Source organism: Rubricoccus marinus, assembly GCF_002257665.1.
Lineage (GTDB): Bacteria > Bacteroidota > Rhodothermia > Rhodothermales > Rubricoccaceae > Rubricoccus > Rubricoccus marinus.
The window spans coordinates 54,675-112,345 of the sequence record NZ_MQWB01000010.1 but is presented as its reverse complement, the minus strand read 5'-3'; the positions used below and the strand labels follow the sequence as shown (position 1 = coordinate 112,345).

Sequence of the window (57,671 nt, the reverse complement as noted above, 5' to 3'; positions counted from 1 at the left end):
CGGTTCAAGTACACGACCGTCAACAAGACGCTCTCCGCGCTCCGCGGAGTGCTCCGCGAGGCGTGGGAGCTCGGGCTCATGGAGACCGAGCATTACCACCGCGCCGCGGCGGTCCGTGCCGTTAAGGGCTCGAGCGCGGCGGCGGCCACGGGACGGTCGCTCGCCAGAGGCGAACTGCGGGCGCTCATCGAGGCGTGTCTGACCCCGGTTTCGCCCCGGAAAGGTGACGCGCCGATCGTCACGGAGAAAGGACAACGCGACGCGGCGCTCGTGGCGCTGGGCTACGGGTGCGGGCTCAGGCGCGACGAACTGGCGACGCTCATGGTCGGCGACCTCGACCTCGTGCAGCGGCGGGTCGTCGTGCGCGGCAAGGGCAACAAGGAGCGCGTGGTGCCGATTCCACCGGGGGCGTTCCACGCCCTTCGGGACTACCTCGCGATCCGAGTAGAGAGACTCGTCGATGCCCGCGACGAGCCCTCCCTCCTCTCACCTATATATAGTGACACGCCGCTCTTCGTCCGGGCGCGCCGGGGCGGCCGGCTTGACCGCGCGGCCGCGTCGATCACGGGGCAGGCGGTCTACCACGTGCTCAGAACGCGCGCCGCCGAGGCCGGTGTGAAGGTGTTCAGCCCGCACGACCTCAGGCGGAGCTACGTCGGCGACCTGCTCGACGAGGGCGCCGACCTCTCCGTCGCGCAGCAGCTCGCCGGACACGCGAGCCCGACGACGACGGCGGGATATGACCGGCGGGGCGAGCGCGCTAAAGAGCAGGCCGCTTCCCGGCTCGACGTGCCATACGGGTAACGCTGGCCACGGGGTGCGACCTTAAAGGCCGCGTCTCAGTCACAATCTCCGCGCCCTCCCTTGGTTGACTTCAGCAAACGTCTTCAGAAAGCGGCTCACAACCGTCCTGTAGACCCCATTCAGCTCTACGACACCCTAGACCGCGCGAGCGACAAGGGTCCTTTGCGACCGGCTCAAACAGCGATTCTATCGGACTGGCACTCGAATCGCCGAGACGAAAAGGATCTGATTGTCAAGCTCCACACCGGGCAGGGCAAGACGCTGATTGGGTTGCTCATGCTCCAAGCCCGTCTCAACGAAGGGTCAGGGCCAGCGGTTTACCTGTGCCCGAACAACTTCTTAGCATCACAGACTTGCGAGCAGGCCCGTCAGTTCGGGATTCGGGTGTGTACAGCTACCCCTGAAGTTCCAGTCGAGTTCTCGAGCAGCGAGGCGATTCTCGTCACCTCCGTCCAGAAGCTCTTCAACGGACTCACTCGGTTTGGTCTAGACTCGGACTCTGAGGAGGCCGGGACGGTCCTCCTCGACGACGCCCATGCTTGCATTGACGCGGTCCGCAGCGCCGTGCAGATTACGCTTTCCCGCGAGCAGGGGGCCTACCAGGAGATCGTTCATCTCTTCGAGGAACCGTTGAAGCAGCAGGGGGCTGGCACCTTTGCAGACATCCAGAGCGGGGACGTCGGCGCATTTCTGCCTGTACCCTATTGGGCCTGGCGAGACCGTCGAGATGAGGTGGTCGATATTCTCGCACGTGCCAATCATGCTAAATCGAAAGATGTAAAGTTTGCCTGGCCACTCATCAAGGACGAGATCGAGGAGTGCGCCTGTGTGATTTCCGGGAGCCATCTGGAAATCATTCCGCACGTCCCCCCCCTTGACCGGTTTGGCACCTACGCGCGAGCGGAGCGCCGCGTGTTCATGTCGGCTACGCTCGCGAACGACGCCTTCCTCGTCCAAGGTTTGGGACTGTCACCGGAGGTAGTCCGGAGTCCGCTCACGTACGAAGGCGAGCGTTGGTCGGGCGAAAAGATGATCCTGATCCCGTCATTGATCGACCCCTCTCTCGACCGTGACTACGTCGTCAGGCGGTTCGCAAAACCGGACGCGCATCGGTCCTACGGAGTCGTAGCTGTTGCCCCAAGCTTCAGCAAGACGCTCGTGTGGGAGAAGTACGGCGCGACCGTTCCTCAGACGGCAACCATTGAAAGCGAGGTCAGGAAAGTCCGAGAGGGGAAGTACGAAACCACGCTCGCCCTCGCCAACAGATACGATGGGGTTGACCTTCCCGACGCCACGTGCCGCGTCCTGGTGTTGGACTCGGCCCCCCAGGCGGAGAGCCTCGCTGTACAGTACGAGGAGTCTTGCCGCCCTGGGAGCGAGTCGTCGCTCATCCGGACGGCTCAAAAGATTGAGCAGGGGATGGGGCGGGCCGTTCGAGGAGAAAAAGACTACTGTGTCATCGTTTTTACTGGGCCGGACTTGGTGAAGAGCGTCCGCCTGCCGAGGGCCCGGCAGTACCTGTCGTCGCAGACGCGGGATCAGATTGAGATCGGAATGAAGGTGGCCGAGTTTGCCCAGGACGAGATCAGGGACGGGACGGACCCCGCCGAGGCGTTTGCCAGCCTGGGCCAGCAGTGCCTGAGCCGGGACGAGGCGTGGAAGGCGTACTACGCTGAGCAGATGGACGAGGCTCAATCCGAGGATCGCGATGACAGGTCCCTCGACGTGTTCTCGATCGAAGCCGAGGCGGAACGTCTGTACCGCAGTGGGGACGTAGCCGGTGCCTGCCAAACGACCCAAGCGTTGATCGACGAGCACGTGGCCGACGAGTTCTCGCGGGGGTGGTACCTCCAGCAGATTGCCCGTTACCTGTACCCGCGTGAGCGCGTCGAGTCAAACAAAATGCAGATCATTGCGCACAAGAAGAACACATACCTGCTGAAGCCGAGCACTGGGATGGTCGTCGAATCGCTCACGGCGATCAACCAAAGCCGAGCGGTCGCCATTCTCGCGTGGGCTGACGGGCAGGGGACACGGGAGGGGTTGCGTGTGGCCGTTGAGAGCCTGTTGGCCGACATCGTCTTCGGTGTGCGTGCGGAGCCGTTCGAGGCGGCCCTGGACGACCTCGCCAACGCACTCGGTCTCTCTTCCCAACGGCCTGACAAGGAGTGGAAAGAAGGACCGGACAACCTGTGGGCTCTCCGAGCGGGGGCCTATGCCGTGATCGAGTGCAAGAGCGAGGTTCTCCTCGGAAGGACGGCTATCAACAAACGGGAAGCCGAACAGATGAACCGTTCCTGCGCTTGGTTCGAGAGGCACTACGAAGGGCGGAGCGCGGTCTATTTAATGGTCCACCCAACGCATCAGCTCGAAAGTGCGGGCGCCTTCACCCACGACGTGAGTGTCATCACGAAACGAGGACTGCGGCGTCTCGTGGAGAAAGTGCGGGCGTTCTTTGCCGAGTTCTCCACGAGTGAGCCGGGGTCCGTCACGGAACTCCGTGTGCAGGAGTGGCTCGATACTCACCAGTTGGATATAGACAACCTTTTCCGTGACTGCTTCCGGCCCCCGAAGCTCCAGCCCCGGTCGTGAGCGCCGGTGGGGTTGTATTTGACGTCAGCCTCTGGCGGACCGGCTCGGAATCATGCTCGGTCGGCGGACGACGACGACATCTACAATTCGGTCGTCGCGTTTGAGAAGCGCGTCTCGGAATGCGTCGTACAGCTCAGGGTAATGGGTATTGCAGTCGTCGTAGACGTAGGCGACGAGGGCCTCGTAGGGACTTTGTGGCCCGAAGTAGAGACCCAGGTCCCCCGCGATCTGCTCTTCGAACTTGTTGAAATCCTTCTTGGTGCGGGCAAATTTGACCTCAATGATGAGAGAGAGGTCTTCTATGGACAGGTCGTACCGGGGCTGGGTAAAGCCGAACCCCTTGATGTACTGCTCCTCGAGCACTTCGGCCCCAAACAGCGGGTACAAGACAGCGTAGAGGAAGTCCTGCACGTGGTACTCGTTGTCAATGAGCCACCGAGCTGGGGCAGTCCCGCTCCGCCGGGGCTTTTCCTCCCATACCCACCTCTTCATTGCCCCCTGTGTACGGTTGAGCAGCCTGACCACGTCGCGCGTCGTCGGCACCGCTCCGCTAGCGGCCTCTGAGACGAGCGAGTCAAGCGCGACGAGCCACGCGGAAGCGCGCTCGAGGTCACCGGGACCTGGGGCAGGCTCCGATACCACACGGGCAAGGAGACGTACGCGCTCGTCGTTCGCAAGAGGGGGCACGCTCTCGTAGGCGCGCGGCCATGGTCGGCGAAGCGCGAGGTCCGTCGTGGCTGCGTTCAAGGAGTCTGTACCAACACGGACCGACAGTCGCCCCCTTGGTTCGATCAAGTCAAGCGCGAGGGCTCGGAGACGGCCCATTCCAGACGCCGCAGACGCCGCGTTCGCGAGGCCCACAGCGAGGTCACTGGAGGCCTCGCCTTCGAGGGAAGAGAGGCCGTCGGCGACGCCAAGCAAGGCCGCATCGTCGGCGATCAGGGCTGAGAGGATCGTCCCGTCCCGCTCGATCATACTCCGGAGCCTCTCCGCGAACTGCGCCTTCGCCTGAGCATCCGCTGCACCCGCACCGATCGCAAACCCGAGGTAGGCAATCGGAGGGTAGCCCTCGTAGGAGAGTGCGCTCACGGCCCCATCCGTATCGAACGGTCTCCGGAGCAGGTCGTCTGGGGGCAGCGACATGTGGAGGAGCCGGAGCACCAAACCGTGGGACTGGCGGCTGGCCCCCTCGAAGCCCCCCTCCACGACGGCACGCAAGATCTGCCTCCGGTCTGCGATGGGGTCAACCAAGGCGTCGGGTGGGGGACCCGGCGGCGACTCGGATTGGGAGCTCATAAGAACCACTTGCTGCCTCGCAGTGCCCCGAGCGTGACGGCGCCGGGGTCCCAGCCCGTGACGGGCCGGAGGTCGGCGAGCCGCTGAGCGATCCACCGCGAGTAGAGGATGGTCACAGGCTCTCCCGATGGGAAGAAGCTCCGCCACGAGAGGAAGGAGAAGTGGAAGACCTGGCGGACGAGGTAGGTGAGGTCGTCGACATCCGAGTCCGGATGGATCTCGATGAGCATGGGCTCGGGGGCACCGTCGAGGTCGGTCTTCAACTCGCGGGGTCCGACGAGTTGGAGAAGCGCAGTCCGGGGATCGAGTTGGAAGCACAGCCCTCTATCGGGGACGCCGGGGCCTTTCATGACTTTCCCCCGACGGCCCGGGGGGTAGTACGGGACGCCCGCCTTGTCGGGGTCGAAGAGCCGAAATGCGTGGAAGGTGGTAAGGTTGAGGAACGCAAACTCCACTGCGTACCGGTCCTGCAGGAGGTCATCAACGACGCCCCGGACCGCCTCGATCTCGGTCCGTTTCAGCGGTTTGTAGACGTGGAACACAAGGCGGACGCGATCGCCCGGCTCCCACTCGTTCTCCGTCTCGACATAGCGGATGGTGTTGCGGAGGCTGTCGAGAAGGGCCTCGGCGTACCCCTCGAATTCGACTTCTCGCGTGACGTCCCACGCGAGGTAGCGCCCATTGCCCTGGAAGAAGGTGGTGATGCCCACGTACCGCTTGCGGGGGCCGAGGCGGCGCTCGAACGACTCGGTGTACCCGATGCCGATGACGACCTCACGGCTGCTGGGGTTGCGGGTGCTGATGACCCACGGCGTGCCGCCGAGCTTAGCGTAGGAAGCGAGCCCGACATTATTGAGGATGTACGGGATCTGCCGTGGTGCGGCCTCGACCTTCTCCGACGTGACGGCCTGGACCGGGACCCCCTTCGTCATGAACTCGGACTTCGCAACGAAATAGGGATTGGCGTCCCCCTTGAGTCCCCTGTATTCGGTCCTGGTTTGGACAATAGCGAGGTCAGGGCGCCTCGGGAGCCTCCCGAGGACTCGCCCGATAGCAGCACGGTACGTCTCCGGTCGCCCGTCCGGCATCTCCTCGTACTCGTACCTCACTCGCCGGAGGTGGTACTTGCCGAGGAGCCCTCCCGCATATGGGTTCTCGCGGCGGACCTGGGCGTTCTTGGTTGCCCCCTCCCATTCCGAGGTGGGGAACCCGTCTCGAAGTTCGTCGACGAACTGCTCGACGCGGACGCGCTCGCTCGCCTCGCAGACGACGACGACGAGGGGCTCGTTCGCCTCGTGCAGCATGTACTGGAACGGCCCGTACTTGCTGACACCATCATCAGGGTGTTGCCCGGTCTTTCGCCCTTGAGGTCCGAACAGGCACGTCGGGCGACTCGTCGAGATCATAAGGGGAAAGAGGCCGTCTCCACGTTCGAGGAAATCTCCGACGCGGGCGGTCGCCCCACCCACGTTCAGCGCAACGTGGTCTCGTAGGCCTGCGAGGGTGTCCTCCAGATGACCCAGTTGCCCCGTGGCGGTCGCATAAGAGCGCCTGAGCGTGTGCAACCGGTCCCCGATGGCACGTGCGTCTCGACCGTAGACGGTGTGAATCGCGGCGGCTAGGTTCTCGGACCGGGGCTCAACGAGAGCCGACCTCGCCTCGATCTGTTCGGCAAGGCCGCCGCTGTCACCATCTCCCTGCTTCTGGTCTGTGAGGAGGAGGCGTCCGTCTCGCACGTCTCGGACACGACCGAGCGTCTCGAATCGGGGGAGCAGGAAGTCGTCTCGTTCCTTCGAACGCTGCCCCACGTACATCCCACGCGGATCTAGCCCCCGGCTCATCAACTCGCTGACGGGGATGTCCATCACGTTGGACGTATTGAGGTCGATTAGGAGGCCGAGGTACGGTGTCGGTTTGTTGCCCTTTGGGTAGAGCAGGCGGGTGTCGAGCCGGAACCGGACGTACACGTCCAAACCGGAGAGCGGACTGATTTCCGCGTTTCGCTTTTGGGCGACATCTTGGACGGCCCTACTTAGGAGTTGGTGACGCTGAGCAGAGGCCCAGAAGATGACGGGGTTGCGGCGGCGGAGGACGGTGTAGCGCCCTTTGAGCCACGAGACGATCTGGCTCTGGATTACTCGACTCGCGAGGTAGAGATTTTCGTCGAGCCGCTGGGCTTTAGTATCTCCGAGAGGGGCCGCCCCGGCAACGCCGACGTTGGCGATCAGGCCCTCTCGACGGTCAAAGCGGAATACGTGGGTGTCTCTGTACTCCTCACGTAGGGCTGCGGAGGCCTCCTTACCCTCGTCCGGGAGGTAGCCGATGTCGATCGTGTCGCGGTCGAACGAGAGGGGGGCTGCGTTGAGGATAATGCTCATGACGTGGGATCGATTCGCGAGAGGAGAGTCGCTACGCGCTGGAACGCATCCTGCCGGACCTGATCGTACTCGTCTGTGCCCGGATTGAGGCTGAGGAAGCCGGCAACGTCGACGGGGCCGTGGTGGTCGACAGATGCGAAAGCGTCGCCGAGACGGCCGAGGGCTTCTTGCACGAGGCCGTGGCCTGCCTGCTCGGCGATGGCCGCCGCCAGTCCGTCGAGGCCTGCCGGGTGGTGGCGGAGAAGAAACCAGACGTCGTAGGCGTCCTTCGGCTTGTCGCGGAGGGCGAGGGCAGCGGCCTTGGTGACGAGGAACGGGACGGGACCAGCCACACGAATTTGAGAGCGGGCAAGGCGCCCGTCAGGTAGGGCACCGTCGAGGGCGACCTCGACCGTGAGATCTCGCTCGAAAGCCAAGTCAGCGCCCCTGGCTTTGCGCGGGCGCGTGCCCTGCACCGCCTGGGAGCGGCGGTTCCGGCCCGTCCCGCCGTACTCGGCCGCGAGGAGGTCGAGTTCGACGACAACGGGGTCCGGCGTGCCGCCGTCGCCGAGAGTCACGTCGCGGTAGAACACGAACTGGCGGGCTGGGTCGGGGTCGTTCCGGTAGCCCGCGTTCTCCAGGAGGTCGCGGAGGCGGGCGTAGCCCGTGTCCGAGAGCGCGACGTGGTCGAGCGCGAGGTCAACGTCGGTCGAGCCGACGTGGCCTGCGCCGGGAGCGAGAAGTTCGGGGACCCAGCCGCCGACTAAGACGATGTGGTCGCCATACTCACCGAGCACGCGCGCCAGTTCCAAGAGCACGCGGCGTGTGGCTTCGACGGCGCGGGAGGGGTAGTCGAATTCGGTCGTCTTCAACGGCGGAGGTCGGCCCAGGCGGGCGCGAGAGCGTGGCGGCGGAGGAAGTCGGCGGCCTCCTCTCCCCTTCCCTTCTCACGTGCTAGGTCAAGGACGAGCTGGACCGGGTGAACGACTGGTACACCATCGACATCATGGGCACCGTAGAAGGCGCCGTTGTCGTAGGGCTCGTGGAGCCGGACGTTCGCGCCTGTCTCCACGGGCCTGAGACCTGCACGCTCAGCGACGTCCTTCAGCGCGTCTGCCTCGATGAGGATGCTGGCGTGGGAGTAACGGACGTGGGGAGCGACACGCTCAGCGCCAGAGAATGACGTGAGCGCAGCGCGGGCGCCCGAGGCCCGAGCGGCGTCCGCGATGCGGCGCTCGGCCTCCGAGACAGAGTCGAGCGAGTAGTAGCCACGAGGCTTCGGTCGGCGACGGTCGGCGGCGAGCCAAGCGTTGAGGAGGCCGTTGGGGTCGGCGAGAGCGAGCCCGTCGGGCGAGTCTCGGGCGTACTCGCCGTCGAGGAGTGAGGCCTTGGCCTTGGCGACGAGGCCGAGGCTGACGTCGAGTTCGTCGGCGAGTTCTTGGAGTCGCCAGACGCGGGCGGGGTGGGCGAGGAGGGCGCGGGCGACACGCGAGGTTTTGGGCGCGAAGAGCGAGGTGTACGGGCGCTCGACGGCGTGGGGGTTGGCGAGACCGGACCGCTCGACGTAGACGGGGCCGAAGGCGAGGCGGGCGTTTCCGGCGAGGTCGAGGTGGCCGACGCCATGCTCTGCGAGGACGGCGGCGGACCGCTCCGAGACGTAGGGAGCGCCCAAGATGGCCGACGGGTGGGGCACGCCGTCCGAGCGGAGCGCGTTGATGTGGGCCGTGAGCCTGCGGGCGGCGTCGCGCACGTTGCGTGGCTGGGCGTTGCCCTTGGCCTCGACGACGAGTGTGTGGACCGCGCCCCCAACGAGCGTGACCGCGAGAGCGCCGTCGGCGCGTCCTGCCTCTCCGCCTAGTGCCTCGGGCTGAGAATCGACCGAGCGCACCGACGGCACCTGGCTCAGGAGGGCGCCAAGGCGGCTCAGGATCGTGGAGGCGAGTTCATGTTCTTTCACCCTGGCAAGCTACTTCACCGCTCGGTGAAAATGACTCTTGCAGTGAAAACGAGTGCTTAGGGTTGCGACGCGAGGTGCTCACTGCCGATGAGACCGGGGACGTGGACGTGGTGGTCGTGAATCCAACCGTCTCGGCCCATCCCGTCCGCTCGCTGGCGGAGTTCTTCGGCGGAGGAGACGCCGAGCACGGGCATCAAGCGCTCGAAGTGCTCCGCCGAGGCGGACCGGGCAAACACGTCGAACGGCCCAGGCCGCCGCTCTTTGTACACGAGCGTACTCGGCCACCAGTAGCCGAAGTCACTTTCTTCAGCGCGGAGGGCCAGGACGAGATCCGCCTGCATGACGGCATCGAAGGGAACGCCCGTGGAGTCGGCGCGGCCGTGGATCCATGTCCCCTGATAACTGATCCACCGCTCGTTTTGGTCCTGATAATGCCGCTGGAGAGCCTCCGACCCCTGCTGGAGGTATGTGAACGGCACAAGCCCGCTGCCTCGGCCGCTCTCGGGGAGCGTGAACGGCTCGGAGAGCATGTACGCCGCGTTCTCGTACCGGCGCCGCTGGAGGAGCGCGGCGAGGGCGTAGAGGAACAGCTCGGGAACGACGAGACGGAAGTGGTCGCGGGACCACGTGTTGACTCGGGAGTTGAGCACGAGCGGGTCCAGCAGAGGGAGGCACCGCTGGAAGAACAGGTGGACCGGCTCCCACCCCTCAGGCTCCGGCCGGTAGCGGACGAGCGCCTTGACGACATCGAGCACCTCGTCCCGGACGGGTCGAAGCTGGTCTGCACGCTCCACGACGGCGGCCTGGGTCGGGCGGTCATCCTCGGGGTCGAGGTCGAAGCGGGGCAGGTTCCCGGCGAGCGTCTCGAAGTAGTCGTCGACGGCCCCATCCGCCTCGCGGCGGCCTTCGCGGAGGGCCTTTATCGCGTGGCGCTGGCGAACGGACGTGCTGGTACTCGGGGCGTCACCGTCAGTAACGAAGGCGGGGGCCTTGCCGCGCGGGGGCCGCACATGGAGCGGCTTGTCGTAGATCCAGCGCGAGAGGCGGGTGAGGGCGTCACCATAGCCCTCGTCGTCGGCCATGTCGATGTGGATTCGGCCGCCGTAGAAGGCGGGCGCCGAGCGCTCCCAAGGAGGAGCAGGCTCGCGGACGACGGCAACGAATTTGCGCGTTTCGGCCTTCTCGTGACCGGGGGCTTCGGGATCAGCCTGGGCGGCCCGGTACAGTTCCGGGGTGAGGATCTGAGCTTCGGCGCCGACCCCGCCCTCGCGGGCGTCGGCCTTGCGGACGTACTCGCGGTCGCAGATCAGGACGACCTTTTTCAGGTCGGGATCGGTGACGATTCGCTCCATGAACGGGAACGGGTCGTCGCCATCTTGAAGGTCCCACTTGTCGAGGACGACGTCGACGTCGAGGTCTACGAGGTCGCCTGCGAGACGGAGCACCCAGTCCTCGTGCTCTGGGCTGCTCCAACTGTAAGAGAGGAACGTGCGCGGTCCCTGGGGGCGGTCGTCGGCGTCAGACATTGGGTGCGGGTGACTACTCGCGTTAGCCTAGGCGGACGAGGTCGCGGAAAAGCGCACCGTAGGCGTATTGGTCAGCGAGAGCGTCGGACAGACGTAGGCGGGCGGCGTGTCGGTCGTAGAGGATGCGCGCGGCTGCCCCGGTTGTCGCGACGGGGACGAAAGCGGCGTGGGGGTGGCGCCGGAGGAACAGCTCGGCCTCGTCCTCGACTCCCTCCATGCCCCCAATGAAGAGGGCCGTCGAGAATGGGTAGGCCCCGAGCATCTCGTCGCGCATCAGCCGCAGGCTCTCGTCGCGTGTCGCCAGCCGTTCGGTGACTTGGATACGAGCGAACGCATCGTTGTCTTGCGGAAAGACGTCGCGGAAGAAGTCGGACTGGTAGAGCACGACGTGCTCCTGCACGTCGAGGTCCACCGCCTCCGCGACGGCCCGGATGATCGGCGTGATGGCGGGGTGGCCGCCCCACACGAGTCGGGCGCGAGGGAGCACGAAGGCCGCGAGGGCGCGGACGGCCTCCCGGATGGCGACGAAGTCGGCGGTCTCGAAGTACCGGGGGTGGCGATCCGGATCGGGGACGCTTGCGGAGAGAAAAATGGGGGTCAGGTCGGGCATCGCAGGCGGGGTCAGAGCGAGCGGAGCCACGCCTCGGCACCAGACACCGTGACGGTCTGGACCGGAAGGTGGCCGTCGAGCCAGTCGAGGTGCTGCTTCCAGCGGGGCCGGACGGGGACCGGGTCGTAGAGAATGACGGCGCGGGAGGGGGCCGCCGCCCCGTCCGAGGCGAGGCGAGAGAGCAGCGCCTCGACGTCCTGGTAGGAGAGCGTCTCGGGGACGCCGACCGTCGGGATGACCGCGACGGGGTCCTTCCCAGGTGGCGCGAGTTCGAGGTACCGAGTTGGCTGGACGGTCGATGGGACCCCCTCTTGTTCGGCGATGGCGTCGAAGGACCCGACGAGGCTGGTGTAGCGCGCGGCGATGGACCGCGCGCGGAGCGTCTCGGTCTGGTGCCCGACCCGGTGGAGGGCGTCGTCGGTGAGGCGCTTCCCGTCAAGGTCGGCGGCGTCGAGCGGGACGACGGTGCAGAGCGCGGCGTAGGCGGGACGGCCGACGCCAGGCCACTGGACCTGGAGGATGCCGAGCGCCATCGCTTGCGCCTGGGCCAGTTCCTCCCGCGTCCACTCGCTCTCTAGGAACCCGTCGGTGTCGAGGATGATGAGAACGTCGGAATCGCTGAGGCGGTGGAGAAGCTCTTCCTGGAACGGGTCGCCGGGTCGGACCTTGCGGGTGTCGAGGAAGACGTCGAAACCTCGGTCGTCGAGGAGGTCGTAGAGCTGGTGGGCGGCGTCGGACGCCTCGGTGCGCCGGTAGCTGATGAACAGGCGTCGGGTGCGGCGGAGCAGCCCAAGCCCCTCCATAATGAGGCCGACGGCGGACTCGACAGACTCGGCCGTGTCGGAGAGAACCTTCCCGTGGATCGGCCGGAGGGATTTAGGCACCTGGCTCTTGTACCCGTCCAGCGATTCGACGAGCGGGAGTATCAGCACAGCGTCGTCCACGAGCCAGGCGACGGTGGCGGCGTCCATCGCGTCGTAGCTGTAGCCCCCAACAAAGGCGCAGACGGCCGGACCAGCCTGGGTCAGCGCGCGGGCGTCGGAGGCATCGAGGAAGACGACGTGTGCGTCCACGTCGAGGTCCATCTCGCGCATCCGCGCGACTAGCGTCTTGCGGAGCGCGTCGCGGACGGCCGGGCGCGTTTGGCCCAGGAGGACGACCTGATAAGGGGACGGGACGGGCATGGGGTTAGCGTCCGGCTTGACGGGCGGCAGTCTCGATCCAGCGGCCGAGGTTGTTGTACCCGTCCTCGGTCACATAGTCATAGGTCGAAAACAGGGTAGCGAAGGTGTGGTTGGTCTTGCTGCCGAGCGCGTACGGGACCTCTCGTCGGGCTAAGCTGGGGGCGTCGGTGTAGGGAACCCACGTGCCGTTCTTCATCTCCTTGAACGAGATGCGGTCGCCAGTGACAACGAACGCGAGCTGATCCAGCGGATTGGGACCGGCGGTATCTACGGCGCCCGCGCTGTTCTTACGTCGGTGGATCTTGGCGCAGAGAATCCCCTTCCCGGCCATGAAGCTGCGGACGAGCTCGTAGCGGACCCAGCGGCGGTGCGCGGTCTGGCTTCCCGCCAGGACGCACGTCACTCCGCAGTTCTTGAGCCCGGTGCGGAGGAACTCCTTGAGGGCGGCGTCGCTCGTCCGCTTCTTGGACTCGAAGACGGAACTGTCGAAGAAGCCCCTGGACTCCCGGTCCCCTTTCGTGACCCAGGAGTTGCGGACCTGCCACGCCCGCCAGTGGTCGCGGTCGTAATGAAAGCTGAAGAACGTGCGGCGCATTGGTTGGGGGGTAGTCTTGCGATTGGGGGCGGTCTGGCCGTGGTCTACCCGAAGATTGCCGCCTTGCCACGCAGGTAGTTGCTGGCCGCGGAGCCGGTCCCGGAGCCGCCGGGGCCGAAGATCTTCAGCGAACCGAGTTCTTCGCGGAGCTGACGGTACACCCGGACGTACTCGCTTCCCAAGTATGTGCCGTTGCGAGTGACGGGGACCACGACGATCCGGTCGTAGCCCTTCGCCTGGTCGGCGACGCCGAGCTCCCAGGGAACCCACTTCGACTCCAGGGCGCGGTCGGTGGCGAGGAGCATGAACACGTCGTTGGCGACGATCTGCTTCTTGATCGTCTCGACGGTGTCACGTGACGGCGATGCGGGAAGCGTCGCGTCCTTCCAGTCGACGTAAACCCGGACGCCCAGGCGAGCGAGCCGGTCCACGAGCCCTTCGACGAGATCCTTATCGAGGTGGCTGTGCGAGAGGAAGACGGAGCTGTAGGAGGTGCCCGGCGACGACTCCAGCTTGAGGTCGGGGTCGTAGCGCTTGATGCTCCGCGCCCGCAGGGACGTGTCGGATAGGTAGGATGCCATTGATTTCTTTCGAGTAGCCGACGAACATATCTCGTCTCGTGCGCCACGCTTTGTCACATGACAGACGCACTTGAGTGGTTTCCCCGCGTGCTGACCTTACCGCTCACACAGTAAGGGTGTGAGCAAGCGTCCTTTAAGCGCCCATGGCAGCAACGAGAGCTGCGGCAACCTCACGGCCTGTCACGTCGCTATGGTCGGTGATGTGGTCATCCGCGCGGAGGTTGTAGAGCCCCCCTTCGGAGAACGAGTACGCCTGCCCTGTCGGCAGCAACCGCTGGTGTTGAGCCTCATCTGTGCGCTGAGCGCCGTTGCGGCCAATTCCTCCGAAGCGGTCCTCGGGACCACCGAATGAGCTGGCGGCCTGACCCGCTAGCCGTGACGCGAGGGGGTACGCGAGCCCCACCGCCCTGTCGTTGGAGGTATGCGTGATGACGATCGACCCGCTCACTTTATGGTCATCAAGGACGTTCCGAAACGCTCCAGGCTTTCCAGTCCCGAAGTCGGCAGAGAACCCGTTGTGAGAGAAAGCTGCCTGGAGCAGCACGAGCGAGCTTACAGGTTCGGCGACGGCGGATGCTGCCGCAGTCACGACGCGTCCCCCAAAGCTGTGCCCACAGAGATGAATGCGGAGAGCTGGGTGTGCGGCAGCAAGGCGATTCAGCACAGGGGCAAGTGCGTGTTTCCCAACGTTGCCAGCACGCTCCTTCATGGTGTAGTAAGTCGTGAGGTTTGCGAGCCGAAGGGCGGCGGCGCGGATGCCCCGGAGCGTATCGCCAATCCCTGCGGCTCCGCCGGAAGGGTCCCGCACGGATAGCGGCGAGAAGGAGGTGGCTCCTCCTGTCCCGCCAGAGGCTGGAGGTGGCGGAGGAGGCGGGGCTAGCAGGCCTAATACTTCGAAGCCCGATGCTGATCGGAGACGGGGCGGAATGGGGTCGGAGCCCTCGGTCGCAGAGTCCGGCAGCGCCTTCCGGATGGCATCGACGAACTCGTTTTGCACCTGGCGTTCGTCGAGATCCAGGCTTAGGTCTGCAGCCTTTCTTAGCGCTTCCGCCGCATCTGGACCCAGCGTGTCGGCAAGGGTGTTTAACGCGCGTTGTACATCGTCGGAGGAGGCATCGCCACCGATAGACGCTGCCCCACCTGAGATCTTCGAGGGAGGAGCAAAACGCTTGGACGGCCAGTACACACCGAGTACTGCTGTGCTTCCACCCAAGGCATACGTGTCTTCTGCCTCTAGAGTGGCGCGAAGGTTGGCGAGGAGTTCGGAGTAAAGCGTGCGAGCCTCCTCTAGATCGTTGTTCCAGCCGTGCGAGAGTACAAGAAGGTTCTGGACGTGCGACTCGTTGAGATGAGAGAGAAACGCGGCTTCCTCCTCGGGCTTCAGGAGTTGCGCGTCGCGGTCGACATGGAGAGGAAAGAAGGGGAAATCGGCGATGTGATTCATTGGTTAGACAGCTTGAAGTGCGCGCATGAGGTCGGCGAGGCCGGCTCCCTGGAAGTAGGGATCCCGTCCCAAATCAGTTGCAGTGCGCAGAAAGAGCGCCTTGACATCTTCGGACCGGCCGATGAACTCGCGGCGCACAGAGAGAAAAGCGGCGATGGCCCCGGAGACGTGAGGTGCGGCCATGCTGGTGCCGCTATCGGCGACGTAGTGGCAGGTTGTCGGCCACGCGCTGGGGCCCTCCTCTCGCGAAGCCATGCGGGCGATCTTGCGCTCTGCCGCATCCCGCTTGCTGCCGGCAGCACACGAGAGCACGCGCTCACCGGGAGCAACGAGGTCTGGCTTGGCACGGCCGTCCCCAGTAGGCCCTTTGGATGAGAAGTAGGACACGCCATACCGGTGAGGCTCCGCGCGGTGCGTCGACCCGACCGTAATAGCCTTCTCGGCGTTTCCAGGGTCGTTGATTGTGAGGTCGATTCCGGTTTTTGATTGCCGTGCGTCTGCGTAGGCTGTCCCATGGCCTGTGTTGCCGGCGGCGGCCACGACCACAACGCCAGAGCGGACGAGCAGGTCTACCTCCTGGCAGAGTGGACTGTGGCCGCACGCATACCACTCCGGGTCAAAGTCATAGCCGACGCTGAGGTTGACGCCGTGGACCCGAAGGTCCCGCCCTCCTTTGTTCAGAGAGCCGACGTACTGGAGCGCGGCGATAACGTCGCTAGCGTGGCCGTTGCCATCCGCATCGAGGACGCGAACACTGAGAACGGTGCAGTCTGGAGCAACGCCGCTGATGGCACCGACCGGGCGGGCGCGGTAGCGAGGCTCGCCGTCAGGGTCAGCTTCTTGCTGAAGTTGGTGGAGCGGACGCTCGTCGTCGTCGACCGTGTCGTCGGCAACCGATCCAGCGATGATTCCGGCGACGTGAGAGCCGTGACCGAATGGGTCGATCGGGGCGCCCTTGCGTTCTGTGTCGACGAAGTCCTTATGAGCCAACCCGGCAGGAAGAATCGTCGCGCTCTTGAGGTGCGGGTGAGCACCATCGACGCCGGAGTCCACTACGGCCCAGACGACTCCCTTTCCTGCTGCGCCAAACGCCTTCTGTGCGGCATCCGCCTTGACCGTACGCGCACTGTAGTGGAGAAGAGGCCGGACTTTGAAATCGGGCCACACGCGGTAGATGGCCCGTCCCGGTGGGACCGCGTTCTCTACAACTTCTGAAGGAGCTTGGGACGCATTTTCACCGTCTTGGGTGACCAACTCGCGGACCATCGCGCGCGTGAGATCTGCGACAACGTATCGGTAGCTGAGCTTGGACTGCGCCTTGAGCAGGCGTGCGCGACGGTGCGATGGCGCAGGGGCCGTAGCAGATGCGTTGTCGTCCCGTCCGGTGCGACTCTTGATGATGTCTTTGATCCACCTTTTAACATCTTTGTGCGCACCGCTGAGCTCGCGCCTGTAGTTGTGGTTGAGTTCGACGATGACGCGGTGCAACTCGTTGGCTCGCCCTTGCTCGAACCGCTCAAGGAGCGGCACAGTGATGAGCGAATGGTTAAGGATCTCCGGGTCAAAACCTTGCGATGTTTGTCGCGGCCGGGACTCTCCCTTCAAGACCGTTTGGACGTGCGTGTAGGCTGCCACAGCAGCTTCCTCGGACTCTAGAGGATCCGGACTCCGAGCAAGGCGGCCACTGCCGTCGGAGTAAAACCACCGAAACGCTCCGTCGCGTCCTTCGACACGGAATGCCCCGGTGGTGCCGGTCTCGTCTGTTCCGTGACGCCTGAAACGATCAGCGTCTTCGGCAGCCGAGTCAGAGTCGTGGTACGTGTGCGTGGATAGCGCTAGGATGCGCCCTTCAGGTCCGACAAGGCGCCATGCAAACGTGTTGGGGTCGGTCTTGTGAATGCGTAGTGACACGGAGAGAGATGTGTTGAGCCACCATCAGGTGGGTAAAGCGAGCTCCAACGGGATCTATAGCCGCCAAGCCACTTCGCATTGATCTGTGACCATATGATCGAGGCCGAAGCCCAACCTCTAGAATGGCTCACCATCCAAGCCGACGAAGCGGAGGACGTCCCGGAGTTGAAACCCTTCTCCAAGAGGCTCGATGAGCGGCCCGTCTGGGAACGCGGTTCCTGGCGTCCAGGTGGGGGCCTGATTGAGAAAGCTGGAGGAGTCTGCGGCTGCTAGGCCAACGAAAACCTCGCCGACGATGCGCCCTCCGACCGGACCCATGTGCAAACCATCATGGAGGAGTTCTCCCTCCTTCAGGACGTAAAACCACAGAGGCGCCTCGTGTCCCACCTCAGCGATGTCGAGGCCGAGGTCCTCGTTCGAGAGAACCGTCGTGCCCATGGCTTGCGCGACAGCTTGGCCGCTGGGAAGGCCCAAACGCCATCCTCGTACGAGGTTGAGAAGTGCGAGGGGGTTCTCCTTGCCTGGACCGGAGGGGATCGCCGCCAGCCCGCGGCTCAGGCGGGTATCGACGAGGCGGGCACGCTGAGCGGGTGTGCCGGCGTCAAGATCGAGGAACCGGCGCCAGTCCAAGGACCACAGCCCGGGCAGCGGACGGCCGCCTCGAAGGTCCGCCAGAGGCCCCGGGTTCTGCGACGGTGGCCTGAAGATGGGTACGCGACGAACAACCCGGTTGAGGTCGTAGTCGCCACGGACGAGGCTGTGACCAAACCGGTACGCGGCGGCGGAGAACTCGACCGGCATGAACGCCGACTCCTTTGGGTTGTAGTGACGCAGATCGATCGTGAACGGCTTGGCCTCAGCGCGGGCCACATCGTCCTTGCGTTCCCCGCGGGGCGTCAAAACGGCCTGAGCCATATCCTCGCCGACGATCCGGGGGAGAAAGTCGAAGAGCACGATCCACTGATAATGCCAACGGACAATCTGCTGGGCTCGAAAGAAGGCTTCTCGGCCAGTTAGACTAAGCCGCTCCTTGACTGCATCGAGCGTAGCGTTGTGAAACTTGAGGAACGCGAGTTGGAGTTGCGAAACAATCAGGTTCTCGTCGTTCCGAGGGTCTCCGATGAGGGCTCTCCCCTGCTCGTTTCGTGGGAGGTCATCTTCGGACGTCTTTGGAAGAGCGACGAGATCGATCGCGCCGTCATCGCTGGTCCGCTGGCGTCGCCCTTTCCCGATTAAGAAGTGATCGCGACTGTTTCGGTCGTAGAGGAAGGGCTCGTCGTCGGGTCCGCCGCCATACAGGTTGTCGAGGTCGAAGGCGGGGGACCGAAAGTTGATCAGGCGGTCCGGGTCGTTTTGCTTGGTAAGAGAGGACGCTGGATCGAAAGTGATGTCGTGGTCGACGAACTGCCCGAAGTACGTGTAGGCCGCAGGGATGTTGGGGTGGTCTCCCGTCTCTGTATCACCTTCCTCCTCAACCATTGTCGCAGCGAGGGCCGCGACGACAGCGGCCTTTTCTTCGTCCGTCGCTCCCGGGGGAATCCATGCTGGTAACTCCCGGAACAGTCGACCGAATGGGCCTCGATAGAACGGAGAACGGGGTGCGACGAAGTCGCGAGACTTGGACCCATGATGGGTCGCTCCACCGGGTTTAGACGATGGGTCCTTGGGTTCGGGGGCCGTTCCGGGTGTGACGCCGGGATCACCCCCTATCGGAGCGCTGGAAGGATCCTCAACAGGGCTTTTCACGACGACGTGGATGTCGTCAAGATCGAGAGTGGTCTCAGTGTCCAGCCGGATCCATCGTGTCTGCGCGAGAAGGGTGCCCTCAGCGTCGTGGATGACGACGAAGGGTTCAGGAGTGCCCTCGGACCGTGATCCCGCAGCACTCTGGCGGAACGTAATTTCAAACGCTCCGTCGTCACCGGTCGTCGTGGTGCCGAGATCGTCTACAGGGCGGCCGAAGTCGTAGTCGAACGCCTGTACGCTGAGGCCCGATACACCACTCCCATCGGAGACGACGCGTCCATGGAGTACGAACTGAGTATTGGGGTCAATGGTTGGCATAGCGTTCGAGGATGCGTGGGTCAGCGGTTTAGGGAGCATTGGTCCTGGCCTGACGCGGCCCAGGCAACATCTCGCGGTTGAGACGGGCGACTGCGAGGCCTGATGCGGTACCGCACGTCTTCAGGCGTAGGGGCTGTCGCTCGGTGGAGTTTCGGAGCCACCGACGTCGCGAAGCTTCGTGAGCTCGGTTTGGACGTTGTCGATCGCACGCGTCACGTTGGAGCGAGAGCCGTATCCCTCGGAGCCGTCGGCGACCACGCGGCCGTTCTTGGCACGGAAACGCCAGTACCACTGCTTGTTCCTGGCGCTCTCGAAGTACTCGAACTCAGGATTGGCGCCCGTTGAGGTACCCTCTGAAATCTCTCGGCGGGGAGCGTCGTGGCCCAGGTTCGTGAACACGTCGGCGCCATGCTTCGCGTCGCGTTCGTTCTCGTAACCATCACCTTGCTGGGCGTCCGCAATGGTCTCGTTGTTCCCGTCTCGGAGGATCCAGTAGTGCTTACCGAGAGCGTTTGTTCTAAAGAGGAATCCAGCCATGATGTCGTAAGAATGATGTTGGTGTCCGCATGGCAGTGAAGCCTTGGGACGGAAGGATCAACCGGTTTGAAGCCAAAGAGGCCCTCAGAGTGATTCACCGCCTTTCAACTCTAGCGCGTGCGGCGATTGCAAAGCAGACGCGATCTACTGCACATGGGTAAGAGCGGCTGCGTGAGACGGATATCGAGGGGCTCGGGGAAAGCGCTTCAAGCCTAGACTCAGCCGCCCCTGGGCTTTCTAGAGCCCAGTCCAAATCTTTCTGGAGCCCGCTCTAGAAATAGCCCACGCTCTATTGCGCCACGGCGCCTCCTCAACCCACCGAGAGCCAGAATGATGGCACGCCCTGTGCTCCACGGAGGTAGCCAAGCGTCAGAAAACTACATGGGGTTACCATGTGTCTGTCTATCCCTAAACGTATGAATCCTCTTCAAGAAGCCCGACCGACCGCGGGTGGCGAACTGCGCGTTGACAGGCTCGACGGCTCGGGAACGGACGCGCTTCTTTACGAGGTATGGGAGAGTGCAGGCGCAGATCCATGGATTCAACTCTCGCCTGGTGGCGAAACCGCCCCACTCCGTTTGGAGACGACTACGATTGGCGCGCTGTATTCGATTGTAGAGCGGCATGCCGCTGCCGCCGATGTGGACGCCATCGGGATCGGGGTTAACGAGGGAGCCCTTTTGATGACGTTCCAGCAAGACGTTCCCTTGGCAGCAGTCATCGGTGGAGGGCTTCTGGCAGTGTTACTTTCGATTGCCGCCTTCGCGGCGGTGTCGGCGCGTCGCAAGGCGACGATGTACCGCCAAATCGCACGGTACGAGTCCAAATCGCGCGAGGCTGAGCGGGCGAGTCTTGCCCGCGAGTTGCACGACGGCCCGCTTCAGCAACTCTCCCTGCTCGCGCGTTCGGATTTTGAATCGGCGCCTGAACTGCGAGAGCGACTTCGCAGCGTAGCCAAAGAGGTGCGGTCTGTCGCGGCGGCTCTCCGCCCCCCTGCTCTTGACCGCTTCGGCCTAGGCCCAGCCCTGGAGGATCTCGCCGCACGCTGGGAGACGGCCCCGACTCCATTGGCCGTGCGCGTCCGTGCGGAGGGGCTGAACCTCTCTACAGGCGCAGAGTTGGCGGTGTACCGGGTTGCGCAGGAAGCGCTCACGAACGCAGCCAAGCATGGGCAGGCGCAGACCGCGTGGGTGTTCGTCCAGTGCACGGCCGACGCGGCCGAGCTCATCATCCGCGACGACGGCGTGGGGATTGACGAGCGGTTCAGCACGGGTGCTCCAGACAGACTTGTGCGCGAGGGCCATTTTGGACTGGCGGGGATGGCGGAGCGCGCGAGTGCGCTGAGTGGATCGCTTGCGGTTGGGCGGGGTCCTGGTCGGTCCGGTACCGAAGTACGGCTCACGATCCCTATCGGAGCCGTGGAGGCGCGCGGCTCAATGCGGTTGGCAGCATGATCCGTGTCCTCCTCGTCGATGACCACCCCATGCTCCGTGCAGGGGTACGTCGTTCGCTCGAAACCGACCCCGGCATCGAGGTCGTGGCAGAAGCGGCGAGTGTGACGGAGGCTCTGCGCTTTGCTCGATCCGTATCGCCGGACGTGGTCGTTCTGGATGTGGACCTCAACGACGGGGATCGGTCTGGTGCAGACGTGGCACAGGCCCTTAAAGGCTCCTCAGCCCGCATCCTCGCCTTCTCCGCCCACGACGGGCGCGGTTTCATCCGCGCGATGCTCGATGCCGGAGCTGCGGGGTACATCACGAAGGACACGCCAGAACAGGAGTTAATCGCCGCCGTGAAGGCGGTGGCGAGTGGTCAGGGAAGGTGGCACGTCGTGCCAAACGACCCGATGCACCCGATTGGAAGCCTTACCGAGCGGGAACGAGACATGCTTCGACTCCTAGCGAAGGGGCTCTCAAACGCGGACATCGCGGACACGCTCTTCGTCTCCGAGAGCACGGTCCGCAACACCCTCACGGGGGTATACGAGAAGGTGGGAGCAACGTCGAGTCGTGAGGCAATGGCGTGGGCGTGGGAGAACGGCATCGGCCCCCACGCGCCGTAGCGACGACGGCGGGACCCGGGGGAAGTAGAGGAACCTCCAGCCCAATCGGGAGCGGACGCCTATGTGCCAACCGCGGTGCTCGGGCAACATGCGAGGGTCCCACCCGCCCCTCGAATATGCCTCGCTTCGTGCTGCTTTTCGGCGCACTCATGGGCTTCGCCGCCTGCGCCTCCCCGGACATCTCCGAGCCGACCGTCGTGTCTTTGGGCGCCGGGGCCATTGACGTCCGGTTCTACCCGCTGCCTCTCGAGCCTGGAGACCGCGTCGAGTTCACCGCCGGAAGGGTGCGGCTATCGAGCGCTTTGATGAACGATGGACGCCACCACGTTCTCCTCTCGGCCCCCAACCGTGAGGTCGTGCGAGTGACGGGACTGTCCCGCGGGGTGCCGCAGTACTCGAGATTCCTCGGAGACGCGGAGGAAGCTGACGAGACCCCCGATGGGGGCTCGACGACGGACGGTCCGACCTCCGTTCACAGAGAAACCCACTGCACTCCAACGTCCTGCACGGAGATCATCGAGTACGACTACGATGCTGTTCCTGGGGATGGCTCTGGCGACGCGAGCAAAGCGGGTGGACACACCGACTGGGTGCCCGGTGGAGAGAGTGCTGCGGTTCGGATCGACCGGCTCCGCTACGAACTCCGTGGGCGGGCGGCGGGCGACGCGCGCCTCATCGCCCCGTCCGATCCCAAGCTGTTGCGCTAGCCGATGGCATCGCACGCCCTCTCACATGATCGGTGGCCGTCGGCCGCTCGCATCACCCCTTGTGCTCCGACATCGCCGGTGGCCTCAGGCGGCTTGCTATCAGCCGTAGCAGGATCGATCCCCGTCGTCGTTTTTGAGCTCGACCCCGCGGGGGTGATCCTCTCATCCACCGGTTCGGGACGTGCGCCGCTGCGGTCCCGGGAGTCAAATCCCGTCGGGCGCTCCGTGTTCGCGCTCTACGCGGACGCTCCCGAGGTGCTGACAGCTGTCCGGCGTGCGCTGGCCGGCGAGGCGTTTGTCGCGACGTCGAGGGTGTCGACTCCTTCAGGGGAGCGCACGTTCGAGACCACGTACGAGCCCTCTTTCGGGAGCTTGAGTGGGGAGCTGACGAGAGTTATCGGGGTGGCCCTCGACGTGACGGTCCGCGAGCAGGCGCGCCTCGAAGCGGTTCGATCGATCGCCTTGCTGCGCGCCCTCGCTGGGCGCGCGCAGTCCGAGCGGGAAGCGGAACGGACGCGCGTTGCGCGCGACCTCCACGACGACCTCGGACAGGTGCTAACGGCGCTTCGGTTCGACGCCCGGTATCTGCGGCGGCGTGCGGGGGGGCTCGACCTATTGGACCCCGGTATTCTCGATCGCCGGCTGGAAGAGTTCGACACGCTGGCAGCTCGGGCGCTTCAGAACGTCAGAGACCTCGCGGCTAACCTCCGCCCCCCTGAACTCGACGAGTTGGGCCTTTCGGGTGCCCTCCGTGAGGTCGCCAGGAGGTTCGAGGAGAGGACGGGCGTCGCGTGCGAGGTGGAGTCCACGCTGTCGTGTTCGGCCGAGGCTCTTCTGGTAGCGGATCACGCCACGGCGGCGTTTCGCATCGTGCAGGAGGCCCTCACCAATGTGGCTCAGCACGCCGACGCCTCTAGCGTCGCGGTTCGCCTCTCGCGTGGGAGAAAAGGGGTGGACATCGTTGTTACCGACGACGGTAAAGGCTTTGAACCGGAGAAGGTCCGGTGCGGCGCGCTCGGTCTGATAGGGATGACAGAGCGGGCTCGGGTATGGGGAGGTGAGCTGAGCGTTATCGCGTCATCGGGTTGGGGCACGCGGGTGGGCATTTCCCTTCCATTTGGTGATCCGAGCGCCCCCTCACAATGATCCGCGTTCTTATCGCCGATGATCACCCCTTTGTGCGCCGTGGCGTACGCGAGGCGCTCAATGACGAGGGCATCGAGGTGGTAGGCGAGGCGGAGAACGGTGAGGAGGCGCTCTCGCTGTCGCGCGCGCTCGCGTTGGACGTGGCGGTCGTTGACCTCTCGATGCCGGGCCTCGGCGGCTTGGAGGTCGTCGCCCGTCTGCGAGTGGAACGGCCGGACCTCCCCGTTCTGGTTTTGTCCGCGCACCCCTCGCGCGAGCTCGGGCTCCAGGTGCTTCAAGCGGGTGGCGTGGGGTACGTCGATAAGAACGAGGCGCCCGACGTGCTCCCGGCAGCGGTGCGGAGGGCCGCCAGCGGTCGGCGCGTGATCCCGGCGGACTTAGCGGAGGTGCTGGCCGAGCGCGCAGAGGGGCGACGCGAAGGGGTCCTCACGCCGCGGGAGATTCAAGTCGCTCGGTGCTTGGCTCGCGGGGAGAGCCGTGAGGAGGCGTCACGCGCACTCGGAATCGCGCCCTCCACTGTTTCGACGTACCGTGGCCGGGTTTTCTCGAAGCTGGGGATCCGGACGGGCGCCGAGCTGGCGCGAATCGCCGCGCGACGGGGATGGATCGACTGAGGACATCTCCCCTACCGTGCGAACCGATCCAGGGCGACGCTCACGCCGACGCTGATGATGGGCAATCCGATGACGGCAGGGGCCGTGGCGTCGGTCACGGAGTCAAGGGCGAGCAAAAGGAGCGTGTAGCCCCCACTTGCCAGGAGCGTTCCACCGATGTCGACCCAGGCATTCCCCCGACGACCGCCTCCGAGGTACGCCCCGACGCCCGCCCCAGCGGCGCCGCCAAGAGCCGCTACGAGCAGCGCGCGCGCGGAGGGGCCGTCGTCGTTGACCGCTTCGGGGTCTAAAACGGCGATAAGCCCGTAGGCCCCAGCGGCGAAGACGACATACCCCACTCCCGAGGCGGTCCCCTGGAGCGCCACGTTTCCAATACTCCCCGGAGCCACCGCGCCCCCTCCGGGGCCGGCCGCTTCCGTCTGCGTTGGCGTGGCGAGAACGATGATGCTTTCCTGGGCAAACGCTCCGACGGGCGCGAGCAGCAGGGCAAGGAGGAGCGTGCGCGTAGAGAATGCAGGCTGGTTTCGCATTAGAACTGGCAGTTGGGTGACACGCTGACGTTGATCACGACCGACGTGGCGCTGATGTCGGGGTCTGTCGCGCGAGAACGGACGGCGAAGGACTGCGAGGGCGATATATCCTTGTAGTACACCTCGGTGCCCGGCAGCGTGGGCGCCGGGAGCCCCTCCCAACTGTTGCAGGTCTCTTTGAAATCGCCCTCGCAAGGCGTGTTGGTTTGAATCGCGACCGACCACGGAGCCGTGCCGCTCTGACGAGTCGCCGTGTAACGGGCGGTCGCGCCAGGTGCCACGCAAGAGGGCCCGGAGATAGTAGTGCCGAGGCCCCGTACGGTGACGGCTTTGGTGGCCGTCGCGCTGGGGAGCTCGGCTTCTCCGAACGAGGGGTCGTTCTGCGTCACGGCAGCGGTCACGTTCACCTGCCTATCCGGACCCGGTTGCCGCGTGAACTGGACCGTGGTGATGGCCGACGCGGCGCCATTGGGAGCCCACGCGTACGCGAGCGACGCCGTGCCCGGTGCGTTCTCCTGCGTCACGGAATAGGTGTAACCACCGGTCCGAGTGACGAGAGAAGGACCGGATAGGCTAGCACGTGAGACCAGTCCGAGCGCGTGGGCGATGTCGGGGACATCGTCGTAACTGCCAATGAGCGCGAACGTAGACGCGCGGAGGCGATAGATTGTCTGGCTGCGCGAGTAGCCTTTGCCCAAGAGCAACGCGGCCATTCCGGAAAACACCCCCGTGGCGAATGAGCTCCCGCTAGAGGCCTCGAACTGATTGGAATAGACGTCTGGATCAAGGCTGAACGCTCGATCGACGGGGATCGCGAACACCTGCGGTGCCCAGCACTTCACGCTCCCGTCATCGAGGAGTTGCGCCACTGCGACGACCTCGGGCATCCGCGCGGGGAATAGCGGTCCACCGTCGCCCTCGCAGATCCCCGTCCCGGCGGCGCCGACGAACAACGTATCGTAGGTATCGTACGCGACTTCGATGGCGTCCGTGACGCTCTGGTACCGGCTTCTCGTGCCGAAGGCCATGTTGACGATGGGGCTCCGGGGGGCCGCGAGCTCGATGCCGTCGATGACGCGCCCAAGGTTGCCGCCAAAGACGGACCCGAGGATGACGTCGTTGTCTGTCTTTATGGCGTAAATGGAGGCGTTGTATGCGATCCCAGACATGGATGTACCGTCTCGTGGAGCGGCGATCGTCCCAATGATTTTGGTTTCGTGGCCGCAGTCGTCGTGCCATTCCGGAGTCGTGGACCAACTGCCCGTCCACGTGCGCGAGATCTGCCGCGACGGCGACGTGCTTTGGCCTCCGACGAACTCGCCGTTAACTTGTGGCGCACGGGAGCTCACGCCCGTCCCCAGCACGGCGACCTCCACCCCCGCTCCGTCCGCCACGTTCCACGCGGAGGTAACGCCGAGGTCGGGGAGGCGGGCGTACAGGACGTCTCCATAGGATGTGGTCGCCATGTCCATTTGGGGCGATCCTCCCGACGAGGAGCTCCCGCAGCTCGACTTGGAGGCGGACTTCGCAGCCTCTGCGCCTTCCGGGTCGAACGCGGGCTCGACGTAGTCGATGAAGGGGAGCGCGCGGATGGCCTCGATGGACTCGGGGAAATCGAGCGTCACCACGGCTGCAGGGATGGTCGAGAACGTGTCTACGACGGTGATCCCCGCGTGGGCGCCGAGCGCCTGGAGGGCGCTATGCACCCGCTCTCTGGAGACGACGACGCGTCTGTTGACGACGCCACGTCCCCGCCCGGGCTCTTTGAATCCGACGATCGCTTGGGCGCCGCCGACCTGAAGTTTTTCCCACAAGACTGGCGCGCTCATGGCGCTCCACCCGTGTGCATCGAGGTTTACAGCGGCGGGCTCCGCCCTTGAAAGATCGCCGTCAGGCGTGGACGTGTCGCAACCCACGAGGACAGCGAGGGCGAGGAGGCAAAGCGAGCTTCTGAGGCGCACGGGTATCAACGAGGTAGAGAACGGAGGGCTGTGGGACCGCCTATCGAAGGACGGTGAAGCGTTGCACGACGAGGGCCTTCCCTACTGCGGCGCGCGCGACGTAGATGCCGGGCGCCAAGCCGTACGACGACGCGTCGAAGCGGAGCCGGACGGCGCCGGGGCTTTGTTCGCCGTCGGTGAGGACGGCGATCTCCCGGCCGAGGAGGTCCACAACGGAGACTCGCACGGGTGCGGTCTCTGCGACGCTGAGTCGGATCTCGACGGCACCTCGCGATGGGTTCGGCGCCACGCTGAGGGTGGCCTTCAGCGTTTGTTCGCTTTTCGCCACAGGCGCATCGTCGGAGCCTGGGGTATCGGGTTCGCCTACGAGGAGATCGAGCTCGCCCGCGAGGGCTACGGTGTCGCCAAGTTGTTTTAGCAAGCGTACGATGCTGCGGGCGTGCTCCATGTCAGCCGTCGAGGTCTCGTCGCCGTTGGTGAGGTAGGCGCCCAGGAGCGCCCACGCAGTCTCGCGCCTCATGTCGTCCCACCACCCGGTGCCGGACGGGCTCTGGTTTAGCAGGCGGCGCCCCTCTCGAACGGCCGTCTCGCTGTCGCCAGAGGCCGCGAGGTCACGGACTCGGAAGGCGCCAGCGAGGCGTCGCAGCGGGTGAGTGGGGGTTTGCGCTACGACGAGCAGAGCGCGGGCCGTGACCTGCGGTCCGTCCTCACGCCGCATGGCCCTCGCTGCGAGCGCGTACTCCCGTGCGAGGGCGGCCATCAAGGAGTCTGCCGGATTGGGATTGCTGACGCCGCTGGCGCGGCCCGACCCCGAGCTCACGCCGGATTCGTACATAGCCTCGCGCTGCCGCTCGTGAGGCTCTACGCTGGAAGACCGAGCGGCAGCCGCGGCGGTCTTCGCGAGGACCTCAGCGGGGTTGAAACGGGTGGACGCCTCGAGGACACGTTCCGCGCCTTCCCGTTTGGCACCCGCCGAGGCAGTTTCATCCGCTCCGAGGAGGTGACCGGAGCCAGTAGCCGGTTCGGTGGTGAGCTCGGGGTGGTGCCCGATTCCGTTGCACATTCCGGTTGCCTCCACGAAATGCGTTGCGTTTGAAGGGTACTGCCCCCACCACGAGCTCTCGGCCACAGCGCCGAACTCGTTTCTGATTTCGAAGGCGCCGAGCCCGTTGCCGTGAACCGAGTTCCGACCACCGTACAGCGGACCCGGGGGGAGCGTTGGCCCCTTCGTGAACGCTCCTGGAGGATCGTCTGGGATTGTGCCTCCACCGCCGCAGTTGCGTGGGGGAGGCGAGCAGTTCTGGCAGCCCACGTTCGCCCACGAGCCGAAGTCGGCCCGGATGCCGAAGCCCGGGTTCCCGGTGATTTTCAGCGCGCTCGGGGCCGTCGTGGAGGGGCGAGGGAGGAAGCCCGCATTGGTGTAAACGTCGGTGCCGTTCCATCCTCCGATAAGGTCCCCTTCGGAGACGTTGATGCCGTGTCCCAGCGAGGAGCCGACGCCGAGGCTACCGGAGACCTCCGCATTCTGGAGGTAGACCTCTCCCCCGTTGATGACCGTGATACCGGATTGCGCCGAGCCGCGGACGGCGAGATGCTCCCCCTTTAGAATGCCACCGTAGACGCGGAGCCCGACCAAACTTTGCGCGACGGTGTGACGGAGCTTCACGGTGCCCCCGCTCCAGACGGTAAGCGCTGGGCCGGACACGGACCCCGTGCCAAAGATCTGCACGGGTTCGGACGCGCTCCCGTAGCTCTCCAGTGTCCCGCCGCTGTTGACCGTAGTGGTACCGCTGCTGCCTGGGCGGAGCTCGGCGCCTGCGAGGAGTTCGACCCGCCCCCCACTTTTGATGTCAAGCCGCACGCCATCGAGGACCGCGCCCGGCTCAACGATGAGGGTACCGTAGACGCGGACGGTTCCGAGCACGCCCGTCGAGAAGTCATCCACGACGCGGACGATGCCCCCCTGTGGGACGGTGAGCGTGGTTTCCTCTTCGAGGTACGTGCCCCCTGCGAACACATCGTTGCTGTAGCTCCCGCCAAAGAGGTATGCGTCGTGGTGAGGCGTGAGAAAGGCGTCGGGGTCTACGGTGAGGTTGTAGATACTCCCCGGGTCGGTCGCGTAGTACGAGCCGTACTTCCTGAACCGGACGAACCCCTCGTCATTGCCAGAGGGTAGGGTAACGACGTGACCTCCCGCTTCGGGGATAGCGTGCTGGACGCTGGCGCGCGTCGACGGTTGTGCATAGACCCTCGCAGAGCGGACGACCACAACATCGAGGTACTCCTCACCAAGCACCCCGCTGGTAGGACGGGCATAATACTGAGACGAGAGGGTAGCTCCGGGGCTTGGAGCCGTGTGTGCTGGACGCGCTCCGGCACACGTCTGGCTCAACTCGCAAGGAGCCAGGAAGGCAACGAATGTTTCGTGGTCCGTCCCGATCCTCTCAGGGAGGGACTTCATGTAGGTCTCCGTCAGCAGCGGCACCGGCTTCCCGGTGCGCTCGGGGTTTGCTGTAACGTTGGGAAAGTTCAGGCCAGGATCTCCCGCATCCCCGCTCGGCAACGCCCCGAAGTAATGCATGAAACGGGCGAGGCGGAGCGCTCGGGCAGGAGGAGGCGCCGAGTCGTCTACGTAGTCCACGCTCGTTTCGAGGTTGGAGACGTACAGCTCCAAGCTGCGCTCCGGATCGCTTGCGATCTGGTCAAATCGCGTCAGGTTCGCGTAGCCGTTGTTGCCAGGACCCAATCCGCCTGCAGGGTGCTCTTGGTCCGTGCCAATAAAGTAGCTCGCGTAGAAGCGCAGCCTTTCACTGCGGTCGTAGTTGCCCGTCGGCGGGACGACACCTCGGTTGATATCTATGAGGTACGGGTTCGCTCCTTTGACAAACAGCGTCGTTCGCCTCACGTCGGCGGTCATCTTATCGAACGTGCAGCTGTGAGTGCCGCTCCCAACGAAGCAATCCGGCTCATGCTGGAGAGCGACGGTGCCACCAAGGGCCACAACAGGGCCTTCGTCGGAGAGCTGAGCGCCGGTTGTGGCGCCCCCAGAGCTTGGCGAGAGCCGGAATACGCCGCGCTGGGTGGAGTTCTTTTTCGTGTTGGACTCGTTTTGCCACGGCGGCTGAACTCCTCCGTTGGGTAGGTGGATGTTGCACGATCCGTTGCTATCGCATTCGCCAACCCACATCACGCTGTGGTCGTAGTACCAACTCCACTCACCGTTGCTGTACCGATCATCGAGGCCACCCCATCCCGGTGCACTTGTGTAGCCCGTATCGTCGAGGTAGTGATGGTCGTCGATGGAGTAGAGCAGTTGGAGGGGATCTGCCTGCTCGTGCCCCTCCCCTGAGCTGGTGGCTTCGTGGATCCCTACGAGGTTCTCCTCCTTGTTTGCACCGTGCTCGCCATTGAGTAGCAGGAAGTGGCACTCGCCCGTTCTCGTCCCGTCGAGCATAGGCGTTTGGCACGCATTGGTGGGCTGCCCGTTCGTGTCAAGGCTGGAGTAGCGGAGCACGACCTGCTGCTCGTCACCGGCTTGGTTGGCAATGCTCGTGGGTGGGGCGACACGTCCGGGAGTAGCGCCGTTGGTGGGCCGCTGTAGGCGGGGAATGGCGATCTCCTGGACGTGGAGCCAGTCGGCAGCGTTGCCGTCTTGCTGCGTCGTGGCGTCGTGGATCCATGCGTACCTCTGTCCGATGTCGGCTGTGCCGTATTCTGGCGCCCACCGCAACAGGCTCGACGAGAGCATGAGCAGACGGTTGCCGTCGTCGAGGGGGACCGTCCGGGCGTCGGGTGTGACGAGGTCCGCGTGCCAGCGGAGAGGATTTAGCACGCGGGGGTCAGTGAAGGGGTCGGTCGGGTCGTAATCGGGCGCGACGCGGTTTAAAGCGCCCGCCGCGCGCATAGCGTGCCAGTAAGGAAGCACAGTGGTGAGCATGTACTCGAAGTAGTAGGCGCCCTCGGCCCACAACCGCTCCCCTTCGGCGGTTTGAAAGGCCCAGTAGTACATCCGCTTCTTCTTGGAGCCGAGGTAGTCGTAGTACGTACCGTAGCTGCGGCTCGCGTGGCGTATAGCGACGTCCAGCACCTCTTCGCATCCAGAGAGGTTCTCAGGACCAGGGTAGGTCGATGATTTTGAGGAGACCGTCGTGCTGTCTGAGGGGCCCGTGAGACGGTTATTGGTCTCGTCGCTGTGGAAGAGGCAGGCCCCGTCCTTCAGGCCTAGGACGCCGTAGGCGGCACCCATGAACCCCAGGAGGGGCCAGTTGCCCGCCTGCACCTCATGGTTGTTTATGTCGGCGATGAATCCGCCATCTTTGAGGGTCCCCCCCCACATGTGCTGGACGCCGGACTGAATCTCGTCCGCCCACTTCTCCGTCTCACTCCGAGTGAGGAGCATGCTAACGGGGTAGTCGAGGCTGGAGTAGCCGTTCGCATTCGCCCAGATGTAGCCATTCTCCAGAGCCCAGTACAGGTCGAGGGCACGTGCCACGGCGGCAGTGGACTTGAAGGCCTTGAACGGGCTCAGCTCGTCATCGTAGATGGCGATGAACTCCCGGTCCCCACCCGCGAGCGTCTCAAGGCGACGGAGCGTCGCCATGAGCCTCTGGCGGGCGAGTATGTGATCGACCCTGCCGTTGTCCCCAAATCGAGGAAATACTATCGAGCTAGCATTGAGACGGTCAAGCTCAGTATCCGTAAAGAGATTTGGCTCGCCAGGACGGTCCCCATCGTTAAGCGAAATCACAAACGTCATTAACGCTACAAATGCCTGAGATTCCAGATGTGCCCCATTCATTTCCAGAATGCACTCCGGTTCCCATGTCGTGTTGCAGCGGTCAATGTCAGGGTGCTGGTATGTGTCTTCCCCCGCATCGCGTGCAATTTGCTCGAAGAGACGATTTGTGTCATCGTCTCTCGTACCCGTGCTCACGCCAAAAGCAAGGTCTAGCACTTGCTTCACACCATGGGCCTTCCCGTCCGTCCGACTGAACCCGCTCATTGACAGCATTGGCCGGGTGGATGGAAACCGATCATCGTAATGACGGTCGTTGGGCATGCTCGGCGGGAGCCGCCACGATGACTGAGCCGAAACGGTGGAAGAGACGACGCCAGAGGCGAATAGCAACGCGAGGGTAAAGAGGCGCATTAGTTCAGAATTGGGATCGAAAAGGAGTAGACCACGCTCCGCGTACCCGGCGTGTCGTTCGTGATGCGGACGCTCGCCCCAGCGCTTGACACACGACCAGGTTCATTTGAGGTGCGTGGAGCTATAAACCGAATACGGGGCCCGTCGAGACGGCCGTCTACAGGCAACATTGTGCTTTCTTGCATCCCCCATAGATATCGAAACCGGGTATCGAGGCTGTCCGTGATGACGACATGGATCAGCGTCGTGTCTCCCACAGCCACGGTGTCAGGGTCGAGCGTGAGCCGGACGACGCGGGTCTGCGGGCCACCGCCCGGGTTCGGCGGAGCCGTCGGCGGCGGGCCGAGGCTGTCGCACCCGGCGAGGACGGCGAAGTACGCGAGCGTAAAGGCGGCGAGTCGGCTGAGGCGTGTCATGGCGGTGTGGTGGCGGGCGTGTGCAGCCGTCGAGAAGAGTAGGCGCGAGGCGCCAGAGGCGACGTGGCTCAACGTATGACTCGGCTGTAGCTGTACGCGGATGCGTCTGTAGCTGTGGAGCTACGCGCGTAGCCTTTCACCTGCCTCTTGCGAGCTGATGTGCTTGTGAACGTCCTCGTATAGCGCCAGAGGCCTCTGGCGGCGTGAGGTCTACACGGGATCGCAGCCGCCTGCGGGCGAATCTGCCTTGTGAGCAGAGACAGTTCGGTAGCTCGCCGCCGCACTGACGCGCGCCAGAGGACGGGTACTACCAGGCTCCGTCATTGAGAAGAGGACTCTGGCGACTTCCGCCACTGAGAAACCGGTGTTCGGGGCGCCGGTGATACCAGGACCTTGAGCATCACAGAGGCGTGTGAAAGGAACCCCGCACGCTTATGTCCGCAGACACTCCCCGCTCAGACCGCCGTGCCCTCGGCCCGCTTAAGGGAGAATGGTATGTCCCTCCATCCGAAGAGCTCCAGGAGACGCTCGCACCGGACCCTCGCGTAGACGTGTTCGAGACGCTTTCGGGAGACACGACATGGCGGTTTGTGGCTCTTAACGGAAGGATCATTGCCGACTCTGCGCAGACGTTTCGCAGCCGCGCGGCCGCTGAACGCGCAGTGGCGGCTTTCGTGGCGTCGGTGTCTGGAGCTCCTGTCCTGGTTTCGGGGAGCGAAATTGAAGCGCCTGCCTTCGTCGTGTACCTCTCTGGTTCGGGTGACTGGCGTTGGTCGCTAAGAGCCGCGAATGGTCAGGTTTTAGCAGAATCGGCCGACGGGTATGCCAGCAAGGATGCCTGCGTACAAGCTGCACGCAGGGTGGGCGACCTCGCAGCGGGTATCCAGCCTTAATCGAGGGAATGCGTCTCCTTCTGGACACCTACGCGTTGATTTATGCGCTGAGCGACCCTGGCGTGTTGTCGCCCCCAGCACGGGCAATGATTGAGGACCCGGACAACGAGGTGTATTTCACGCCGGTCAGCGTGTGGGAGATCGCTCGCAAGGTGGCTATTGGCAAGCTGACAGCCCCCTCATCGAATTTACTCCCGGCGGCGCGAGACTTGTTCACGGAGCTCCCTGTCCGCGCGGAGCACGGCTTGCTAAAGGGAGAGTTCTCGGAGGTAGACCACGCGAACAGTCGGAAGTACGATGGGCACAAGGACCCGGACGACCGTCTGATCATCGCCCAGGCGCTCTGCGAGGGACTGTTCGTAGTTACGACGGACCGGGTATTCGAGCTCTATGGGGTGGTCGTGTTGCCGTGCTGACCGACGAGACAGGTAGGTGAGACGGAGCGTCGGCTGGACCGATGGACAGATCGCGAACCAATGTGCCGAGCACCCACAGCGTGGGGTACTCCTTCAGCATCCCGATCCTGAACTGAGCCTCTGGCGCCAGAGGCGCGCCCCGCGCTACGAATCGCTCGAACGCCATCGCTCGGTTCGGGCGCATGTAATAAGGCCCGCGGCCGTTCCCGAGTCGCTGCCGCCGGTGGTGCCTGATCGTACCGCTAGGGACTGGCGAACAGGCCGATCCGGCAGTCATCCGGAGTGGCTACAGCGCGCTTCGCCGCGTCGGTGGCCGCCCGCTTCGTTGGGAAGGGACCGAGCACGTCGTCGCGCTCGGCGAAGCGCTTCGAGACGGAGCCGTGCTTGATGCCGAACCGCTTTCCGCGCGGCGCGCCTGGGCCTCCGGTGACGGCCCACCAGGAGCGGTAGGTGCCGACGCGCTCGACGGGTGCGGTCGGGAGCACGAGCGGGCCACCACGCAGAAGCCTGCGCGCGGCTTGGACGGCGCTCTCGAACGCAGCCTGGTCGCGGGCCAGACGGCGCGCGGTGCCATCGGAGTCGCGACCGGCTTTCTGGTCAGCGAGGTCCTTCGCCAGCCGGGCGGCGCCGGTCGTGAGTTTGCCGACGGCGCGGCCGTAGTCGCTGGGTGGCTGTTCGCCCTCGGGGCCGCGCGTCGAGGCACGCACGTCGCGGCCGTGGAGCCCCCACGAGGCGAGGCGGCCGATGAGCTGGGCAACGAGGTCGAGCACGGTGGGAACGACGTGGGGCTCAGACTCGGTCAGCGCGTGCCACAGTCCTGCGGGGCGGCGGAAGGTGCCCTCGACGTGGCGGCGGAGGTCGGCTTCGGTGTAGGGCTCGGGCTTGACTGGCGTGCGCTGAGACGGGTCTGCGGGCGTCTGGCGCTCGGCGCGCTCGACGAGCGACGCCAGGAAGGCTGCGTCATAGGGTTGGCTGGTGCGCTCTCCCCGCGCAATCGCGAGCCGGGCGACGCGGGCGCAGTCAGGACGGACGGCGTCGAAGCGAACGAGGAGCGAGCGGTACCGCTCCGGGAGGTCGTCGATAGGAACGTCTGGGGTGGTGCTCATGGGACGGCTGGCGGTGCCGGAACAGATCAGAGAGCCGCCGGGGTCGGCGGGCGGACGCCTCCGGCCGCCGCCCACCGGCCCTGGCGGGTCGGGTCGTCGCATGAGGGAGCATTCGATGCTTCCCCCGAACGGGGCAGCCGCTGGCCGCTCGCGGTCTGCGGCTGGGTGTCAGGATGCCGGGGAGGCGGAGCCGGGCGGGCGAGGCGCGACGCGCTTTGCGCGAGCATTCGCGCAACGGGAGGCGTCGGGAGCGAGGGGGCCGTCATCGGCCTCAGCGAGTGGACAGAGCTGGACGGAAGCGGGACGCGGAGAAGCGCGCCGGGCAGAGCCGGAGTCGCTACGAGCGAGGAGGCCCCGGTCGATCTCGCGCCAGAGGCTCTCGCTCGCGATGCGGCTAGGCGAACAGGGCGGTCTGGCCCTGGGCCTCGCGACGCTGGCGCTCGGCGCGGTGACGCGCGAGCGCGCGGTGCCGGGCGATGCCGCCGGGCTCCTCGATTCCGCCCGGACCCGCCCGAGGTACGCGTAGCGTGGCCGCGAGCTCGTCGGGGTAGAGGTCTCCCGTCGCGATCCGCCAGAAGTCGTCCCGGCCGACGTAGTGCTCAATGAGCGCGAGCGTGGCCGGGTCGAGGGAGGCGAGGAACAGGTCCCGCTTGGTCGTCGCGTGGAAGACTTCGGGGAGGGGCTCGGCGTGCCCCTCGGGCTGGACGCTGTGCGTCGGCCGCCCAGGCTGGCCGTCGAGTCGGACGAGGCGGGACGGGAGGCCTGCCAGCGCAGCTTTGCGGCGGCGGCGCGCTCGTCGCGCCTGACCGACGGCGCTCCGGGCCTCGGGCGGGAGGAGCGCCTTGATCCACGTCCGGGCGAAGAAGCCCCGGCTGGCGCGCGTCCGAGGGCTGTTGTTGACGAACCCGATGCGGCGCGGGTCGAGAGGGCCGGTGACGGCCCTGAGGTCCGACGAGACCGGACGGAAACCGACGAGCTCGCCCATCCGGCTCCGTCCCCAGCCGTAGCCGCTCACGGTCTCGGAGAAGGTGGCGATGTACAGGCTCTCGGTCTCCCCTCCCCGGCCCGGCCGGTGGCGGTAGACCGCGGCCACGACCGGGTTGTCCGGGTCGCCGTCGCCGAGATCGGGGTGCGCGGCCTCGGCCGTGTGCCACTCGTCGAACCGCTCGGCCAGCACGAAGGCGACGGCCTCGATGGCGAAGAGCTGGTCGGCCGGGTCTCGGTAGCCGCACGCGTCGGCAGCGGCGATTGCGCGGGCGCGGAGCGCCGGCAGCGCGAGCACGGCCACGAACGCCCGCGCCTGGGCCGGAGTGTGGCCGAACCGGCGCGAGAAACCGCTGCACGCCCGCGTGAGCGCGTAGACGAACCGGCTCCACGCCACCTTTTTGTCGTGCCTGGTCATGGTCGCTACCGGAGCTGGCGGTCGGTGTAGTCCTCGACCTCCTCGGTCGAGAGCACACGCCACGAGGGCGAGACGAGGTTGCCCGACGACGAGAGCCGGAACGTGGCCCGGATGGTGAGCGGCCGGTCGGTGTCCTCTGCGCCGCACGTCGGCGCAACCGCGAAGCGGAAGAGGAAGGCCAGCCGCGTCGGCGACACGCCGAGGTCCCGGCCGATGATCTCGGCGAGATACTTCGCGTCTTCGGTGATGGGCGCGCGGTTGCCCTCGCCCTGGACCAGCACGACGCTGTATGACCGCTCGTCGCTGTCGTGGCGGCTGGTGTTGCCGTAGAGCGTGGCGGTGGCCGAGAGCGTGCCGCCTGGGGCGAGGTCCCCTCGCCCGTAGCTGCGCCACGTGAGCGGCTTGTCCTGCCACTCCTGGACGGTGGCGCTGGGGAGGGTGTAGGGCTCCTGGGCGGCGGCGGCGGGCGCAGCCAGGAGCGAGACGAGCGTGAGGGCGAGGAGGATGACGATGCGGGTCATGGCGAGGCGTGGTTTGATGGGTGAGTGGAGCGCGACGAGGCACGCTGGATCAGTAGTCGGAGGGCAGGAGCACCGTCGTGGCGGAGCGGTCGGCCTCGGTGATGACCCAGAGCTTGCCGCCTCGGGTCTCGTAGGCCGAGAGGACGCGGGTGCCGTTCTGGGCGGAGCGGTCGTTGGCCTGGGCGTCGTGCTCGGAGACGTCGCCCCAGTCGCCACAGGCGTGGCGGTGGACGAGGTCGAGCACGTCGAGCCCGTGCGTGCGGACGAGGTCGAGCGCGCCGGGCGTGGCGACGACGTGGCCGAGGAGGAAGCGGGCGGTGCGCGAGCGTTCGCTCGGAGGAGCAGGTGCAGGCATAGCAGCGAAGAGGCTGATTCGAGGGGTCCCCCGGCGTGGGGGCGTTCGCCGCGAGGCGCCCCCACGCCGGGAGAGCCCGGCAGCGTCCCCCCTCCCCCACCCCTACACCAGCCCACGCTCGGCGAGGCTCGTGTAGGACGGCCGCCCGTCCTCTCCGCGGTCCGTGATGATGAGGTGGTCGTGGACGGGGATGCCCATGACCTTCCCCGCCTCGACGAGCTGGCGCGTCACGGCCACGTCCTCCCGGCTCGGCTCCGGGTTGCCAGACGGGTGCTGGTGGGCCACGAGGATGGCGGCGGCGTTCGCCAGCACGGCCGCCTTGAACACCTGCCTCGGCTCGACGATCGACGCCGCGAGCCCTCCGACAGATGCCACGTGGAGCCCGGTCAGCGTGTTCGCCGTGTCGAGGAAGACGACGACGAACTCCTCGCGGTCGCGGTCGGCGAAGTACTCGGCGAGGACGGCCGCCGCATCGGCCGGCGAGCGGACCTGGTCGCGCGTCGGGAACGAGAACGTCCGCTCGCGAACGAGCCGGGTGGTGTAGATCGGGACGCCGGAGAACAGCGCGTCGCGGTAGGCACCGCGAGCGGCGCCATCGATGTGGACCTCGGTCTGACGGAGTGCAAGCGCGGGCTCTCGGACGACAGATCGAGGGTCGGCCACCGAGGGCTCGGCAACGGAGCCGTAGAGCACGGTCCGCCGGTTGAACCAGGGCGCGTCGGTCTCGACGCGCCGGAGCCGCCCGCCTGCGGCGAGCCGCCGGGCGTGGTAGCGCTCGCGGCGGCTGAGGGCGGGCTGGGGCACAGCGGGCGCACCGTGGGTGCGGTCGCCGTCGCCCGGCATCTTGGCCTTGATGTCGCGGAGCACACGGAGGTTGAGCGCGGTCAGAGCGGCTGGGAACGAAGAGGCGTCGGGGTTCACCATGAGTATTGGGGCGGCCGTTGGGGTCCGCAGATCGCTCCGCACGGGCACGTCCGGCCGTGGTGGGAGCGCCCCCGTCGGCCGACGCACACCGTGCGGTCGGTGGGGGCGCCTCTGCGGCTGCCCTTTCGCTGTTGTGGCAAAAAAGAAGCCCGGCGACCCACGCGGTCGCCGGGCTGATGGCTCGCTCGGGGCTACTCGGTCTCGCAGCCGCCGTATCCGGCGGCGTATGGGTCGGTGCCGTAGAGCAAGGCTCCGTAGCTCGCGCCCGGCGCGACGGTGTCTCGGTACGTGGCCCGGTAGGCGTACGGGCTCTCGTCAGCGACGGCGTGGGCCTCGGCCCAGGCCTTCCGGTCGTCGGCCCAGTCGAGCCAGGCCGATGCGGCCTCGTGCGCCCGGCTGATTGCGATGTGGACTTCGTCGTTCTGGCCTCCGGTGACGTGGTACCGCAGGACCGGGCCGGTCCCGTAGGCGTCCGTTTCCAGCCGAATCAAGGGTGCCACCCAGAGCGCGTCCTCCGGCGGCAGCTTGCCCAGGAGGTGCTTCTCCGTATGCGTGCCCGTCCGGTCGGCCACTTCGAGGAAGAGGTGGACCTCGTCGGCCGATGCGTCGTCGGGATCGACCTGGGCGATCCGAGCGATGAGCTCCGGATAGGTGTCTCCCGCCTCCGCGCGCTTCGCGAGCCGGGCCAGCCCGGCGGCCTCGCAGTCTTGGAGGCGCGATGGGAGGATGATCGACCGGCTGCCGAGCCGAAAGCTTGCCCTCAGGGCGTCCTCCTTCATCAGGTGCGGATGGAACTGGGGGCAGGACGCGCGCCGGAGCCAGCAGGCGAACCGGTACCAGGTACGGGCTTGGGCGTAGTGCGGACGGGAGTACGTGCGGGGCATAACGAGACCTATGGGATCTGTGACAGCCACCGTGCCCGGGGACCCGAGTGGCCCCCGCTAGCCAGCGGCTTAAAAAGCCAGCAGGCGTAAGGCCGGACAGCGCCGCTTGTCGGCGCGGTTGAGTCAAGGTGGAGCGCCCTCGCGCGGAGGGACCGTCGGGGAAATCGGTCTTCCGATTTGCTCGTCGCAGCGCGAGCACGGGGGCGACGACCTTGACGCTGTCCGGCCGTCGCCTAGATTTCCACAAACCGCTGCCACCACCCCGCCCCCCTCCTCTCGGCGGCGCGGAGTCGCCGCCGGGAGGGCGTGACGTCGGAGCCCCGCTCCGTCTATCCCTCTTCCGCCAGAGGCCCGGCGCGGAGCCTCCGGCGGCGAGATCTCCTCAGCAAGTCCGCGCGTGCTCGACCCACGCTCGAATGTCAGCGGCCCGGAGGACGCCGCCCGCCTCGGGGACCGTCGTCACGACGTCCTGCTTGAACCGCTGGTAGAGCGCGTCAGCGGTCGGCTCGTCGAGCAGCGCGAGAAGGATGCTCCGCGCGAGGTCGGCCGGGCCGGAGCCGCCGTAGCCCCATTCGAACCCAGTCGGCGAGTGCCGAGCGACGTGAGGGACTGAGACGTGGGCCTCCCCTTCCAGCGTGCGCCACAAGACGATGTCCTCGGCGTCTCCGGTCAGCGACGCGGCCTCGGGAAGGACGGGGACTCTGGCGGGGGCGGTTCGGACGCGGGGTTCGCCTGGCACGACGAGCCGGAGCGGGCTGCGGCTGTGCACCGATGGCGCGCCGTCTCCGCCGTGGGACGCGTTCGCGAGCCTCGCCAGGGCGTCCCCGACGTGTCCGAAGGCGACGTTGCACCCGAGTCGGTAGAACGCGCCACTCTCGGCGCGGCGCTCGCCCCGTCCCGTCACGCGGGAGAGGTAGACCGCCAGCCCGAACGGGACGAGCGGGCGGACCCAGCCGAGGTGCTTGGGCTGGACGCGGCCGAGCACGCGACCGACGTGCGAGGCGACGAGGTGGTCGCCTCGGGCGTCGAGGTCGAGGGCGAGCCAGGTCGCATCCGGGTCCTCGGCGAGCGACCGCAGAAGCGGCTGGTGGCGCGAGGTGCCGACGAGCTTCGAGGGGACGGCGAAGGATGAGGCGCGGTGATGGACGCTGAAGGCGCAGGCGTTGAAGGCCTTAGTGTCCAGCGTGTCCGGCTGCATCCGGGAATGGTCGCCCGCGAACGTGCGCCAGGAGCGGGCCTGGCGCGCGATCTGACGGGTGCGGATGTCGGCCTCTGGAATGTGCGTCCCGGCTGTGGTGCGAACGCCGCCAGAGGCTCTGGGGCTTGAACGGGTGTGGGCAGGGTGTGCCATAGGAATCGGGGCCTCCCCCGGTCTGGTTTGGGTGGTGGCGCCAGAGGCTCACGGGCCTCTGGCGACGGGAGTGAAGCCCGGCATCGAACCGGGCCTCGTGTCGGATGCGGCGCCAGCAGCGGGGACCGCAGCGCCGGGTTAGCGCGCGCGACTAGAAGGGCATCCAGTCGTCGACCTCGACCGCTTGGGGCGGCGACTGGATGGGCTCGGGCTCTGGATCAGGCACCGGCTCGTAGGCATCCAGCGCGGCCTCAGCCCGCGCGTGGGCGCGCTCGTCACAGACGGCCGACGGCAGACCGGCGCCGGCGTCGTCGAAGCCCGCGAGGTAGCCCTCCAGGTCGTAGCCGTACTGCCGCTCGAACCACAGGATGTAGGCCCAGTCGCTCGCGTGGCGGTGCCGCCAGGTGAGCTTGGCGAACCGAAGCGGCGTCATGTGATGCCGGAGGCACTTCGCCTCGGCGTCCCACTTGGCGCGGGAGCCCGTCTGGTAGACCCACTCGGTCATCGGGCGCTCGGAGTAGCCGTCGGCGAGGCAGGCCTCGTGCCCAGCCTCGTACGACGCCTCGTAGTGCGCGTCGACGTCGGGCTCAGGCAGACACCGGCAGAGCAAGCGGTTGCACCCGTGGCAAAAGTCGCCAGGGCCAGGCACGGATCTCGACATGAGTCTCGGAGCGATGGATTTCCGAGCGACCTCCGGCCGAGTGCCGGAGCCGCTTCTCGCCAAAGGGGAGCGGCCCCGGCATGGGCCTCTGGCGCCTCACAGCGGGCGCCTTGGCGCCGGAACGGCGCCACTCAGGCGGCCCGCCGCATCGCGTTGCGGATCTCCACGACGGGCCGGTGCTCCGTTACCGCCCGGAGGACGTACGCTGCCCTCTCGCCCGTCGGGACGAAGAATCGGGTGCGGAAGGCGTGGACCTCGGCGAAGACCCCATCGGCCTCTAGCTCGCGCATCGCGGCCAGGTCCGGGCCAAGGAGTTCGATCCGGGGCTCGTTCGCCACGCGGCGGCGGCGAAGCTGCCAGCCGTTTGCGAGGTCGGCCTCGGCTCCGGCGAGTAGTCGCTCCGCCAGAGCGTCGGGCGTGATGTCGACGTGGTCGCCCGCGGCTCCCAGCGCCTTGAGCGTCGCGCTCAGGTGCTCCGGCATGACGGCGCGGCCGATCATGCGCTCGCCCGCGTCTGTCTGCGCGCGGTAGATCCTCGGGTGCCCCGCGATCCGGTCCCAGATGGGGAGGATGGTGCCCGTCACGAGGTGGACGGGCTCGGTGTAGAACTCGGGTGCCGCTTCGACGCCAGCGGCCCAGAGCGTCCGGGCCTCGTCGGTCGGGACAGGCTGGTGGCCTCCCTCCTCCCCTGCCCGGTTCAAGTCCGTCTCGTCCATGAGCCGGTTGGATCGCACGCCGACGCGGCGGATGCGCCCGACGACGCGGCCGGTCTCGGTCGTCCGGCTCCCGGCGCGGAAGAGCGCGTAGGGCTGCCCGCTCCGCCGGTTGACGACGAACCCTGCCCAGGACCCGAGCCCCTGCGCCTCTTTCGCCCACCGCCAGATGTCGTCCCATTCGACGATCTCGGTCCTGCGTGTGAGCTCGAGCGTCACGACCTGCGTCGTCGCCCCGGACCGGGGGTGCGTGTAGACCAGCCGCTCGTCGGTCTTGACGGTCCGCTCGGCCCGGATCGTCTCGACACCCACGTCGAGCGTTCCCGCCTCGCGCGCCGCCTCGGTGGCTTCTTCGAGGTACCCATACCACGAGTCGAACACGGCGTCCATCGCGCCGGTCTGGAGCGAGAGGAGGCGGTTCAAGAACTTCGGCACCTCGGGGACGGCGCTCACGTTGAGTTGCCCGTCGGCATCGAGCACCTTGATGCCCATCTGCTCCTCCACGAGCGCCGGCGTGACGCCCGAGGCGACCGCCCGGCCCTCGCCCCGGTACAGGTCCACGAACCAGTTGTGCAAGGAGGCACGGGACAGAGGCGTCTCCAGGTTGAACTCGGACGAGAGCAGGCCCTGGCTCGCCGTCTGGCGCTGGCCCTTGGTGAGCGCGCCGAGTTGGTCGAGGCGGCGGGCAATCGTGGACAGAAAGCGGCGCTGGGCCTTGAGGTTCGTCGTGACCAACACGAGCTCGGGCGGGCACGCCTGGTTGGCCCGGTGGACCCGGCCCATCCCCTGCACGCACCGCGCGCTGCTCCAGCCCGGCTCGACGCAGTAGAGGACGCGGCGCTGCTGGTTGTCGGCCGCGAGGTCGGCGTGGTAGCTCCGGCCGGTGCCCCCGGCCTGGCTGAAAACGAGGACGCGTCGCTTGCCCGCCATGAACTCGTCGGCCTCGGCGTTGCACGTCCTCCGGGTCCTGCGCTCCTCGACCACCTGCTGGGTGCCATCGACGGTCTTCGTGACGAACCGCCGTCCTCGGCCCGTCACCTCGGCCACGGCGTCCGGGCCGAAGTGGGCGACGACCTGGTCGAGCACGCCGTGCGGGACGGACACGGCTCCCACCTCCAGCATCAGGCGGTTCCGAGCCGCCATGGCCTCTGGCGACTGGACGAAGTCCCCCGCTGCGTTCTTGACCGGACGGGACCGGACGCGGCCCTCGTCGTCGAGGTACTCCTCGTAGAGGGTCGTTGGGAAGCTGGCCTCGACGAACTGCAGGAGCTGGTCGCGCGGGGTCACGTCGAGGTCCCGGAGATCCTCGCCGTTCTTGACGGCCTTGGCATAGGCCCGCTCGGTGGCCGCCTCCATCGTGGACACGAGCTGCACGACGCAGCTCTGGCCGTCTTCGAGCTGGCGCTCCATGTCGCGGATGAGGCTCGGCGCGCTCATCGACACGAGCACGTGGAGGAAGAACCGCTGGTGGGCGCCCCAGAACTGGCTGTAGGCCGCGGCGCGCGCCCGGCCGCACTTGTCGGCCTTCGTGACCTCGAGCGCGCTCTGGATGTTCTGGAGGACGACCTGCCACGCTTCGGCGCAGCGGTCGTAGGTCTGGGCTTGGTGATCCTCCAGGTCGTGGACGAGCGTCCGGTAGTCGACGCCGTCGTAGGACACGGACCGGGCGAGGTAGAGCCCCATCGACTTGAGGTCCTTCGCCACGAGCTCCATCGCCGCGATGCCGCCCGCCGACACCTTCTCGACGAACGCCTCGACGGTCGGGAAGGGCGTGCCCCGGCCCCAGAGCCCGAGGCGGGCAGCGTAGGCGAGGTTGGCGACCTCCGTAGCGCCCGTCGCGCTGGCGTAGACGACGCGGGCACTCGGGAGCCGCTCTTGTAGCTCCACGCCGACGAGCGCCCGCTGTGAGGCTTTCTGAACGCCTCTGGCGCCCGGGCGATCTAAGGCTGCCTGCATGTTGTGGCTCTCGTCGAAGACGATGACGCCCTCGAAGTCGGCCTCGGAGGATGGCCTACCATCCTCTCCCCCACCGGCGAGCCAGGCCACGACCTGCTCCAGGCGGTCGATGCCGGACTCCCGCCCGTCGCGTTCGCGGGGCTTGCCCTTGAGCGTGTCGTAGCTCGCGAAGCAGATGCCCTCGGCGCGCTGGATCGGCCCCTTGCACGCGCCGAGGTCGAACACGAAGTCCGCTGGGCCTCCGAGCGCCGTCCAGTCGCGGACGGCGTCGCGCATCAGGTTGCGGTTCTCGCTCACCCACAAGGCGCGGCGGCGGCCCTGGAGAATGTTGTCGAGGATGATCGCGGCACTCTGCCTACCCTTGCCGACTCCGGTTCCGTCACCCAGGAAGAAGCCTTGCCGCGCGCCAGAGGCGCCGCCCTCACCGGGCAGGTGCTCGGCATGCGCCGAGCCAGCCCGGCAGACGGTCTCGAGTTGGGCGTCGGAGAGGCGGCCCCCCGCCACCAAGTGCTCGGGCAGCACTGGGCGGTAGCCACACGGGGGCGCTGTGGCCGCCGCCATCGCGGCCGACTCGACGAGCCGCGTCGGATGCGGGCACGCGCTGGGGACCCGGACGCTCGGGCGGTAGGCGTCGAAAACGCTCGCGGTGAGCGCGCCAGAGGCCGCGGTCTCCGAGGCGACCTCGACCGCCAGAGGCGGGGTATCTGCGAACGGCCACTTCGGCGCGGCATCGCGCCGAGGCACGGCCGCGCGCCGTGGTGCTACGGCCGCCCTCGGGCGGGCGGGTGCAGCGTTCAGGTCCGCGACGTGAGGAGTCGCCGGTGGTGGCGACGCGAGAAGGGCGAAGAGGTCGAGCTGATCGACCGGGGGTGCCGTCGCGCGGGGTGCGACGTGAGATGCAGAAGGGGCCACGGGATTTCCGGCTGGCACGGAGTGCGGAGCCCCGGCCTGGGACCACTCCCAGACGGGCTCCGGCCCGCCGCGTTGACGGGCTCGCCCACCGGCCCGGCATCGCGGCAGGCCACGCGCGGCCTGTACATCCCCTCCTCCGGTCCCGCCCCGCCAGAGGCAGCGCGTTCACATCCCTCCCCACTCTGGACTCAGCCAACAAGAGGAGGGGCCGGGCGACGCGATGGTCGCCCGGCCCCTTTCCGGTCAGTGTCGTTTCGAGCGGGCTACGCGCGTCCCTGAAGCATCCCGTGCCAGTACAGGTTCGGCAGCAGGTCCTTCTTGAGCACGTACATCGAGTACCGCTCCTTCGAGGTGTCGAAGGGGAAGCTGGAGTCCACGTTGCCGTCGTAGTCGAACTCGGCCAGAATCAAGCGGCCGTAGCCGGTCACGAGCGGGCACGAGGCGTAGCCGTGGTAGTCGTCCGAGAGGTCGGTCCGCCCGGCGCGGACGGCGAGCAGGTTCTCGGCCACGACCGGGTACTGCTTGCGGATGGCGGCGCCCGTCTTCGCGTTGGGCGTCGAGCCCGCGTCGCCGAGCCCGAACACGTTGGCGTAGCGGACGTGCTGGAGCGTGTGCTTGTCGACGTCGCACCACCCGGCCTCGTTGGCGAGCGGGCTCTTCGCCAGGAAGTCCGGCGAGGCCATGTGGGGCACGGCGTGGAGCATGTCGAACTTCACCACCTTCTCGGACGGCGCGCCGTCGCCGCCCGACACCTGGAAGACGGCCTCTTGCGTATCGGGACGGATCGCGACGAGCTCGTGGCCCCAGTTGGTCTCGATCCCGTAGCGGTCCAAGACCTCGTGGAGCGTCTTGGCGAACTCCTTGACGCCGAAGATGACTTGGCCCGGCGAGAAGAACTCGACGTCGGCCTGGTCGAGCTTGCCGCTCCGGCGGAGGTGGTCGCTCGTGAGGTACATCACCTTCTGCGGCGCGCCGCCGCACTTGACGGCGCTGGACGGCTGCGTGAAGAGCGCCGTCACCGGGCCGGGCTTCTCGGCGATGCGCTGGGCGGTCTCCCAGGTGTAGTCGCAGTGCTCGTAGGAGTAGTTGCAGCAGATGCCGTTGGTGCCGAGGCCCTCGCGGAGCCCCTCGATGCTGTCCCAGTTGATCTGGATGCCGGGGCAGACGACGAGGTAGTCGTAGGTGAGCGCCCCGTTCTTCTCGGTCGTGACCGTGTTGTTCTCCGGGTCGAAGCCCGTGGCCGCGTCCTGGATCCACGTCGCGCCGGTCGGGATCACGCTGGCCTCCGTCCGCTCGGACTCCTCCTTCGGGACGACGCCGCCGCCGACGAGCGTCCAGAGCGGCTGGTAGTAGTGCTTGTCGGCCGGGTCGAGGACGGTGACCGAGGGCGGGTTGTCGGCCTGCAGCAGCTTCGAGGCGACCGAGATGCCGGCCGAGCCGCCGCCGACGATCAGGACTTCGTGGTGGGTGTTGGGGGTCTCCATGGGGTTCGGGGGCTAGCGGGTGCGGGCGGGGAGGCGGGACGGGGCGGCCAGCGACTGGCCGAGGTGACGGGCGACGGCGACCAGGAAGCCGGCGGCCCGCTGGACGTCGTCGTCGCGCAAGGCACCGGCGAGGCCCAGGAGGCCGACCTTCTTCGGGGGGTCCAGGCGCGCGGCGCGGAGGGCGGAGGCCGTATCGCCGATGGCGGCGATGGACTCGGGATCGAGGACGCCGGACTCGATCAGCGCCGCCGCGGCCTCGCCGCCCTGGGCGAGCAGGACGGCCGGGTCCATCCCGCGGTCGCGGAGGGCGCCGAGGCGCTCGTCGACGATGTCGACCACCATCGAGGCCAGGCCGGGGAGGCCGTCGGCGAAGGCGAGCGCGGCCTCCAGGCCGTCCATCGTCTTGTCGTCGGAGAGCCGCTCCAGGAGGGCTCCGGCGCGACCGAGGCGGGCCTGGACGTCGACGCCGCGGTCGCGGAGGGCGCCCGCACGCTCGTCGACGATGTCGACGGCCATCGAGGCCAGACCAGGCGCGTCGGAGGCGAGCGCGAGCGCGCCCTCGATGGCGGCCATCGTGTCGTCGGCCGTGAGCCGCTCGGTGAGTTCGAGCAGCCGCACCAGGCGGGCTTCGGGATCGACGCCGCGGTCGCGGAGCCGTCCGGCCTGCTCGTCGACGACGTCGACGGCCATCGAGGCGAGGCCGGGGGCGTCGCCGAGCGCGTCGAGGGCGGGCTCGATCCGGGCGAGGCGGCGCTCGATGGCGTCGAGCCGGGCGAGGAGGGGGTCGGCCGGCGGGGCCGGGGTGGCGTGACCGTTGGGGGCGGCGTCGGGCATGGGGTGGGGCGAAGCGCTTCCGCTAAGAAACGACTCGTCCCGTCCTGTGTCAACTCGTTATGACAGGTCTTGAACAAGAGACCCGTCATGACCTAGATTAGAGGACGCCCTCCCCCGATCGATGCCCGCCCGCTCTGCTTCCCCCTCGTTCCGCCCGGGTGCGCCCCGCCACGAGCAGCTCTCGGACTGGCTCCGCGAGCGCATCCGCGCCGGGGAGATGGCCGCTCACGACCAGCTCCCGAGCGAGGCCGAGCTGGGCGAGCTCTCGGGCGTGAGCCGGATCACGGTCCGCCGCGCCCTGGGCACGCTGGAGAACGAGGGACGGATCTACCGCCGCCAGGGGCTCGGCTCCTTCGTCGCGCCGCCGCCGCTGCCGCAGGGGCTCGTGCGCCTGACCGACTTCGCGCAGGACATGGAGCGGGCCGGGCTGAAGGCGTCGAGCCGCGTGCTCCACCAGGCCCCGGAGCCGGCGCCGCACTACGTCGCTGAGGCGCTGGGCGTCGACGCGGACGCGCCCACGGTCCGCTTAGACCGGCTCCGCCTGGGCGACGGCAAGCCGGTCGCGCTCGACCGGACGTGGCTGCCGCCGTTCTACGCGCAGTTCCTGGAGGGGCACGACTTGACGACCGAGACCATCTACCGCGTCTTGGAGCGGGACTACGAGATCCCCGTGCTCCGCGGGCAGTACCGGATCGAGGCGGCCGTGGCGCGCGCCGACGAGGCCGGGCCTCTGGGCGTGCCCGAGGGGGCCCCGGTCCTGCTCGTCGAGCGGACGAGCTACACGGCGGGCGAGCGGGCCGTGTACTACCAGCGGCGGTACTACCGGGCCGACCGCGTGGCCTTCGACCTTGAGCTGGCCCGCCCGGACGCGACCGCCGGCGGCGACGGCGAATTAGGGATGCCGCTCCGGGAGTTCGAGCCCGTGTTCAAGGGCGCGTAGGTGGAGCCCGTCGGCCCCCCTCGGCTCCCGCGCGTGGTGGGGCCGGCGCTGAGCCTGGCCGCTCGCGTGTTCGACCGCGTCGAGCACGGGTGGGAATCGGCGCGGACGCGGCGGCGGACGGCGGACGGGCTGGTGCTCGTGTTCGTGGGGGCGCTCGTGGCCGTCGAGCTGCGGCGGCGGGGTCTGCTCCCCGCCGGTCTGGCCGAGCACGTCTCGACGAGCCACTTCGCCGCGCTCGGGACCGTGTTCACGGCGCTCCTGCTGGTCGAGACCGTCGCGCTCGTGCTGGCGCTGGCCGACTCCGTGGCGGGGTCCGTCGGCAAGCAGTTCGAGCTGTTCTCGCTGATCCTGCTGCGCGACGCCTTCAAGGCGCTCGGTCACCTCGGCGAACCGGTCGAGTGGGCGACGGCGCAGGGGGCGATCCTGGAGGCGCTGGCCGACGGCGCCGGGGCGCTGGCCGTGTTCGGGGGCGTCATCCTGTACGGACGGCTCCAGCGCCACCGGAGGATCACGAGCGACGAGCGGGAGCAGGCCCGGTTCGTGGCCGCCAAGAAGGCCGTGGCCCTGGCGCTGCTGGCCGCGATCGCCGTCGCGGCCGTGGACGACGCCTGTCTCTACCTCGGCGGGACCGACCCGTACCCGTTCTTCGACTCCGTCTTCACGGCGCTCATCTTCGCCGACGTCCTCCTCGTCCTCGTCTCGCTCCGCTACACGTCGACGTACGCCGTCGTCTTCCGCAACGCCGGGTTCGCGCTCGCGACGGTCATCTTGCGCCTCGCGCTCGTGGCCCCGGCGGTGCCCGGCGTGCTGCTCGGTGTCGGCGCGACGGCGTTCGTGCTCGCGCTCGCGTGGGTCTACGACCGGACCCCCCTCCTCCCCGACTCGCCCCTCCCCCCCGACCATGCCTGACGCCGACTTCTGGAACGACCGCTACGCCGAGCCCGGGTGGGCCTACGGCGAGGCGCCCAACGCCTTCGTGGCCTCGCAGGCCGACCGCTTTCCGGCGGGGTCCTCGGTCGTGGAACTGGGCTCCGGCGAGGGGCGCAACGCGGCGTTCCTGGCCCGCAGGGGGTGCCGGGTGACCGCCGTGGACTCGTCCTCGGAGGGCCTTGCGAAGGCCGCGCGGTTGCCGGGAGGCGACGCCGTGGACGCGGTCCAAGCCGACGTGACGGCGTGGGAACCCGACCGACAGTGGGACGGCGCCGTCGCGACGTTCTTGCACCTCCCGCCGGGTCAGCGGCCGGCGCTCTACGCGCTCCTGCAGCGGGTCGTGCGGCCGGGCGGCGTGGTCGTGGCCGAGTGGTACCGCCCCGAGCACCGCGAGCGGGGCCTGCACGGCGGCCCGCCCGTGGCCGCCGCGATGGTCACGGCCGCCGAACTGGCGGAGCACTTCCCCGAGGCGGGCGTGGTGCTGCTGTAGGAGGTCGACGTCGAGCTCGCCGAGGGCCGCTACCACGTCGGAGCGTCGGCTGTGGTGCGGCTGGTGTGGGAGCGCCCCGCCAGCGGCTAGCTCCGACGGACCGTCGAGAGCCCGAACGGGAGGTAGAGCGGGCACGTCCCGACGAAGCTCGTCGCCAGGAAAACGACCGCGAGGACGCCCAAGACGATGGCGGCCGTGCCGTTGATGACGCCGGTGAAATACAGGACGGCGACGAGCACGGCGAGGGCCGCGCGTAGGCCGCGGTCGATGGAGCCCATGTTCTTCTTCATGACGGAGGGGGATGAGGTGCGCCTGTAGGATCGGGACGGCGCAGGTCCCCCGTCCGTGACCCTGGTCACACAGCGCCGTAGGCGCGGAGGCCGGGGGCGTCGAGGACGGAGACCGTGCCGCGGGCGAGGGCGACGAGCCCACCCCGCTCGAACTCCTTGAGCGTGCGGCTGACGACCTCGCGGGACGTGCCGAGGGCCTCCGCGAGCGCCTCGTGGGTCCGCGCGACGCTGCCGCCGGCGCCGGCCTGGTCGAGGAGGTGCCGCGCGAGCCGCTCGTCGACCCGCTGGAACGCGACGGCGTCGACGAGCTCGATGACGTCGCCGAGGCGGCGGGCCAGGAGCGAGAACACGTGCTCGCGGAGGGGGGCGGCCTGGGCGAAGAGGCGGACGAACAGGTCGGCCGGGAGGAGGAGCGCCTCGACGGGCGTCTCCGCCTCGGCGAAGGCCGGGAATGGGCGGTCGCTGAGCAGGCACGAGGCCGTCAGGATGCAGCTCTCGCCGGGGTCGATCCGGTAGAGCGTGAGCGCGCGGCCCGCGGCGCTCGTGCGGTAGACGCGGGCCTCGCCCGAGACGACGAACGGGAGCGCCGGACACCGGTCGCCCTCGAGGCAGATCGGCGCGCCGGGTTCGAGCCGGACCGGGCGGAGCTCGGCCTCGATCGACGCGCGGGCGTCGTCGCCGAGCCGGGCGGCAAAGGGGAACAGGGCGGGGTCGAGCGCGGCGGTCACGAGGCGAACGTCACAGGGTCGTGGGGATGGAGAGGACGACGCGGAGGCCGTGGGGGTCCGCCGAGGCCAGGTCGAGGCGACCGCCGTGGGACCGGGCGACGCGGTCGGCGAGGGCGAGGCCGAGGCCGCTGCCAGGCACGTGCTGGACGTCGGGGGCCCGCCAGAACCGGTCGGTCGCGTGGGCGCGGTGCTCCGGCGCGATGCCGGGGCCAGAGTCCTCGACGGCGACCCAGGCGTGGCCGTCGCGCGTGCCTGCGGCGACGGCGACATGGCCGCGGGGCGTGTATTTGAGCGCGTTGTCGAGGAGCGTGCGCACGGCCTCGCGGAGGAGGTCGGGGTGGCCGCGGGACGGGGCGGGGCCGTCGGCGTGGACGCCGAGCGCGAGCCCCCGCGCGACGGCGAGCGGGCGGGCGGCCTCGGCCTCCTCACGGGCGATCCGAGCGAGGTCGACGGGCTCGGCCGCGAGAGGCTCTACGCTGGCGTCGAGCCGGGCGAGCGCGAGCAGGCCCCGGACCGTCCGGACCATGCCGTCGACCTCGCCGTCGAGGAGCCGGAGCGTCTCGCGGTAGGCATCGGGCGAGCGCTCGCGGCGGAGGGCGACCTCGACGTGGCCCCGCAAGACGGTCAGCGGCGTTTGGAGCTCGTGGGCCGCGTTCGCGGTGAACCGCTTCATCTCGGCGAACGCCCCATCGAGCCGTTCGAGCGAGCCGTTGAGCGCCGCCGCGAGCGCGGCCGTCTCGCGGTCCGCGCCGGTCGGGACGGGGACGCGCTCGCCGAGCGTGGCCGCCGACAGGCCCGCTGCGTGGGCCGTGATGGCCTGGAGCGGCCGGACGACGCGGCCGCCGACGGCCCAGACGAGCGCGAGCAGCGCCGCGAGCGAGAGCCCCAGCCCGAGCGCCAGCCCGGCGGCGAGCCGCCCGAGACCGGCCTGGAGCGGCGGGATATAGCGGGCGACCTGGACGGTCCCGACGGCGGCGCCGCGTGCGTCGAGGAGCGGCTCGGTGACGTGGTAGAGGTCGCGGCGGCCCAGGCGGAACGTCGAGAGCGGCGCGAGCAGGGCCTCGTCCGTGGTCGGCGCCAGCACCCGGTCGGGGAAGGCGTCGAAGAGGGCCACGTTGTCGGAGGCGCGGAGGAGGCGGCCGTCGGGGCCGAACACCTGGAGGAAGAACGGGTCGATGCGCTCGGCGTCGAACCGGTGGTGGGGCTCGTCCCAGTAGTAGGCCTCGGGGACGAGACGGCCGTCCGGGGCCACGACGTCGGCCTGGACGGCCGCGGCCTCGAGGCGGAGCGCGCGGCGGGCCTCGGTCGCGGACCACACGGCGGCCCCGCACCACACGGCTCCCCCGAGCACGGTGAGGGCGATGGCCAGCGCGGCGCCGAGGCGGACGAGGAGGCGACGGCGGAACGGGGGGCGTTCAGCCATCGGCGGCGGAGACGTAGCGGTAGCCGACGCCGCGGACGGCCTCGATGCGGGCGTCACACCCGGCCTCGGCGAGCTTGCGGCGGAGGTAGCCCACGTAGACGTCGATGAGGTTGGTGCCGCGGTCGAAGTCGTGGCCCCAGACGCCCTGGTGGATCTCGTCGCGGGAGAGGGCCTGGCCGCGCCGCGCGAGGAAGTAGGCGAGCAGGTCGAACTCGGTCGCCGTGAGATCGAACGGGGCCCCGTCGCACCGGGCGTCGCGCGTGGCGGGGTCGAGGCGGAGCGGCCCGTCGGCCTGGGCGCGGTCGGGGGGCTCGACGGCCGCGCGGCGGAGGAGCGCGTCGAGCCGGGCAAGGAGCTCGTCGAAGGCGAACGGCTTGGGGAGGTAGTCGTCGGCGCCGGCTCGGAGTCCGGCCACGCGGTCCTCGACGGCGTCGAGCGCCGTCAGCATGAGGACGGGCACGGCGGCGTCGTGGCGGCGGACCTCGCGGCAGACCTCGACGCCGGAGAGGTCGGGCAGGCGGACGTCGAGGACGACCGCGTCGAACGCCTCGGCGAGCGCGCGGCGCTGGCCCTCGCGCCCGGTCGCGGCCCACTCGACGACGTAGCCCTCCTCGCTCAGGCCCTGGCGGACGAACGAGGCCACGTGGGGGTCGTCTTCGACGAGGAGGAGGCGGCGCATGGGGGCATGGTACCGCACCGGACCGGGCGGGGACGAGGGCTCTCACCGCCTTCTCATCGAGCGGGCCGGGCTCTCATCGTCCTCTCAGGAACGCGGGGGGCTCGCGCCCTAGGCTCCTCCATCCCTGCCCCCGCCACCTCGATCCGTGCGCCGACTCCCACTTTCCCTCCCTGCGCTGGCGCTTGCCGCCGGGCTCCTCGTGGCCGGGTGCGGCGACGGCGCGCCGCCAGAGACCGACGCCGACCCGGTGGGGCAACCGCCGTCTCTCCAGCGCGCGTCGGGCCCGGCCGTCGTCACGCTGTCCGACGTGCAGGCGGCCGAGCTGTCGGTCGAGACCGCCGAGGTCCAGGCCTCGGGCGCGACCGTCGAGGTCGGGATGCCAGGCGTGGCCGAGCCGTCGCCGGACGACTTCGCGGCCGTGAGCGCGCCCGTCTCCGGCCGCGTGGTGCGCGTGCTGGCGCACGAGGGCGAGGCCGTGCGCCGCGGGCAGACCGTCGCGGTCCTCCAGAGCATGGAGACGGCGTCGCTCTCCGCCTCGGCGAGGCAGGCGTCGGCCGAGGCGGCCCAGGCCGAGGCGGGCGTGGCCCAGGCCCAGGCCGAGGTGGCGCTCCAGCGCCAGCAGGTGGAGCGCTACACCCAACTCGTCGCCGAGCGGATCAGCCCCCGGATGCGTCTCGACCAGGCCCGTGCTGACCTCGGGCGCGCCCAGGCGCAGCTCCGAGCCGCGCAGGCCGCGGTGGCCGCGGCGCAGGCCCGCGTGACCGGGTCGCGCGACCAGCTCGCGGCGGCGGGCGGGGGCGGTCGCGGCGGGACCGTCGCCGTCGTGGCCCCGCGGGGCGGGGTCATCGACCGCCACACCGTCGACCTCGGCGGCTCGGTGATGGCGTACGACGAGATGATGACGATCGTGGGCCAGGGCGAGGTGATGGTGCGCGGGCAGGCCACGCCGGACCAGGCGGCACGCGTCCGAGCCGGCGACGGCGTCTCGGTCCGCTCCGCGAGCGACCCGGGCGTCGCGGTGGCCTCCAGGGTCGCGAGCGTCGCCCCGGCCGCCTCGTCGAGCGACCGATCCGTGGCCGTTTACGTCAGGGTGCCCGCCGGGCGCGGCATCCGGCCGGGCCAGAGCGTCCGCCTGAGCGTCGTCGCCCGCGCCGAGGCGGGCGGGGTCTCCGTCCCGCTGGCGGCCGTGTCGTACGACGGCGACCGGGCGACGGTCTTCGTGCAGACGGGGCCGCGCGCGTTCGAGCAGCGGCCGGTGGAGCTGGGTGCGCCGGGCGAGGAGGCCGTCCCGGTCCTGAGCGGGCTCGCCGTCGGCGACCGCGTGGCGGTGACGAACGTGTTCGACCTCAAGGCGCTCGCGCGCTTCGAGGCCTACGGGGAGGAGTGATGCTGCACGCCTTGATCGACTTCGGCCTGCGGCGCCGCTTCGTCGCGCTCGCGCTGACGGCGCTCGTCGCCGTGGGCGGCGTGTTCTCGCTCTCGGGCCTGCCCATCAACTCGCTGCCCGACGTGACGCCGGTCCAGGTGCTCGTCATCACCAAGGCCGGGCGGTACTCGCCCTACGACGTCGAGCGGCTCGTGAGCTTCCCCGTCGAGACCGTCATGAACGGCCTGCCCGACGTGGCCGAGGTGCGCTCGATCAGCCAGTTCGGGCTGAGCGCAGTCACGGTCGAGTTCGCGGAGGGGACGGACATCTACTTCGCCCGCCAGCTCGTCGCCCAGCGCGTGCAGTCCGTCGCGGGCGAGCTGCCCGACGGCGTCGACGCGCCCCAACTCGGGCCGATCTCGACGGCGCTGGGCGAGATCGTGCAGTACACGGTCGAGGGCGAGGGGCGGAGCCTGACCGAGCTGCGGACGATCCACGACTGGTTGGTCGCGCCCCAGCTCAAGACCGTCCCGGGCGTGACCGAGATCACGAGCTTCGGAGGCTTCGTCAAGCAGTTCGAGGTGCAGCCGGACCCGGCGCGGATGCGGCAGGCGGGCGTCGGGCTGGGCGACGTGATGGCAGCGATCCCGGCCAACAACGGCGTGTCGGGCGGCAACTACCTCGAGCACAACCGCGAGCAGTACATCGTGCGCGGCTTCGGGCTGGTGCGCTCGGTCGAGGACCTGGGCGACATCGTGGTCGCGCGGCCCGGCGGACGGCCCGTTTTTTTGCGCGACGTGGCGACGGTCGGCGTGGGGCAGGCGCTGCGCCAGGGCGCGGTCACCAAGGACGGCCGGGGCGAGGTCGTGACCGGCATCGTGATGATGCTGCGCGGCGGCAACGGCCGCGACGTCATCGAGGGCGTCCGCGAGAAGCTGGACGAGGTGGGCCGCGGGCTCCCCGAGGGCGTGGCCGTGGAGGTGTTCTACGACCAGTCGTCGCTCATCGAGCGGACGACGGCGACGATCGAGGAGAACCTGTTGGTGGGCGGCTTCTTGGTGATCGCCGTCTTGCTCCTGCTGCTCGGCGAGATCCGCGGTGCGCTGATCGTGGCGAGCGTGATCCCAATCTCGATGCTGTTCGCCTTTATAGGGATGCGAGAGTTCGGGCTGGCGGCGAACCTGATGAGCCTGGGTGCGATCGACTTCGGGATGGTCGTCGACGGGGCGGTCGTGATGGTCGAGAACATGGTCCGGCGGCTCCGCCAGGAGGAGGACCGCCCGGAAGAGGAGCGGCGCGACCGGCGGCTCGTCATCCGCGAGGCGGCGCGCGAGGTGGGGCGGCCCATCTTCTTCGGCGTGCTCATCATCCTGATGGTCTACGTCCCGATCGCCACGTTCCGGGGTGTCGAGGGGCTGCTGTTCCGCCCGATGGCGATCACGGTCGCGACGGCCGTGTTCGGGTCGCTCTTGCTGGCGCTCGTCTATGTCCCGGCGGTGGCGTCGATCGTGTTCCGCAAGGGCGTGCGCGTGCGGCGCAACCGCGTGATGGAGTGGCTCCGGCCGCGCTACCGCTCCCGGCTGGAGCGGCACCTCCACAGTCGGGTCCAGATCCTGGGGCTGGCGGGTGGTCTGTTCGCCGTCTCCCTCGTGGTCCTGCTCACGATGGGGACCGAGTTCCTGCCCGAGTTGGACGAGGGCTCGATCCTGGTGGAGCAGGTGCGGATGCCCAGCGTGACGCTGGAGGAGTCGGTCGAGAACGCGAACTGGCTGGCGGGCGAGATCCTGGCGCGCGTGCCCGAGGTGGCGGCCGTCGTGCCCAAGACGGGCCGCTCCGACCTCGCCAACGACTGGATGGGCGTCCACCAGACCGACGTCTGGGTGCTGCTCGAGGACCCCGACACGTGGCGCCCCGGCATGGACAAGGCGGACATCCAGGACGCCATCGAGCCGCTTCTGCAGACCGAGCCCGGGCTCTCGTACAACTTCACCCAGCCCATCGCGATGCGCGTGGACGAGCTGACGAGCGGCGTCAAAAGCGACCTCGCGGTCAAGATCCTGGGCGAGGACCTCGACGCGCTGGGCGCGGTCGCCGAGCAGGTGAGCGCGATCCTGCCGTCGCTGGAGGGGACGGGCAACTTCTTCGTCGAGCAGACGGTCGGGCAGCCCTACGTGACGGTCGAGGTCGACCGCGGCGCCGTCGCCGCGGCGGGCCTCAACGTGGCCGACGTGCAGCAGGCCGTCGAGGCGGGGATTGGAGGGCAGGCGGTGAGCGAGGTCTACGAGGGCCAGCGCCGCTTCGACGTTGTGGTCCGCTACCCCGAGGCGGAGCGCAACAGCTTCGCCGCCATCGAGGCGACGCCGGTCAGCCTACCCGGCGGCGGGACCGTCCCGCTGGGACAGCTCGCGACGATTACGGCCGAGGAGGGACCGCGCGAGGTGGCGCGCGAGAACGGGTGGCGCCGCGCCATCGTCGGCGTCAACCTCGACGGGATCGACATCGGGACCTACGTGGCGAGCCTCCAGGACGCCATCGACGCGCGGGTGGACGTGCCCGAGGGCGTGTTCATCGAGTACGGCGGGGCGTTCGAGGACCAGCAGCGGGCCACGCGGCACCTGCTGCTCGTGGTGCCGCTCGCGCTGGGCATCATCTTCGGGCTCCTGTACCTCATGTTCGGCGAGGTCCGCTACGCGGCGCTCGTCTTCCTGAACCTGCCGCTGGCGTTGTCGGGCGGGGTGCTGCTCTTGTGGGCGCGGGGGCTGTACCTGTCGGTGAGCGCGAGCATCGGGTTCGTGGCGCTCTTCGGCGTGGCGGTCCTGAACGGGATCGTGCTCGTGGAGCACCTCAACGAGCTGCGTCGCGAGGGGCACTCCGTCCGCGAGGCCGTCCTCCAGGGCTCCGCCGACCGCTTGCGGCCGGTCCTGATGACCGCTTTGGTCGCGAGCCTCGGCTTCGTGCCGATGGCGTTCAACACGGGTCCGGGCTCGGAGGTGCAGCGGCCGCTCGCGACCGTCGTGATCGGCGGGCTGGTGACGGCCACGCTGCTGACGCTCCTGGTGCTGCCGGTCGTCTACGCGTGGATGGAGCGCGACGACCGGTCCCCCGCCGACCCACACGCCGACGCGTTCGCGGGCGACGGCCAGGCCGGTGCTCTCCCTCAACCGGCCGAGGCCACGGTCTGATGCGCGCGCTCCTCCTGCCCCTCCTTCTGTTGGCGGTGCCCGCTTCGGCCCAGGCGCCGGACTCGCTGACGGTCTTCGAGGCGCTGTCGCTCGTCGAGCGGGCGCACCCGCTCGTCCGGGCCTCCGAGGCGCTCGCCACGTCGCGCGAGGCGGCCGTCGGCGGCGTCACCGCCTGGGCCGCGCCGACGCTCGGCTACGCCGTCGAGGGCGTGGGCGCGAGCGGCGGGTTCGAGCAGCGGATCGTAGCGGGCGTCGAGGTCGGCCCGGCATCGCTCGCTCGCGCCGAGCGCCAACGGCTGGCCGCCGAGGCCCGAGCCTACGGGTTCGACGCCGACGCGACCCGCCGTGCGCTCCGCGCCCGCGTCGTGGCCGCCTACGTCGACCTCGGGGTCGCCGAGTCGCGGGTGGGGCTCCGCCTGGAGGCCGTCGCGCTCGCCGACTCGCTCGTCCGCGTCGCGCGGCTCCGCGAGGAGGCGGGCGAGGGCGCCGGGCTCGAAACGCTCCGCGCCGAGTTGGAGGCAGAGCGGGCTCGCGCCACGCTCGCCGCCGCCGTGGGACAGCGAGAGGCTGCACGGGCCGCGGCCGTGGCGTCGCTCGGGCTTCCGGTCGACGGGGCCGCCGCCGCCCCGACGCTCACGCTCCCCGACGTCCTCCCTCCAACCGGTGCCACCGCGCCCCTCGTCGCCGCGGCCGGGGCCCGCGTCGAGGCCGCTCAGGCGAGCGCGGACGCGGCCCGGGCGTCGCGCCGTCCGGTGTGGAGCGCCGAGGTGTTCCCCCAGCACTTCGGCGGCGACACGTTCGGGGCAGGCTTCCAGGTCGGCGTGCGCCTGCCGCTCGGGCAGGGCCGGATCGTGGCCTCGCGCGTGCGTGCTGCCGAGGCCGCCCGCCAGTCGGCCGAGGCCGAGCGCGACGGGCTCGCGGCGGAGCGTCGGGCGTCGGTGGCCGCCGCCGAGGCCCGCGTCCGGAGCGCCCGTGTGACCCTAGAGGCCGCCCGGGGCGCGCCGGTCGAGCGCGCCGAGGCCCTGCTGGCGCTCGCGCTCCGGGGCTACCAGCTCGGCGAGGTCACCCAGCCCATGCTCCTCGGCGCGCGCCAGGCCCTCCTCGATGCCCGCGAGGTCGGGCTCGACGCCTTCCGCGACGCGCTCCTCGCCGTCGTGGCCTGGGAGCGCGTCTCGGGCGAGCGCGTGC

The 57,671-nt window shown here is 68.1% G+C and carries 47 protein-coding genes (2 of these 47 cut by a window edge); 15 read left to right on the top strand and 32 right to left on the bottom strand.

All coding sequences use genetic code 11. The features are described 5' to 3' along the window. Positions 1–804 carry the 3' portion of a tyrosine-type recombinase/integrase gene (locus BSZ36_RS17360; RefSeq protein ID WP_094551623.1) on the top strand. 252 nt of this gene lie to the left of the window's left edge, so 804 of the gene's 1,056 nt are visible here — the last part of the coding sequence; its start codon lies off the left edge, out of view; it ends in the stop codon at positions 802–804. Positions 805–864: 60 nt separating this feature from the next. Beyond that, on the top strand, positions 865–3,396 hold the full coding sequence (locus BSZ36_RS17355; RefSeq protein WP_094551621.1) for a DEAD/DEAH box helicase: 2,532 nt from the start codon (positions 865–867) through the stop codon (positions 3,394–3,396). Positions 3,397–3,420: 24 nt separating this feature from the next. Here the strand turns inward: BSZ36_RS17355 and BSZ36_RS17350 are convergent, their stop codons facing one another. From BSZ36_RS17350 to BSZ36_RS17290, 13 genes are all read right to left on the bottom strand, one after another. After that, positions 3,421–4,647 carry a PD-(D/E)XK nuclease domain-containing protein gene (locus BSZ36_RS17350; RefSeq protein WP_143536972.1) on the bottom strand — a complete coding sequence of 409 codons (1,227 nt, stop codon included), beginning with the start codon at positions 4,645–4,647 and terminating at the stop codon, positions 3,421–3,423. A 41-nt stretch (positions 4,648–4,688) separates the two neighbouring features. Continuing rightward, positions 4,689–7,070: a Piwi domain-containing protein gene (locus BSZ36_RS17345; protein ID WP_094551617.1), complete on the bottom strand. Its 2,382-nt coding sequence runs from the start codon at positions 7,068–7,070 to the stop codon at positions 4,689–4,691. Next, positions 7,067–7,921: a nucleotidyl transferase AbiEii/AbiGii toxin family protein gene (locus BSZ36_RS17340; protein WP_179271270.1), complete on the bottom strand. Its 855-nt coding sequence runs from the start codon at positions 7,919–7,921 to the stop codon at positions 7,067–7,069. The genes BSZ36_RS17345 and BSZ36_RS17340 overlap by 4 nt, the downstream gene beginning before the upstream one ends. After that, on the bottom strand, positions 7,918–9,006 hold the full coding sequence (locus tag BSZ36_RS17335; protein WP_094551613.1) for a type IV toxin-antitoxin system AbiEi family antitoxin: 1,089 nt from the start codon (positions 9,004–9,006) through the stop codon (positions 7,918–7,920). Before BSZ36_RS17335 ends, BSZ36_RS17340 begins: the two co-directional genes overlap by 4 nt. A 56-nt stretch (positions 9,007–9,062) precedes the next feature. Next, on the bottom strand, positions 9,063–10,532 hold the full coding sequence (locus BSZ36_RS17330; protein ID WP_094551611.1) for an SEFIR domain-containing protein: 1,470 nt from the start codon (positions 10,530–10,532) through the stop codon (positions 9,063–9,065). 22 nt (positions 10,533–10,554) lie between these two features. Continuing rightward, a complete protein-coding gene (locus BSZ36_RS17325) occupies positions 10,555–11,142 on the bottom strand; it encodes a Thoeris type III anti-phage system protein ThcA (RefSeq protein WP_218827745.1) in 588 nt (195 codons plus the stop codon). 11 nt (positions 11,143–11,153) lie between these two features. After that, positions 11,154–12,326 carry a Thoeris type III anti-phage system protein ThcB4 gene (locus tag BSZ36_RS17320; RefSeq protein ID WP_094551609.1) on the bottom strand — a complete coding sequence of 391 codons (1,173 nt, stop codon included), beginning with the start codon at positions 12,324–12,326 and terminating at the stop codon, positions 11,154–11,156. Positions 12,327–12,330: 4 nt separating this feature from the next. Next, on the bottom strand, positions 12,331–12,921 hold the full coding sequence (locus tag BSZ36_RS17315) for a TIR domain-containing protein (protein ID WP_094551607.1): 591 nt from the start codon (positions 12,919–12,921) through the stop codon (positions 12,331–12,333). Positions 12,922–12,965: 44 nt separating this feature from the next. Beyond that, a complete protein-coding gene (locus tag BSZ36_RS17310; protein ID WP_094551605.1) occupies positions 12,966–13,502 on the bottom strand; it encodes a toll/interleukin-1 receptor domain-containing protein in 537 nt (178 codons plus the stop codon). Positions 13,503–13,635: 133 nt separating this feature from the next. After that, a complete protein-coding gene (locus tag BSZ36_RS19110; RefSeq protein ID WP_143536971.1) occupies positions 13,636–14,946 on the bottom strand; it encodes an alpha/beta fold hydrolase in 1,311 nt (436 codons plus the stop codon). Positions 14,947–14,949: 3 nt separating this feature from the next. Further along, the gene (locus tag BSZ36_RS17300; RefSeq protein ID WP_218827744.1) at positions 14,950–16,581 is read right to left on the bottom strand and encodes a S8 family peptidase; all 1,632 of its coding nucleotides are present in this window, start codon (positions 16,579–16,581) and stop codon (positions 14,950–14,952) included. Positions 16,582–16,974: 393 nt separating this feature from the next. Then, positions 16,975–18,921, bottom strand: a complete 1,947-nt coding sequence (locus tag BSZ36_RS17295) for a peroxidase family protein (protein WP_179271269.1) — start codon at positions 18,919–18,921, stop codon at positions 16,975–16,977. Positions 18,922–19,041: 120 nt separating this feature from the next. Further along, the gene (locus BSZ36_RS17290) at positions 19,042–19,458 is read right to left on the bottom strand and encodes a YegP family protein (RefSeq protein WP_094551599.1); all 417 of its coding nucleotides are present in this window, start codon (positions 19,456–19,458) and stop codon (positions 19,042–19,044) included. Positions 19,459–19,874: 416 nt separating this feature from the next. On the opposite strand from BSZ36_RS17290, the gene BSZ36_RS17285 reads away from it, so the two are divergent. From BSZ36_RS17285 to BSZ36_RS17265, 5 genes are all read left to right on the top strand, one after another. Next, positions 19,875–20,912, top strand: coding sequence for a sensor histidine kinase (locus BSZ36_RS17285; protein ID WP_179271268.1), 1,038 nt, complete (start codon positions 19,875–19,877; stop codon positions 20,910–20,912). Then, positions 20,909–21,520, top strand: a complete 612-nt coding sequence (locus BSZ36_RS17280) for a response regulator (protein ID WP_094551595.1) — start codon at positions 20,909–20,911, stop codon at positions 21,518–21,520. Before BSZ36_RS17285 ends, BSZ36_RS17280 begins: the two co-directional genes overlap by 4 nt. 116 nt (positions 21,521–21,636) lie before the next feature. Continuing rightward, positions 21,637–22,227, top strand: a complete 591-nt coding sequence (locus BSZ36_RS17275; protein ID WP_094551593.1) for a hypothetical protein — start codon at positions 21,637–21,639, stop codon at positions 22,225–22,227. A gap of 3 nt (positions 22,228–22,230) precedes the next feature. Beyond that, on the top strand, positions 22,231–23,373 hold the full coding sequence (locus tag BSZ36_RS17270) for a sensor histidine kinase (protein WP_094551590.1): 1,143 nt from the start codon (positions 22,231–22,233) through the stop codon (positions 23,371–23,373). Further along, positions 23,370–23,987, top strand: a complete 618-nt coding sequence (locus BSZ36_RS17265; RefSeq protein ID WP_094551588.1) for a response regulator — start codon at positions 23,370–23,372, stop codon at positions 23,985–23,987. Before BSZ36_RS17270 ends, BSZ36_RS17265 begins: the two co-directional genes overlap by 4 nt. Positions 23,988–23,998: 11 nt before the next feature. Here BSZ36_RS17265 and BSZ36_RS17260 read toward each other — a convergent pair whose 3' ends face one another. The 4 genes from BSZ36_RS17260 to BSZ36_RS17245 form a co-directional block, all read right to left on the bottom strand. Beyond that, positions 23,999–24,517 carry a hypothetical protein gene (locus BSZ36_RS17260; protein WP_094551586.1) on the bottom strand — a complete coding sequence of 173 codons (519 nt, stop codon included), beginning with the start codon at positions 24,515–24,517 and terminating at the stop codon, positions 23,999–24,001. Further along, positions 24,517–26,223 (bottom strand): S8 family serine peptidase, encoded by a 1,707-nt coding sequence (locus BSZ36_RS17255; RefSeq protein ID WP_179271266.1) that lies wholly within the window; start codon positions 26,221–26,223, stop codon positions 24,517–24,519. Before BSZ36_RS17255 ends, BSZ36_RS17260 begins: the two co-directional genes overlap by 1 nt. A 295-nt stretch (positions 26,224–26,518) precedes the next feature. After that, entirely contained in the window at positions 26,519–31,078 is a 4,560-nt protein-coding gene (locus BSZ36_RS17250) for a T9SS type A sorting domain-containing protein (RefSeq protein WP_094551582.1), read from the bottom strand. 548 nt (positions 31,079–31,626) lie between these two features. After that, positions 31,627–32,043 carry a hypothetical protein gene (locus BSZ36_RS17245; protein WP_094551580.1) on the bottom strand — a complete coding sequence of 139 codons (417 nt, stop codon included), beginning with the start codon at positions 32,041–32,043 and terminating at the stop codon, positions 31,627–31,629. A 551-nt stretch (positions 32,044–32,594) separates the two neighbouring features. On the opposite strand from BSZ36_RS17245, the gene BSZ36_RS17240 reads away from it, so the two are divergent. Together BSZ36_RS17240 and BSZ36_RS17235 are read left to right on the top strand one after the other, a co-directional pair. Next, the gene (locus BSZ36_RS17240) at positions 32,595–32,936 is read left to right on the top strand and encodes a YegP family protein (protein WP_179271265.1); all 342 of its coding nucleotides are present in this window, start codon (positions 32,595–32,597) and stop codon (positions 32,934–32,936) included. 8 nt (positions 32,937–32,944) lie between these two features. Continuing rightward, positions 32,945–33,352 (top strand): type II toxin-antitoxin system VapC family toxin, encoded by a 408-nt coding sequence (locus tag BSZ36_RS17235; RefSeq protein WP_094551576.1) that lies wholly within the window; start codon positions 32,945–32,947, stop codon positions 33,350–33,352. A gap of 242 nt (positions 33,353–33,594) precedes the next feature. On the opposite strand, the gene BSZ36_RS17230 is transcribed toward BSZ36_RS17235, so the two are convergent. From BSZ36_RS17230 to BSZ36_RS17180, 11 genes are all read right to left on the bottom strand, one after another. Further along, positions 33,595–34,458: a hypothetical protein gene (locus BSZ36_RS17230; protein ID WP_094551574.1), complete on the bottom strand. Its 864-nt coding sequence runs from the start codon at positions 34,456–34,458 to the stop codon at positions 33,595–33,597. Positions 34,459–34,852: 394 nt separating this feature from the next. Beyond that, entirely contained in the window at positions 34,853–35,860 is a 1,008-nt protein-coding gene (locus BSZ36_RS17225; protein WP_094551572.1) for a hypothetical protein, read from the bottom strand. Positions 35,861–35,865: 5 nt separating this feature from the next. After that, complete coding sequence (locus tag BSZ36_RS17220; RefSeq protein WP_094551570.1) at positions 35,866–36,381, bottom strand: hypothetical protein; 516 nt, start codon at positions 36,379–36,381, stop codon at positions 35,866–35,868. Between the two features lie 49 nt (positions 36,382–36,430). Next, positions 36,431–36,736: a hypothetical protein gene (locus tag BSZ36_RS17215; protein WP_094551568.1), complete on the bottom strand. Its 306-nt coding sequence runs from the start codon at positions 36,734–36,736 to the stop codon at positions 36,431–36,433. Positions 36,737–36,838: 102 nt separating this feature from the next. Further along, a complete protein-coding gene (locus BSZ36_RS17210; RefSeq protein ID WP_218827742.1) occupies positions 36,839–37,660 on the bottom strand; it encodes a JAB domain-containing protein in 822 nt (273 codons plus the stop codon). Between the two features lie 191 nt (positions 37,661–37,851). Beyond that, a complete protein-coding gene (locus BSZ36_RS17205) occupies positions 37,852–38,544 on the bottom strand; it encodes a hypothetical protein (RefSeq protein ID WP_143536970.1) in 693 nt (230 codons plus the stop codon). 382 nt (positions 38,545–38,926) lie between these two features. Continuing rightward, complete coding sequence (locus tag BSZ36_RS19760) at positions 38,927–39,895, bottom strand: DUF6166 domain-containing protein (RefSeq protein ID WP_218827741.1); 969 nt, start codon at positions 39,893–39,895, stop codon at positions 38,927–38,929. Between the two features lie 151 nt (positions 39,896–40,046). Beyond that, complete coding sequence (locus BSZ36_RS17195; protein WP_143536969.1) at positions 40,047–40,544, bottom strand: hypothetical protein; 498 nt, start codon at positions 40,542–40,544, stop codon at positions 40,047–40,049. Positions 40,545–40,687: 143 nt separating this feature from the next. Continuing rightward, positions 40,688–43,969, bottom strand: a complete 3,282-nt coding sequence (locus BSZ36_RS17190) for a strawberry notch-like NTP hydrolase domain-containing protein (RefSeq protein ID WP_094551561.1) — start codon at positions 43,967–43,969, stop codon at positions 40,688–40,690. Between the two features lie 431 nt (positions 43,970–44,400). Beyond that, the gene (locus tag BSZ36_RS17185) at positions 44,401–45,621 is read right to left on the bottom strand and encodes an NAD(P)/FAD-dependent oxidoreductase (RefSeq protein WP_094551559.1); all 1,221 of its coding nucleotides are present in this window, start codon (positions 45,619–45,621) and stop codon (positions 44,401–44,403) included. Positions 45,622–45,633: 12 nt separating this feature from the next. Beyond that, on the bottom strand, positions 45,634–46,455 hold the full coding sequence (locus tag BSZ36_RS17180) for a DUF1641 domain-containing protein (RefSeq protein WP_094551557.1): 822 nt from the start codon (positions 46,453–46,455) through the stop codon (positions 45,634–45,636). A gap of 121 nt (positions 46,456–46,576) precedes the next feature. Here BSZ36_RS17180 and BSZ36_RS17175 point away from each other — a divergent pair, with 121 nt between their 5' ends. From BSZ36_RS17175 to BSZ36_RS17165, 3 genes are read left to right on the top strand one after another with little or no spacing between them, the layout of a single operon-like run. Continuing rightward, the gene (locus tag BSZ36_RS17175; RefSeq protein WP_094551555.1) at positions 46,577–47,395 is read left to right on the top strand and encodes a GntR family transcriptional regulator; all 819 of its coding nucleotides are present in this window, start codon (positions 46,577–46,579) and stop codon (positions 47,393–47,395) included. Continuing rightward, positions 47,396–48,304, top strand: a complete 909-nt coding sequence (locus tag BSZ36_RS17170; protein ID WP_094551553.1) for a hypothetical protein — start codon at positions 47,396–47,398, stop codon at positions 48,302–48,304. Beyond that, the gene (locus BSZ36_RS17165; RefSeq protein WP_218827740.1) at positions 48,297–48,815 is read left to right on the top strand and encodes an SAM-dependent methyltransferase; all 519 of its coding nucleotides are present in this window, start codon (positions 48,297–48,299) and stop codon (positions 48,813–48,815) included. Before BSZ36_RS17170 ends, BSZ36_RS17165 begins: the two co-directional genes overlap by 8 nt. A gap of 86 nt (positions 48,816–48,901) precedes the next feature. On the opposite strand, the gene BSZ36_RS17160 is transcribed toward BSZ36_RS17165, so the two are convergent. The 4 genes from BSZ36_RS17160 to BSZ36_RS17145 all read right to left on the bottom strand — a co-directional run bounded on the left by BSZ36_RS17160 (position 48,902) and on the right by BSZ36_RS17145 (position 51,935). Continuing rightward, positions 48,902–49,105, bottom strand: a complete 204-nt coding sequence (locus BSZ36_RS17160; RefSeq protein ID WP_094551551.1) for a YgaP family membrane protein — start codon at positions 49,103–49,105, stop codon at positions 48,902–48,904. A gap of 65 nt (positions 49,106–49,170) precedes the next feature. Continuing rightward, on the bottom strand, positions 49,171–49,833 hold the full coding sequence (locus tag BSZ36_RS17155) for a Crp/Fnr family transcriptional regulator (RefSeq protein ID WP_094551549.1): 663 nt from the start codon (positions 49,831–49,833) through the stop codon (positions 49,171–49,173). 10 nt (positions 49,834–49,843) lie between these two features. Further along, positions 49,844–51,256 (bottom strand): sensor histidine kinase, encoded by a 1,413-nt coding sequence (locus BSZ36_RS17150; RefSeq protein WP_094551547.1) that lies wholly within the window; start codon positions 51,254–51,256, stop codon positions 49,844–49,846. Next, entirely contained in the window at positions 51,249–51,935 is a 687-nt protein-coding gene (locus BSZ36_RS17145; protein ID WP_094551545.1) for a response regulator transcription factor, read from the bottom strand. Before BSZ36_RS17145 ends, BSZ36_RS17150 begins: the two co-directional genes overlap by 8 nt. A 145-nt stretch (positions 51,936–52,080) precedes the next feature. On the opposite strand from BSZ36_RS17145, the gene BSZ36_RS17140 reads away from it, so the two are divergent. The 3 genes in view from BSZ36_RS17140 to BSZ36_RS17130 are tightly spaced (each overlapping or abutting the next) and all read left to right on the top strand, a layout consistent with a single transcriptional unit that may run on beyond the window. Beyond that, positions 52,081–53,322, top strand: a complete 1,242-nt coding sequence (locus tag BSZ36_RS17140) for an efflux RND transporter periplasmic adaptor subunit (protein WP_179271264.1) — start codon at positions 52,081–52,083, stop codon at positions 53,320–53,322. Then, positions 53,322–56,483: an efflux RND transporter permease subunit gene (locus BSZ36_RS17135; protein ID WP_094551541.1), complete on the top strand. Its 3,162-nt coding sequence runs from the start codon at positions 53,322–53,324 to the stop codon at positions 56,481–56,483. The genes BSZ36_RS17140 and BSZ36_RS17135 overlap by 1 nt, the downstream gene beginning before the upstream one ends. Beyond that, positions 56,483–57,671, top strand: partial view of a TolC family protein gene (locus tag BSZ36_RS17130; RefSeq protein WP_094551539.1) — the 5' portion only. 14 nt of this gene lie beyond the right edge of the window; only the first 1,189 of its 1,203 coding nucleotides appear in the window; it begins with the start codon at positions 56,483–56,485; its stop codon lies off the right edge, out of view. The genes BSZ36_RS17135 and BSZ36_RS17130 overlap by 1 nt, the downstream gene beginning before the upstream one ends.

What these genes read in the sequence shown, in the direction of transcription:
- BSZ36_RS17345 (WP_094551617.1), bottom strand. Translation starts at nt 7,070, where the DNA reads ATGAGCATTATCCTCAACGCAGCCCCCCTCTCGTTCGACCGCGACACG.
- BSZ36_RS17330 (WP_094551611.1), bottom strand. Translation starts at nt 10,532, where the DNA reads ATGTCTGACGCCGACGACCGCCCCCAGGGACCGCGCACGTTCCTCTCT.
- BSZ36_RS17325 (WP_218827745.1), bottom strand. Translation starts at nt 11,142, where the DNA reads ATGCCCGACCTGACCCCCATTTTTCTCTCCGCAAGCGTCCCCGATCCG.
- BSZ36_RS17320 (WP_094551609.1), bottom strand. Translation starts at nt 12,326, where the DNA reads ATGCCCGTCCCGTCCCCTTATCAGGTCGTCCTCCTGGGCCAAACGCGC.
- BSZ36_RS17315 (WP_094551607.1), bottom strand. Translation starts at nt 12,921, where the DNA reads ATGCGCCGCACGTTCTTCAGCTTTCATTACGACCGCGACCACTGGCGG.
- BSZ36_RS17310 (WP_094551605.1), bottom strand. Translation starts at nt 13,502, where the DNA reads ATGGCATCCTACCTATCCGACACGTCCCTGCGGGCGCGGAGCATCAAG.
- BSZ36_RS19110 (WP_143536971.1), bottom strand. Translation starts at nt 14,946, where the DNA reads ATGAATCACATCGCCGATTTCCCCTTCTTTCCTCTCCATGTCGACCGC.
- BSZ36_RS17295 (WP_179271269.1), bottom strand. Translation starts at nt 18,921, where the DNA reads ATGCCAACCATTGACCCCAATACTCAGTTCGTACTCCATGGACGCGTC.
- BSZ36_RS17290 (WP_094551599.1), bottom strand. Translation starts at nt 19,458, where the DNA reads ATGGCTGGATTCCTCTTTAGAACAAACGCTCTCGGTAAGCACTACTGG.
- BSZ36_RS17285 (WP_179271268.1), top strand. Translation starts at nt 19,875, where the DNA reads ATGAATCCTCTTCAAGAAGCCCGACCGACCGCGGGTGGCGAACTGCGC.
- BSZ36_RS17280 (WP_094551595.1), top strand. Translation starts at nt 20,909, where the DNA reads ATGATCCGTGTCCTCCTCGTCGATGACCACCCCATGCTCCGTGCAGGG.
- BSZ36_RS17275 (WP_094551593.1), top strand. Translation starts at nt 21,637, where the DNA reads ATGCCTCGCTTCGTGCTGCTTTTCGGCGCACTCATGGGCTTCGCCGCC.
- BSZ36_RS17270 (WP_094551590.1), top strand. Translation starts at nt 22,231, where the DNA reads ATGGCATCGCACGCCCTCTCACATGATCGGTGGCCGTCGGCCGCTCGC.
- BSZ36_RS17265 (WP_094551588.1), top strand. Translation starts at nt 23,370, where the DNA reads ATGATCCGCGTTCTTATCGCCGATGATCACCCCTTTGTGCGCCGTGGC.
- BSZ36_RS17260 (WP_094551586.1), bottom strand. Translation starts at nt 24,517, where the DNA reads ATGCGAAACCAGCCTGCATTCTCTACGCGCACGCTCCTCCTTGCCCTG.
- BSZ36_RS17250 (WP_094551582.1), bottom strand. Translation starts at nt 31,078, where the DNA reads ATGGCGACGCTCCGTCGCCTTGAGACGCTCGCGGGTGGGGACCGGGAG.
- BSZ36_RS17245 (WP_094551580.1), bottom strand. Translation starts at nt 32,043, where the DNA reads ATGACACGCCTCAGCCGACTCGCCGCCTTTACGCTCGCGTACTTCGCC.
- BSZ36_RS17235 (WP_094551576.1), top strand. Translation starts at nt 32,945, where the DNA reads ATGCGTCTCCTTCTGGACACCTACGCGTTGATTTATGCGCTGAGCGAC.
- BSZ36_RS17230 (WP_094551574.1), bottom strand. Translation starts at nt 34,458, where the DNA reads ATGAGCACCACCCCAGACGTTCCTATCGACGACCTCCCGGAGCGGTAC.
- BSZ36_RS17225 (WP_094551572.1), bottom strand. Translation starts at nt 35,860, where the DNA reads ATGACCAGGCACGACAAAAAGGTGGCGTGGAGCCGGTTCGTCTACGCG.
- BSZ36_RS17220 (WP_094551570.1), bottom strand. Translation starts at nt 36,381, where the DNA reads ATGACCCGCATCGTCATCCTCCTCGCCCTCACGCTCGTCTCGCTCCTG.
- BSZ36_RS17215 (WP_094551568.1), bottom strand. Translation starts at nt 36,736, where the DNA reads ATGCCTGCACCTGCTCCTCCGAGCGAACGCTCGCGCACCGCCCGCTTC.
- BSZ36_RS17210 (WP_218827742.1), bottom strand. Translation starts at nt 37,660, where the DNA reads ATGGTGAACCCCGACGCCTCTTCGTTCCCAGCCGCTCTGACCGCGCTC.
- BSZ36_RS17205 (WP_143536970.1), bottom strand. Translation starts at nt 38,544, where the DNA reads ATGCCCCGCACGTACTCCCGTCCGCACTACGCCCAAGCCCGTACCTGG.
- BSZ36_RS19760 (WP_218827741.1), bottom strand. Translation starts at nt 39,895, where the DNA reads ATGGCACACCCTGCCCACACCCGTTCAAGCCCCAGAGCCTCTGGCGGC.
- BSZ36_RS17185 (WP_094551559.1), bottom strand. Translation starts at nt 45,621, where the DNA reads ATGGAGACCCCCAACACCCACCACGAAGTCCTGATCGTCGGCGGCGGC.
- BSZ36_RS17180 (WP_094551557.1), bottom strand. Translation starts at nt 46,455, where the DNA reads ATGCCCGACGCCGCCCCCAACGGTCACGCCACCCCGGCCCCGCCGGCC.
- BSZ36_RS17175 (WP_094551555.1), top strand. Translation starts at nt 46,577, where the DNA reads ATGCCCGCCCGCTCTGCTTCCCCCTCGTTCCGCCCGGGTGCGCCCCGC.
- BSZ36_RS17165 (WP_218827740.1), top strand. Translation starts at nt 48,297, where the DNA reads ATGCCTGACGCCGACTTCTGGAACGACCGCTACGCCGAGCCCGGGTGG.
- BSZ36_RS17160 (WP_094551551.1), bottom strand. Translation starts at nt 49,105, where the DNA reads ATGAAGAAGAACATGGGCTCCATCGACCGCGGCCTACGCGCGGCCCTC.
- BSZ36_RS17150 (WP_094551547.1), bottom strand. Translation starts at nt 51,256, where the DNA reads ATGGCTGAACGCCCCCCGTTCCGCCGTCGCCTCCTCGTCCGCCTCGGC.
- BSZ36_RS17145 (WP_094551545.1), bottom strand. Translation starts at nt 51,935, where the DNA reads ATGCGCCGCCTCCTCCTCGTCGAAGACGACCCCCACGTGGCCTCGTTC.
- BSZ36_RS17135 (WP_094551541.1), top strand. Translation starts at nt 53,322, where the DNA reads ATGCTGCACGCCTTGATCGACTTCGGCCTGCGGCGCCGCTTCGTCGCG.